The sequence below is a fragment of the Microbacterium sp. NPDC055903 genome, from assembly GCF_053615555.1.
Window position 1 is genome coordinate 1,062,153 of record NZ_JBSHCA010000001.1, and the last position, 55,441, is coordinate 1,117,593.

The window sequence follows — 55,441 nt, forward strand, 5'->3', positions numbered from 1 at the left end:
CTTCTGCAGCGAGAAGTACACGAGGAGGATCGGGATGACGGTGATGACCAGCCCCGCGAAGATCAGGGGCCAGATGGTGACGTACTGACTGACGAAGCTGTAGATCGCCACGGGGGCTGTGCTGTTGCCGCTCCCGGTCAGATAGAGCAACGGAACGAAGAACTCGTTCCAGATGCCGACGAGATTGAGGATGATGACGGTTCCGGTGACCGGTCGGACGAGAGGGAACACCACGCTGACGAAGGCGCGCACGGGGCCGCATCCATCGAGCAGCGCAGCCTCCTCGTAGTCCATCGGAAGCTCACGGAGGAACGTCGTGTACAGGAAGATCGAGAAGGGCATGCCGGTGCCGACGTTGATGAGGATCACCGACCACAACGAGCCGATCAGACCGATGTCGCGCATGGTCGTGTACAGCGGGAGCAGCGCCAGCTGGGCGGGCACGATCAAGCCGCCGATCAGGAGGTAGAAGGTCCACCGCGACCAGCCCCGCGTCACGCGCGCCAACGGGTAGGCGGCGAGCGCCGAGATCACGACGATCAGTGCGACGCTCACGACCGCGATGATCGTGCTGTTGACGAGGGCGCCGCCGAGCTTCGCCTGCGTCCAGGCCTGGATGTAGTTGTCGAACGTGGGCGGCCAGGTCACGCTCAGCGCTCCCGTGCCGCTGTTCAGCGGCTTGAGCGAGACGTTGACGAGCGCGATGAGGGGGATCGCGAAGACGATGGCGGCGACGATCAGGACGATTTCGCGGATCAGGGTCCGCACGGTGTAGCGGCGGTACATCAGCTGGCCTTCCGCGACGTGATGCGGTACTGGACGGCGGCGAGGCCGGCGATGAGGAGTGTCATCACGACCGCGAGGGCCGTCGAGAACGGATACTCACCGAGCGCGAACGCGTTCTTGTAGATGAGCGTCGAGATCGTCTCCGTCGCCGTGCCCGGTCCTCCCCCGGTCATCGCGATGACCTGGTCAAACTGCTTGAGCCCGCCGATCAGCGAGAGCAGCACGTTGATGAGCACGGCGCCGTTGAGCAGCGGGAAGGTCACGCTCCAGAACCGCCGCCAGGCACCCGCGCCGTCGATGATCGACGCTTCCATGATCTCCTCGGGGATCGCTTGGAGGCCGGCGAGGAAGATCACCATCGAGTACCCGGAGAACTGCCAGACGATCGCCAGCACGATCGAGCCCAGCGCGAACTGCGGGTCGCCCAGCCAGTCCTGCGCGAGGCCGCCGAGGCCGACGGCGCGCAGGAATTCGTTCACGGCTCCGTTCGGCGAGAGCAGATAGCTCCAGACGTATCCCGCGACGAGCGGGGTCAGCACCACGGGGGCGAAGAAGATGACGCGCAGCACGTAGCGGGATTTCACCATCGAGTTGAGACCGAGGGCGAGCGCGAGACCGATCGCGTTCTGCACCACGGTGACGACCACGGCGAGGATGATCGTGTTCAGCAGCGCCGCGCGTGCCGCCCGGTCACCGAACACCTCGATGAAGTTCTGGAAGCCGACGAAATCCCAGTCGCTGCCGAGGCCGTTCCAGTCCGTGAAGGAGAAGAAGCCGCCGCGCACGCTGGGCACGACCACGATGAAGAGATAGATGGCGATCGCCGGCGCGACGAACCACCAGGGCACACTGACGCCGGACCGCCGCGAACGGCGTGGGCGCGGGGCAGGGGGCGGGGCGGTGGCGGTCGCCGCGGGGGCCGCTTCGGTTGTCATCGAGACCACTTCGTCTACTTCCGGGTTGCGATCCAGCCTTGACATGTGGATCGATTCACAACACACTTTACGCACAGACCCCCACAGGTGCGCAAGACCCAATCCTTCGCGAATGTGGATCGATTAACGATGTCACAGCCAAGGCGGCTGCGACACGAGAGTGAGGTTGCACTGTGCAGATGCACGGAGTCCTGTTCTTCCCGGTAACGCCGTTCGATTCGGAGGGCCTCGTCGACCGGTCCGTTCTGGAGCGGCATCTGTCCCAGGCGCTGAGCTTCTCACCCGGCGCCGTCTTCCCCGCGTGCGGCACGGGAGAGTTCCACGCCCTGGACGCCGGTGAGCACGCACAGGTCGTGGCGACGGCGGTGGCTGTGACAGCCGGGCGCGTCCCCGTCGTCGCGGGCGTCGGCGGGCCGCTCGGTCACGCTCGCGCCCTCGCCGCCGCGGCGGAGCGAGCCGGAGCGGATGCTCTCCTCGTCCTGCCTCCGTATCTCGTCGGCGCACCGCAGGAGGGGCTCGTCGCCTACGTGCTGGCTGTGGCGGAATCCACGGCATTGCCCGTGATCGTCTACCACCGCGGGCTCGCCACCTTCTCGGCCGCCTCGATCGAGCGGCTCCTGGAGGATCCGAGGGTGATCGGCGTGAAGGACGGCGTCGGAGACATCGCCGCGGCCCAGAGCTTCACGCTGGCCGCCGCACGGGCAGGGCGCGACGACGTGCTCTTCTTCAACGGCCTGCTGACCGCGGAGCTCAGTCAGCTCGCCTACCGGGCGATCGGCGTCCCGCTCTACTCCTCCGCATCCTTCGCCATGGCACCGGAGGTGGCGTCCGCCTTCTACACGGCGTATCGCGATGACGACCGTGGCGTGATGTCGACGCTGCTCACGGGCTTCTACGAGCCGCTCGTGCGCTTGCGCGAGCGCGTCCCCGGGTACGGCGTATCCCTCGTCAAGGCGGGGTTGCGCCTGCGTGGACTGGACGTCGGCCCCGTGCGCGCACCGCTCGTGGACCCTTCGGACGAGCACCTGCGAGAACTCGCACGACTGCTCGAGACCGGGCGGGAGCTCGCCCGATGAGCGCCGACGGCGCGCATGACGTCGAGTCGGCTGCTGCTGCCGCTGCCGCCGCCTTCCCCGAGGCGGCTGCCGCATCGGATGCGGAGCGCGCGCAGTGGCTGCACGTGATCGCCGACGACCTCGACGGCCGCGCCGAGGAGCTCTCCGAGATCGCCGACCGGGAGACCCATCTGGGAGCGCCGCGGCTGATCGGCGAGGTCGCACGCACCACCGCGCAGCTGCGACTCTTCGCGAGCGTGGTCACCGAGGGCTCGTACCTCGAGGCCACGATCGATCACGCCGACCCGGCGGCGACACCACCCCGCCCCGATCTTCGCCGCGTGCTGCGACCCCTCGGCCCGGTGGCGGTCTTCGCCGCATCCAACTTCCCCTTCGCGTTCTCCGTCGCGGGCGGCGATACCGCCAGCGCGCTGGCCGTCGGATGCCCCGTGGTGGTGAAGATCCATCCCGGCCACCCCGAGCTGTCCCGCACGGTGGCATCGGCCGTCCGGGGAGCACTCGACCGCGCCGGCGCACCGGAGGGTCTGCTCACAACGGTGGAGGGCTTCGCGTCGGGAACAGAACTCGTGCGCGATCACCGCATCACGGCGGTCGCCTTCACGGGATCCACGGAAGGCGGCCGAGCCCTCTTCGATCTCGCCGCAGGCAGACCGGACCCGATCCCCTTCTTCGGGGAGCTCGGGAGCGTCAATCCGGTCGTCGTCATGCCGACCGCCGACCGCACGCGCGGAGCGGAGCTGGCAGCCGGTCTCGTCACATCGATGACGCTCGGCGCGGGACAGTTCTGCACGAAACCGGGCGTGGTCCTCGTTCCGCAGGGGTCGCGGATGGAAGCTGCGATCCAGGCGCCGCCCGGCCGGCCGGAGATGCTGTCGCCGTCGATGAGGGAGCGCTTCGAGTCGGGCGTCGACGAGCTCGTCGCCACGGCGGGTGTCGAGGTGATCTCCGGCGGGGAGGGCGAGGCGATCGTGCTCGCGGTGGACGAGACGACCGTCCTCACGAACCCGATGCTTGTGCACACCGAGGTCTTCGGGCCGGTCACCCTGCTGGTGAGATACGGCGCCGAAGGACCGCTCGCGAGCCTGGGCGCGCTGCAGGGCAGCTTGACCGCGACACTGCACGCCGACGATGCGGACGACACCGGACGCATCGTGCCCGCGCTGGAACGGATCGCGGGCCGCATCCTGTTCGAGGGCTGGCCCACGGGGGTCGCCGTCACCTGGTCTCAGCACCACGGCGGACCGTGGCCGTCGACGACATCGCAGTTCACCTCGGTGGGCGCGACGGCCGTCCGACGCTTCCTCCGCCCGATCGCCTATCAGAGCGCGGACGACCGAGTCCTGCCCGCCGCGCTCCAGGAGGACAATCCGCTCGGCATTCCCCGGCGGGTGGACGGAATCCTGCATATCGGCGAGCGCGGGTCGCTCGCCGCGCACCACGGCGGTGTCGGCGATGAATGAGCACTCGACACGCGCGCCGGAGAGCATCCGACGCCGCACACGGATCGGTCTGGTCGCCGGCGGACTCGGCACGTACTGGCCGCAGTTCCCCGGGCTGCTCCCGCAGCTCCAGGCGTCCGCACGATTCGTCTCCGAGCGCTTCGCACAGATGGACGCGGATGTGATCGACGTCGGATTCGTCTCAGACGCCCAGGAAGGCGCGAGTGCGGCCGAAGCTCTTCGCACGGCGGATTGCGACCTCATCGTCCTGTTCCTGACGACCTATCTGACCTCGTCGATGGTGCTGCCGATCGCACAGCGATCGCATGCGCCGGTGCTGGTCATCGATCTTCAGCCCTCGGAGAAGATGGACCACGCGACCTTCGACACCGGACAGTGGCTCGCCTATTGCGGCCAGTGCTCGGTACCCGAGCTCGGCAACGTCTTCCGGCGCGCCGGGATCCCGTTCCGTTCCGTCTCCGGTCATCTTCGGCAGGAATCCGCATGGCGACGGATCGAGCAGTGGATCAACGCGGCACGCATCCGCTCGGCGCTGCGTCACGCGCGTCACGGCCTGATGGGGCACGTGTACCCCGGGATGCTCGACGTCTCGACGGACCTCACCCTGCTCCCCTCGACTTTCGGCTCGCATGTCGAGGTCCTCGAGTTCGACGATCTGCGCCAGCGCGTGGAGCGGGTGAGCGAGGCAGAGACGGCAGCGCGCATGAGGCTCGCACGAGAGATCTTCACGATCGACAGCACCGTCGTCGACGAGGACTTCTCCTGGGGCGCCCGCGTCAGCGTCGCCCTCGACCGCCTGGTCGAGGACTTCGATCTCGACAGCCTCGCCTACTACCACCGGGGGCTCGACGGTGAGCTTCACGAGCGTCTCGGCGCCGGCATGATCCTCGGGGCTTCCCTACTCACGGCGCGCGGCATCCCGACCACCGGAGAGTATGAACTGCGCACGACCGTCGCGCAGGTGGCGACGAGCGTGATCGGCGCCGGAGGCTCTTTCACCGAGATCCAGGCGCTCAACTTCGAGGACGGAGTGGTGGAGATGGGTCATGACGGCCCCGCGCATCTCGCGGTGTCATCGAAGGACCCGTTGCTGCGGGGTCTCGGGGTCTACCACGGCAAGCGCGGCTGGGGAGTCTCGGTCGAGTTCGACGTGCACGCGGGCCCGGTGACCCTGCTCAGCCTCGGTCAGGAGCGGGACGGCTCGCTGGGATTCGTCGCCTCGGAAGGTGTCGTTGTCCCCGGTCCGCTGCTCGAGATCGGGAACACGACCTCTCGGGTCGACTTCGGACGCGACCCCGGCGAATGGGTCGACGAATGGAGCTCGACCGGCACCGGGCACCACTGGTCGCTGTCGGTCGGGCACCATGCCGCGGACTACAGAGCCGCAGCGGACCTTCTCGGCATCGGCTTCCGCTCCGTGGGCTGATGCGGGAGAGCGCGGGCCCGAAGGGACGCGCCGACGGGTCGAGGGACCGCGGATCTCCGCGGCCCCTCGACGTCCGCTCTAGGGGATGATCTGGATGTTCGATGCATCCGTGACGTTCGTCACGTTCATCTGAGCCAGCGTGGTCGCCGTACTGGTCGCACCAGGCATCCAGATGTCCTCGAACCTGACATCCGTGATCGGTGCGCCTGGCACTCCCGTGATGCGCGCCGGCGTCGTTCCGGCGTCCCTGATCCGAACACGCGTCAGGTCGACATCGGCCACCGGACCGATGCCCTCGGCGGTGGCGCCGGTCCAGAGAGCGAGCCATGTCCGGTTTCCGTCGTTGCTGTGCCGCAACCGTTCTATGTCGATGTCCTCGAACTGGATGCTCACGGCCCCGGCCGTGCCGTACTTGTGGTGCACCCCGACACCGACGGCGGCGTCGTAGATCGTGGCATCCCGGAAGGTGACGTTCAGCTGCTGCTGGAACACACCCTGACCGACCTTGAGACCGTAGCAGTACGTCCAGCTCACCAGATCACTGAACGTCACGTTCTCCAGCGGCTGCGGCGAGCCGGGAACCTTGGCGAAGAGGTCGATGTGGTTCGCCCAGGTCTTCGTGCTGAACGGGTCGTCCAACCCGATGCCGATGGCATTGGTGACTTCGACGTCACGCGACTCCATGACGTCGATCCCGTCGTTCTCGCCCATGTCGAATCGGTTGAACATCTTGATGTTCCGGAACGCCATGTTCTCGGAGCGGGTGGGCATGATCGCCCAGCTGCTCGACTCGCGGAACGTGATGCCGTCGACAGCGAAGTCCTCCGTGTAGATCGGCACGAGCAGGTTCACACCGAGGTTGCTCGGCTGCAGGGACGCCATCCCGTTTCCGTCGATGATTCCGCGCCCGTCGATGGTGATGTTCGTCGAGCCGTACCGCGTGGAGATGAACCATGTGACATCCCTCGCCTGCGAGTTCTTCCGCCAGTGGACGTCGTAGTGCGCGGCTTCTCCGGTGTACTTCAGGACAGCGCCAGGGGCGAGGTAGAGCCTCAGGTTCGATCGAAGATAGAGCGTGCCCAGCGTGTACGTGCCCGCGGGGACGTACACGGTGCCCTGCACACCATTCGCCGATCCCCAGGCGGCCGCGTCGTTGAGCGCGGTCTGGAACGCCGTGCTGGAGTACTGCGCACCCGGAGACGCGGAATACGGGGACGCCGTGACATTGAAGATCCCCGCCCCCGACGCGGCGGGGCGATCCGTCTCCAGAGGATCGATCGCGATGACCAGTTCCGGTCGACCATCGATCTTGACGATGAGATACTCGTCCTTGGTGACGGTGAACGTCAATGTCGGTCCGGAAACCGTACCGGTCAACCCGAGCTTGAGCGGGCTGATCGAGAACGACCCGATGTTCGTGTTGTTGAGCTTGCGAATGGAGATCGTCGCATCTCCCGCGCCCATCGCGAACTGCGCGATGTCGTAGCCCGCGTAGTCCTGCACAGGAACGCTCTGCCCGTTGACCGTGAGGACGAAATCGGGGGAGGCAGGATACGTCGACTGAAGGGGATAGACCTCGATGGGCGCGACAGCCGCCTGAGCTGCGGGCGCGGGGCCCGTGATCAGGAGCGCGGCCGCCAGCGTTGCGGCCAGGCCCATTGAGATTCTTCGGATGAGTGGCTTCATTGTCACTTCCTTGGTGGGCCACAGGGATTCGGCGCACGGCGTGGGCCCTCGTCATCGAGGCCGTGTTGTGAATCGATTCACAACACGGATAAATCTACCGTTCCGCGCAGGCGCAGTCAATGATCGATGCTGTCAACCGCATTCCGGATGCCCGCGACGAGGCCTACGCTCGGGGCATGACCGAGCTCACCCAGCCCACCGGCCATGAGGAGTCCCTGCGTGCCGTCCCCCGCCCAGACGGCTCGGCTCCGCGCGCGCTCGTCTTCGGCGCGACGGGCTACATCGGCGGCCGGCTGACACCGCGGCTGGTCAATGCCGGCTACCGCGTGCGGGTGCTGGCGCGGGATGCGGCGCGCGCTAGGTCGTGCCCGTGGGGCTCGGATGCGGAGATCGTCGAGGGCTCGGCCGACGATGCGGATGCCGTCGCCACCGCGATGGACGATGTCGACGTCGTCTACTACCTCATCCACTCCATGACCGCCGGGAAGGGGTTCGAGGAGACGGATGAGCAAGCGGCGGAGACCGTCGCCGCTGCGGCGAAGCGCGCCGGGGTCGGGCGCATCGTCTATCTGGGCGGGCTTCACCCTGAGGATGCCCGGCTGTCACCGCACCTGCGCTCGCGCGTCAGGGTGGGCGAGATCTTCCTCGCCTCCGGGGTTCCCGCGCTCGTTCTGCAGGCGGGTGTGGTGATCGGATCGGGCTCCGCCTCGTTCGAGATGATCCGTCACCTGACGGATGTGCTGCCATACATGCCCGCGCCGAAGTGGGTGCGCAACCGCATCCAGCCCATCGCGATCCGAGACGTCCTGCACTATCTCCTCGGCGCGGCGCGGGTGGATGCTGCGGTGAACCGGACGGTCGACATCGGCGGGCCGGATGTGCTCCGCTACGGCCAGATGATGAACGGCTACGCGGTCGAGGCGGGGCTCCCCCAGCGCGCGATCGCGGCGCTCCCTGTGCTGACGCCCGGCCTGGCCTCGCACTGGGTGAACCTCGTGACGCCGGTTCCGCGGTCTATCGCCCGCCCGCTCGTCGCCTCGCTGCAGAACGAATGCGTCGTCAAGGACCACGACGTGGACGCGCTCATCCCGCCGCCCGAGGGCGGTCTCACCGGGTACCGGCGCGCCGTTCGCCTCGCGTTGGGTCGTCTGGATGCGGACACCGTCGAGACGAGCTGGCAGGACGCGGAGGTGTCCGGCGCGCCGAGCGACCCACTGCCGAGCGACCCTGACTGGGCGGGACGTACGGTGTTCACCGACGCCAGGACGCTGCGTTCTGCGGCATCCGTCGACCGACTCTGGGCGGTGATCCTCGGGATCGGCGGCGCGAACGGGTGGTACTCCTCCCCCTTCCTCTGGGCCGTGCGCGGCTGGATGGACCGGATCGTCGGCGGCGTCGGTCTGCGGAGGGGGCGGCGCAGCCGCACGATCGCTCGGCCGGGCGACGCGATCGACTTCTGGCGCGTGGAGGCGGTGGAGGTGTCGGATGCGGGAAATCTGCTGCGATTGCGGGCGGAGATGAAGGTGCCGGGCGCCGCGTGGCTCGAGCTGCGCGCCGTGCCGGACGGCGAGGGCTCGCGCTATGAGCAGCGGGCGATCTTCTTCCCGCGCGGGCTGACCGGGCGGTTGTACTGGTTCGCCGTGCTGCCGTTCCACGGCGCCATCTTCGCGGGCATGGCGGCCAGGATCACCGGTGCAGCGGAGGGCGCCGCCGACTGAGGCAGCGCCGGCATCCGGTCGCGTCAGCGCGAGCGGGCGAAGAGGGCGTGCAGCAACGGCAGCGCGGACACGGCCATCAGCGTGATGCCGAGCGGCGGTGCCGGTACGAGGAGGATCGCTCCGCCCACGAGCATGGCGGCGAACAGCACACCGGAGGCGATCCGGCGGGCGACGTGTTCGAGCCGGTCGAGGCGTCGTTCGAGACGTGAGGTGTCGAAGCTGACGGTTCCGTCGTCGATGCGGGTGACGAGGTCGTCGACGCGCCGCGGAAGGCGCCAGAGAATGCCGGCGTTCGCCGTCGCCTGGCGGCCGAACTCCTGAGCGATGTTGCCGGATTCGTCGCGCAGCAGACGGGCGGCGTACGGCTCGACGGGGTTCCAGATGTTGAACCCCGGTTCCAGAGCGCTGCACATCCCCGAGGTGAGCGAGACGGCGCGCATGAGCAGGAGCAGCTTCTCGGGCAGCTGCACGGGAAGCGAGCGCACCGTGTCGCCGAACTCCGCGGCGAACCCGGTGAACTCTCGCGGGTCGACGTCGCGGAGCTCGGCGAAGCCCATGCCGCCGAAGCGGGCGAAGAGCGCGGTCAGCGCACGCTCGAGCTCTCGGGTATCCGCCGAGGGCAGGAGCACGCCGATCTGCTGGGCGGCGTCCACGAGTCCGCGGCTGTCTCGACCGGCGATGGCGATGACCAGGGATCGCAGGCCTGCGCGCAGGCTGTCCGGCACTTCGGCCATCATGCCGAAGTCGACGAAGGTCAGCCGCCATGCGGGTTCGGATTCCCCGCCGAGCGGGGTGACGAAGATGTTCCCCGGATGCGGGTCGGCGTGCACGAAGGCGTGCGTGAAAACCTGGTCGAGCATCACCTCGGCGAAGACGTCTGCGACGTCGGCGGGGTCGATGCCCGCGGTGCGGAGAGCATCGGTGTCGCTGATCTTGATGGCGGTGACATCCGAGAGGGTGAGCACGCGGCGTGTGGTGCGCTCCCACGCGATCTCGGGGGCGGCGACACGGGGGTCGTGCGAGAAGTTCTCGGCGAAGCGCTCTGCGCTGGCGGCCTCGTGGAGGTAGTCGACCTCCTCGAGGCTCGTCTGGGCGAACTCCTCGACGAGCGCCGGGGCATCGACACGCGAGGACACCAGGCGGATGCGGCTGAGCCAACCGGCGACCCGGCGAAGCGCCGAGAGGTCGGTCGCGACGATGCCTTCGATGCCCGGCCGCTGCACCTTGACGACGACGTTGCCGAGGCCGGTGTCCGCGGCATCCTGTGCCGAGAGACGGGCCCGATGCACCTGGCCGAGGGATGCCGCCGCGAGGGGCTTCTCATCGAACCAGGCATAGGCGCGCTCGAGCGGAACGCCGAGCTCCGCCTCGGCGAGCGCTCTGATGTCGGCATAGGGGACCGCAGGCACCTCGTCCTGCAACCCGGCAAGCTCGGCGGTGATCTCGGGCGGGAGGACGTCGAGGCGGGAGGACATGAACTGCCCGACCTTGATCATGAGCCCGCCGAGGTCGACGGCGAGCACGTGGAAGCGGCGCGCGAAGCGCTGCATCCTGGCCGTGCGGGTGCGGTCGGAGACGGAGGCGAAGCCGAACCGGGGAAGGACGAGGTCGAACCACCAGATCTTCAGCAGCTCGCGCGCCGCGAAGGCCACGATGCGGCGGTAGCGGGCGCGGTGCTGGGGTTGTTCTCCGGTGTGCAGACTCGCTTCACCGTCGCGATGATCGGGCCGCGCCGCGCCATCAGCGTCCTGGTCCTGCCGAACCGCGTCGGTTCCGGCATCCGCACCCATCCGCACTCCGATCAGTCGCCGGCGAGGATCGCGTACAGCTTACGTCGCGCCTCATCGAGGACGTCGACGGCGGCCTGCACCTGCTCCGGGGAGCCCGTGCGCCCGACCTGCGCCGCGACGCCGGCGAGCTCTGCGCCGGCCTTGGGGAGGGCGGCGAGCTGCGACATCTTGGTGCCGAATGCTTCCCATGGTGCCGGCTTCTCCGCTGCGGCCTCGGCTTCGGCGACACCCGCCTCGGTGAGCGAGTAGGTCTTGCGGCCGTTCTGCTCCTCGGCTGTGATGAGACCTTCGTCCGCGAGCAGCTGCAGCGTCGGGTAGACGGAGCCGGCGCTCGGCTTCCAGGCACCTCCGGAGCGCTCGGAGATCTCGCTGATGATCTGGTAGCCGTGCATCGGCTGTTCGGCGAGGAGCGACAGGACCGCCGTCCGGACGTCGCCGCGCGCCATGCGCGATGGTCCGCCGGTGCGCTGCTCGAAGCTCTGCCGGAACTGCTCGAAGGCGTCGAAGATCGCGCCGGCCGGGCCGTTCGCGCCGAATCCCGCACCGAAACCGGCGGAGGGGAAGGAACCGTTCATGATGACCTCCTCGAAGTGAGCGATAGTCAACGATATGTCGTTAGCGCGCGTTGTGGGCTGTGAGAATGCTCGGCATTCGACCGATACTCTGGCGAGGTCATCGATGACAGGAGATCAGGCGCGTGAACGTATGGGGTGTACACAACGACTCCCTCGCTGAAGAACTCATCGAGGAAGGGTTCATCAGTATCGGCTGGGACAGTCTCGGGCCGCTGACATCGCTCTCGGGTCGAGAGAGCATCAAGGCCGCCCTGACCGCACTATGGCCAGACGCCAAGCCGCGGTCGATCGCGGGACAGGCGGGCGTCCTCATCAGGTTTCGTGACGAGATCCGTGTGGGCGATGTCATCGTCGCGCCATACAAACCCGACTCGACAGTCAACATCGGCGTCGTGACAAGCGAGTACTACTTCACCGCGAGCGCGGAGACCCACCGACATCGGCATCGCGTGGAGTGGAAGAAGGTGGGCCTGCCACGCACGGTCTTCTCGCAGTCCGCGCTCTACGAGATCGGATCGGCGATCACGGTGTTTCGTGTCAGGAACCATGCCGGCGAGTTCCTGGCTGCTCTCGGCAGCCCTGACGCCTCCATCGATGCGGTGGCCGAGTCTGTGAGCCGGACGGTGACCGCCAGTGAGGACGAGGAAGCGGACACGACGCCTCGAGCCTCGCGGATCGACCGGCATACCCGCGACTTCGTCCTGGAAACGCTGCACAAGGACATCTCGCATCAGGAGTTCGAGGAGTTCACGGCCGATCTGCTCAGAGCACTCGGCTATCAAGCACGCGTGACGCCGTACTCGCAAGACGGCGGAGTCGATGTGATCGCACATCGCGACCCGCTCGGCGTCGAACCCCCTCAGATCAAGGTCCAGTGCAAGCATCTCACCGGATCGATTTCCGCTCCTGACGTGCAACGTCTCGTCGGCGCGCAGGGTCCGAGCGATCTCGCGCTGTTCGTCACGCTGGGGACGTACACGAAGGATGCTGTGGCGATCGAACGCACTCGATCGGGACTGCGGCTTCTCTCCGGCGAGGACGTCGTCAGCCTGGTTCTGGAGAACTACGCCAAACTCCCGGAGCGGTGGCGTCGGGTCATCCCGCTGACGAGTGTGCTCGTCGTCGCAGACAGTGCGGACGAGTAGCACCAGCCGACTCGCCTCGCGCGCTCCGGACGGCGACAGGATGAGCCGGACTGCTACGTTCTCCCCATGCCTTCCCCCGCCACCAGCCAAGCTCTCCGTGCCTTCGTCGCCGCCCGCGACTGGGAGCAGTTCCACACCCCGGAGAACCTGGCGAAGAGCATCACGATCGAGGCATCCGAGCTCCTGGAGCTCTACCAGTGGACCGACGCCCCCGACCAGCAGGAGGTCGAGGATGAGCTCGCCGACGTCGTTACATACTGCATTCACCTGGCGAATCGGCTCGGCGTCGACCTCGATGAGATCGTGACGGCGAAGCTGGCGAAGACCGAGGCGAAGTATCCCGTCGAGCTCAATCAGGGCACGATCAACAAGCGGGAACCGGGCGCGTGATCGTCGAGGTCCCGTTCGCGAAGAACGCGATCGAGCAGGCCGGGCAACCACGCCTGGCCGACTGGCCGGTCGTGTACGTCATCGACGGGCGCCACAAGCTCTACGTCGGCGAGACGACCAGCGCGCAGAAGCGGATGCGCCAGCATCTCGAAGGCCCGAAGCAGCACGAGGGGCTTCAGTCGGTGCGTGTCGTCGTCGACGACGAGTTCAACAAGTCCGCCTGCCTCGACCTCGAGGCGCACCTCATCCGCTGGTTCTCCGGCGACGGGCGCTACGAGGTCCTCAACGGCAACAGCGGACAGCTCGACGCGAACTACTACGACCGCGAGCGCTACCGGGAATCCTTCCGCCAGATCTTCGACGAGCTCCGCGACGAGGGCCTCTTCACCCGCAGCATCCCGCAGATCGAGAACTCCGATCTGTTCAAGCTGTCCCCTTTCAAGGCGCTCACGACCGACCAGGCCGCCGCCGTCGAGGACATCGTGGAAGGCCTGCTCGAAGACCTCCGGCATCCGGAGCGGACATCGACGCTCGTCGTGCAGGGCGCCCCTGGCACCGGCAAGACGATCATCGCGATCTACATCATGAAACTCCTCGCCGACATCCGCGACTTCCGCCACCAGGACGACATCGAGCCCGATTCGGTGTTCGCCGAGTTCTTCGTCCCCGAGAATCGCGAACTCCTGTCCACACTGCGGATGGCCCTCGTGGTCCCGCAGCAGTCTCTGCGGGAATCGATCAGGCGGGTGTTCCGCAAGACCCCGAAGCTCGATCCTTCGATGGTCCTCACTCCGTTCCAGCTCGGCGAATCCCCGGATGCCTTCGACGTCGTCATCGTCGACGAGACCCATCGCCTGAACCAGCGCGCGAATCAGGCATCCGGCGTGCAGAACAAGAAGTTCACCCAGATCAACGAGAACCTGTTCGGCGACGATGATCAGAGGTACACGCAGCTCGACTGGATCAAGGCGCGCTCGACCCATCGGCTGCTCCTCGTCGACGGGGAGCAGACTGTGCGGCCGCATGATCTACCGCCGACGGTGCTCGGCGACGAGATCCGCATCGCGCGCAACGCGCATCGCCTCTACCCGTTGACGACGCAGATGCGCGTGCGGGCGGGCGCGGACTACGTCGAATACGTCCGTGCGCTGCTGCGCGGGGATGTCGTCGAACGCCCCGACCTCGGCGACTACGACCTCCGGTTCTTCGACGACCTCGGTGAGATGCGGGCCGCGATCCGCGAAAGGGACGCCGCCGAAGGGCTGTCCCGCCTCGTCGCCGGATACGCCTGGGACTGGGCCTCACGCAAGGACAAGACCGCGTTCGACATCGAACTCGATGGCGAACGCATGCGCTGGAACAGCACGGACAAGGACTGGATCAACTCCCCCGGATCCGTCGATGAGGTCGGATCCATCCACACCGTCCAGGGCTACGACCTCAACTACGCCGGCGTCATCATCGGACCGGACCTGCGCCTCGATCCGCAGACCGGTGCGATCGTCGCCGACCGCGACGCCTACCGGGACAAGAAGGGCAAGGAGAACACCGGGCACCTCAAGGACGCCTTCGGCGACGACGCCCTGCTCACCTTCATCCGCAACATCTACGGCGTGCTGCTGACGCGCGGGATGTGCGGCACGTACGTGTACGTCTGCGATCCCGCCTTGCGCGAGGTCCTGTGTGCGGCCCTCCGCGCAGCACCGGAATCACACCATTCTTCTCACCCCGCCATCCGATAGCGCGTCGCCACGGCGCCCGATGCGAACTCCCTTCGTTCCACCTGCTCGAGCCTGACCCGTTCGCGCAGGCCGTCGAGAAGCCTCGGCCCATGCCCGGCGATCACGGGATGCACGACGAAGGTGTACTCGTCGATGAGCCGCTGCTCGGCCAGCGCGAGCGGAAGTGTCACCCCGCCGACCGCCAGCCCTCCGCCCGGATACGCCTTCAAGCGGCGGACGGTCTCGACCACGTCTCCTTGCACCAGCTCGGCGTTCCAGTCCACCTCCGCCAGGCTGCCCGAGACGACGTGTTTCGGAGCACGGTCGATCGCCTCTGCGAAGGGAATCTCCCACTCGTCCATCCAGTCGGGCCATACTCCCGACGCAGGACGCCGCCACGCCGACTCCATCATCTGGTAGGTCACCCGCCCGTAGATCAGCGCATCGGCGCGCTCCATGTCGGCGGTCCAGAACCGCATCAGCTCCTCATCCGGCGCAACGCCCGCCTCATGGTGGACGCAGCCGTCGAGGGTGACGTTGATCGCGTAGCGCAGTGGTCTCATCTCGCCGCTCTCCTTCGATGCGGTCCGCCGGTGCTCCCGGATGGTCACACAGTACTGACGGGTGCCGACATTCGCCGCTCGTTGTCCGGAGGGCGCCCTGCCCACCGCCGATGTCCGACCCCGGTGCGACAATCTCTTCATGAGGCTCACCGAGCTCGCCCAGACCGCCGCGGACGTCGCGTCGACGTCGTCGCGACTGGCCAAGATCGAAGCGCTCGCGCGGCTGCTGGCACGCGCGGATGCCGAAGAGATTCGCCCCCTGATCGGGCTGCTGCTCGCCGCACCCCGGCAAGGCAGGCTCGGCGTCGGATGGCGCAGCCTCACCGCCCTCGCCGTCGCTCACACCGACACACCCACCCTGAGCATCGGCGAGGTCGACCGATCTCTCGACGCGCTGGCGCACGCCTCGGGCTCCGGTTCCGCTGCACGACGCACGGCCCTGCTCTCAGAGCTCGCGGAACGCGCCACTGTCGAGGAATGGGGCTTCCTCTCCCGCGCGATTCTGGGCGAGCTGCGCACCGGTGCGCTCGGCGGCGTTCTCCTCGATGCGATCGCACGCGCATCCGATCGCCCCGCCGCCACCGTCCGCCGTGCGGCGATGCTCTCCGGAGACCTCGGCGAGACGGCTCTGACCGCCCTCACCGGCACCGCCGAAGACCTCGAATCAGTCGGACTTCAGGTGGGTCGCCCCGTGCTCCCGATGCTCGCCGCGACGGCCGCGACGCCGACCGCGGCCCTGGAGCTCACCGGCGAGGCGTCCGTCGAGTACAAACTCGATGGCGCCCGCATCCAGGTGCACCGACACGGCGACGAGGTCGGCGTGTACACCCGCAGTCTGGCCGACATCACCCACCGCGTGCCGGAGATCGTCGACATCGTGCGCGGTCTTCCCGCCCACGACCTCATCCTCGACGGAGAGACGCTGGCCCTCGATGAAGACGGCGGCCCCCGCCCGTTCCAGGAGACGATGTCGCGTTTGGGCGCCGACATCGCGCGCGAGCTGACCCTCCGGCCCTGGTTCTTCGACCTCCTGCACAGCGACGGCCGCGACCTGCTCGACGAGCCGCTTTCGGTGCGTCTGGCCGAGCTCGAACGCATTGCTCCGGAATGGCGGATGCCGGGGATCATCACCGCCGACCCGGATGCCGCCGAGCAGCTCTCCCGACAAGCACTCGCGGCGGGCCACGAAGGCGTCCTCGTCAAGGCGATCGACTCCCCGTACACCGCCGGAAGACGCGGGAAGTCCTGGGTCAAGGTCAAACCCGTGCTGACCTACGACCTCGTCGTCCTTGCCGCCGAATGGGGATCGGGGCGACGGCAGGGGATGCTGTCGAACCTGCACCTCGGCGCCCTCGACGCCGCGGGCGAGTTCGGCGCACCCGGCGATTACGTCATGGTCGGCAAGACCTTCAAGGGTCTCACCGATGAGCTGCTCCGCTGGCAGACCGAGACGTTCCCCGACTACGAGGCACACCGCTCGCCTCATGCCGTCTTCCTCCGGCCGGAGCTCGTTGTGGAGATCGCGATCGACGGCGTCCAGCGCTCGCCCCGGTATCCCGGTGGGATCGCCCTGCGTTTCGCCCGGGTGAAGGGCTACCGGCCCGACAAGACCGCCGCGGATGCCGACACGATCCAGACGCTGCGGGCGCTCCTGCGGGAGTGATGCCGCAGACTCTGTCAGCGGGAACTCACGGCCGGGTAGCGCGCCTCTGCGCCGCCTTGCGACGCCCCCACCACTCCCTCCCCGCAGCGATGCCGATCGAGGCCAGCACCATGACCACGCATCCGATCGTCGCGAGCTGAAGCGAGGACACCACAGCGATGCCGGTGACAGCGAAGTCCTGACCGCTCCAGATCCAGACCGACACCGCAGCACCGACCAAGCCGACGATCGCGAGGACGAACTCCGCCGCGGCGAAGACCTGCTTTGCGGCCGGCATGTGCGGCGCCAGCCAGCGGAGCCCCACCGAGAGCAGGATCGACAAGAACGCCGCCAGCATCGAGAAGGACGCCAAAGCCGTCGAGATCTCATCCATCCGACAAACCTAACGACGAACGGCGCTCAGCCCGCCCCGCCTCCGAAGCGCTCCCCCGACGCGACCTGCTGCGCCACCCGGCGCAACGCCAGCAGCAGCGGCTCGACGAGCACCGAGCCGAGCACGACATACTCCACTGCGGCATCCGCCGAGTCGGTCGGAACACCCGCGATCTCCGCATCCGCCATCTTCCGGATGCTCTCGAGATACACCGGCATGACCTCGGCCGGCACGGTGAACCCGGCGCTCTGGAGAGTGCCGAGAGCACGAGCCACCCCCCGCAGGACGTCGGGATCGCACAGCCCCGGCCTCCAGCCGAGACCGGCGGCGAGCTCTTCAGCCGCCTCCAGATCGAGATCGTCGTTGCCGGACGGTGTGACAGCCGCGTGCACGGTGCCGAGCAGCTGATTGCGGCTCTCCGGCGGATCCTCCAATGCCGCGAGCACCCGCCGTGTCTCGGCGACGCTCACCCCCGACGCGATCAGCGCCCTGATCACGCGGAGCCGGCGCACGTGCCGCTCGCCATAGGCCGCCTGCGTCGGAGCACTCCGCTCCCCCTCGGGCAGCAAACCCTCACGCAGGTAGTACTTGATCGTCGGCACCGCCACACCGGTCTCTGCCGACAGCTCTGAGATTCTCATGACCACCTCTTGACATCGATAGTAGCGCTATCCATCATAGATAGCAGCACTATCCAAGAGGAGGAACCCCATGTCACCCGTCATCGTCGGCCGCATGTCCCACCACCACGAGGGCGAACTCGTCGTGTTCCACATCGGCATGCAGATCAACCGATGGTGGCGGCCCGATCTATGGCTGCCAGCCTTCTTCGCCATGCCCCGGATGCTTCGCGAGCTCTCCATCGACACCGAGTCCGGTTTGCTCGGGTACGACCTGCTCCTCGGCGCCGGCGGTCCCTACGTCGTGCAGTACTGGTCGTCGATGGAGAAGCTCTACGCATATGCGTCCGCACCGGATCAGGAGCATCGCCCCGCCTGGACAGCCTTCAACAAGGCGGCCCGCAAGGCGCCAGGCGCGGTGGGAGTCTGGCACGAGACCTTCCTCGTCGCGAGCGCGGAAAGCGTCTACGTGTCGACCAAGCGGATGGGACTCGCCAAGGCCACCGAGCACGTGCCCGTCGGCCGACGGCACGACCGCGCGCAGGCGCGAATGGCCGACGGCGCGACGCGAACCAACGCATAGGTCCGGGCGCCGTGCGGGAGCAGAACCGCACCCACCTCAGCGATCGACGGCGACGCCCCGCATCAAGGCATCCACCGTCGCATCGACCTGCACCTCTGTCAGAGGCTTTCCCTGCAGGGCGGCGTAGCTGGACATCGCCACGAGCTGCTCGGCGATGACGTCGGCGTCCACCTCAGCGCGCGCCTCACCGGCATCCACCGCTCGCGCAAGGCGGGTCGTCACCCACGCGCGGATCGGCCCAGCCAGCCGCTCGTTGAGCATCGCGCCGAGCGCCGGATCCGTCGCCGTCACGGCGATGAGCGCCCGCGCGAGCTCGACACCCTCGGAGCTGCCGAGCGAACGGGACATCGCCGAGAACCAGCCGCGCAGATCAGCGGACAGGTCGTCGGTCATCGGCAGCTCAGGCGTGGACAACGAGCCCTCGAGCAGCGCCTCACCCAGAATCGCCGCCTTCGACGGCCACCAGCGGTAGATCGTCTGCTTCGAGACCTCCGCGATCTCGGCGAGACCCTCGATCGTCACGGCCGCGTACCCGCCGTCGGCGAGCGCCGCGCGCATCGCCGCCAGCACCGCCTGGCGGGCGTGTTCACTGCGAGGTCTCGGCACCCGTTCAGGCTATCGAGGAGTACCATCGAAGATAACTAGACGCACCGTTGCGAAACAGAAGGAGACCGTCATGGCCCTCACCGCACAATCCACCATCGGAGACTGGCTGAACGACGAGGTCGGCGGACCGATCATCCGCGGACTCCTCGAGAAGTCCGGCGCCAACCCCGATTCGCTCGCCCCCGTGCTGAGCCTGCCGCTGCAGCAGCTCGTCGTGATGAGCCAGGGCGCCATGCCGCAGTCCGTCGTCGACGACCTCGTCCGCGCAGCCAACGGCGGCGAGATCCCCACCGACGCCGCACCGGTCGGCTGGGTAGAGCAGGCCACCTCCGGCCGCTTCGCCGGCAAGACGGTCATCGTCACCGGCGCCGCCTCCGGCATCGGCAAGGCGACGGCATCGCGCATCGCCCGCGAGGGCGGGCGCGTCATCGCCGCGGACATCACCGCGGAGAAGCTCGAGGCACTGAAGGCCGAGTTCCCCGAGATCATCACGGTCGCGGGCGACCTGACGAAGCAGGATGCCATCGACGCCGTCATCGCCGCCGCAGGTGGGACGATCGACGCCCTCGCCAACGTCGCGGGCATCAACGACGACTTCTCCCCCGCCGGAGAGACGTCGGATGCCGTCTGGGATCGCGTCATCGCGATCAACCTCACCGCGCCGTTCAAGCTCATGCGCGCCGTGCTGCCGCTCATGGAGAAGGCCGGCCATGGCGCCGTCCTGAACGTCGCGAGCGAGGCCGGCCTGCGCGGGAACGCCTCCGGCAACGCCTACACCGCCAGCAAGCACGGCATCATCGGCGTGACGAAGTCGGCCGCCTTCATGTACGGCCCCAAGGGCATCCGCGTGAACTCCGTCGCTCCCGGCGGCGTCGCCACCGGCATCCCGATGCCGCCGAACATGTCCGAGTACGGCTCCGGCCGCCTCGCGCCGTTCCAGCAGTCGATCCCCACCATTGCGACGGCCGAGCAGCTCGCCGCCTCGATCACCTTCCTGCTCTCCGACGACGCCGTCAACATCAACGGCGCCGTCCTCGCCTCCGACGGCGGCTGGTCGGTGCAGTAAGCACGCATCGCGATCACCAGGGGCAGGCGGCTGAGCATCAGCGCCTGCCCCTCGTGCATCCGGATGCTTCGCCACGCCGCGCTGCGGTGCCCGCGCCCCGATTCGCCGCATCATCGCTCGTCAGGTACCCCGAATCGCCGCATCCAACCGAACGACCCGGCCAGACGAGCCACCTCCCTGCCGGGGCTCGACCCCCCACCCAACCACGGGGCTCGCCGCGACTCAGCGCGCCGTCGCCGCGCTCCGCACACCGGTGACGATCATCGCCAGCCCCTCGGCGAAGGCGTCTCGCCGATCGTCGACGCGACCGGGGGCGAGATCGACGGAGGCATCCGCCGCTCCGACGACGGCGGCATGCATCCGCTGCTGGTCGTGGAAGGTCGCACCGATCACAAAGTGGATGATGGTGTCTGCGGCGATCTCCGCCGCAGCGTCGCCGAGACCATCCTGACGTGCGGCCTCGACGAGCAAAGCCCTGCTCGGCAGCTCGAGCAGACCGAGCGCGAGGGAGCTGGAGACCAGCTCCGCACCATCGCGGTGCGCCAGCAGACGCGCACGGATGGCCGTCGCGATCGCGATCAGATCGCCCTCCGACTCCGCGGGGCCGACCTCCACGATGCGCTCGGACACCGCCGCGAGCAGCGACTGCTTGTTGGGGAAGTGCCAGTACAGCGCACTGACCTGCAGGTCGAGGATCTCCGCGATGCGCCGCATCGACAGCCCAGGCACCCCCAGCTCATCGAGCACGCGGAGCGCAGCCTCGACGACATCGGCACGGGCGTTTCTCTCCACCGGACTCATGGTGCTACTCTACCGAACATCGTTCAGGTGAACACTGTTCAGGAGGATCCATGACCATCGCTGCATCCCCGAGGCCGGGCGTCCTCGCCGACCTCCTCCCCGGATCGCTCGCCCGTGACGTCGCCCTCACCGTGACGGGCACGGCCGCGATCGCCGCCGCGGGCTACATCACGATCCCGCTGTGGTTCACACCCGTGCCGATCTCGCTCGCCACCTTCGCGGTGCTGCTCACGGGCGCCGCTCTCGGACCGGTCCGCGGCATCGCCAGCGCGGGCCTGTACCTCGCGCTCGGCCTCATAGGCGTCCCGCTCTTCGCGCACGGAGCGTCCGGCTGGGCGTTCTCCTCGTTCGGCTACATCCTCGGCTACGTCGTGGCCGCCGCGATCGTCGGCGCCCTCGCACGCCGCCGCTCCGATCGCACCGTCGCCGCGACGCTGGGCCTGGCTGCCCTCGGCTCGCTGGCGATCTACGCCTGCGGCGTTCCCTGGCTCGCCCTGTTCCTCGGCCTCGACCTCGGCACGGCGATCGCGCTCGGCGTCGCCCCGTTCCTCATCGGCGACGCGATCAAGATCGCTGCGATGTCTGTGCTGCTGCCCGCCACCTGGCGCCTCGTCGACCGGCCGCACCGCACCCGCTGAACGAACGAGGGGCGCGGAGGATGACCCTCCACGCCCCTCGCCTCCGACAGCGTCAGCCGCGGGCGCGACGCCTCATGAAGAACACCCCGGCACCGGCGACCAGCATCACCAGCGCGATGCCAATCATCCCGAGCGGTGCGGTGGCGCCGGTGGTCGCGAGCTCGTTGACTCCAGGGGTGCCCGGATGCGAGGAATCGACGTCCTGGTCACCACCGTCGGCGTCACCCGCGCCCGGCTCCTCGGTGTCGGGATCGGTACCCGGCTCTTCGGTCCCGGTCTCGCGCACGATCACACCGGCGTCCCACGTCGGGTCGATCCCCTCGGTGGCGGTGACATCGGCCCAGCCGTACTCGTGCGTGAGGTGCTGGTTGTCCGGCCCGAGCACGATCGTCTGGGTGAGCCCGGTCTGCGCATCGGCATCCGAATCCACGGCGTCGTCATCACCGGCATCCGCCGTGGTGAACGCGTAGATCGCGCTCTGCTCGGCGGTCAGCGTGAACCGCACCTGGTACTCACCGGCGGGCAGCGCGTCGAACAGGTAGCGGCCGTTCGCATCGGTCGTCGTGGCCTGGATGACCTCGCCGTCCTTCAGCAGCTCGACCGTGACGCCAGGGAGCACCTGCTCCGCGTCGTCCTGCGCGCCGTCCTTGTCGGCGTCGATCCAGACGACATCGCCGATGGCGTACGTCTTCTCCGGCTCGACGGTCTCTCCGGGGGTGTTGTACAGGACGACGTCCGCCGACGCGCCGCTGTCCTCGACGAGGATGCGGCTCAGCGACGTCGCCCGCTCGTACCCGACCGGCGCGACGTCCTCGCGCAGCCAGTACGTGCCGGGCTCGGCGACGACGGGTGTCGCGCCCTCGACCGTGACGATCTTGCCGTCCACGACCCGCAGATCGCTCAGCACCACCGTCTGCTCGTCGGCGGCCAGCACCGAGAAGCGCGCGGCCGAATCGGTGATGAGCTTCGCGGCATCCGTGCTGTCCCGCTTGAGCAGGCTCAACGGATAGTCGTTCGTCGGAGTGATCGTCGCGCCGGCGCTGCCGATGACGTTCGTGATCCCGACGTTCGCCTCGTGGTCGACGATGCGAACCGCGAAGTACATGGCCAGCGTCTGTCCGCTGACCAGTCGGCCCCGCTCCAGCGTCACCGAGTTCGCCTCTGCGTCATAGGATGCGACGACGTTCGAACCGGGGATCGCGTAGGTGCTGCCACCGGTCGTCGTCCCCGTGGAGACATCACCCGCGGCGACGAAGCCCAGGAACTCCACGCCCTCGGGCAGCACGTCGACGACGTCCTCCACCATGTTCGTGAATGTGCCGTGCGGCATCAGCTCGACGCGGTAGACGAACTCGTCATCGACGAGCGCGCCTTCGGCGTCCGTCGCGACCCGGAGGTTGCCGGTGAAGGCGTCGTTCGCTGCGTCGTAGACACGCTTGCGCACCTCCATCTCGTTGCCGTAGCTCGTTGCCGTGGCGCTCGCGCTCGCGGTGAAGACGATCTCCTGATCGGCTCCCTCATAGCGGGCGCTGTTCTCGATCTCGAGCGTCTGCTTGCCCTGGATCACGTGGGTCGGAAGGCCGACGGTGATCGTCCACGTGCCCGTGAACGGTGCGGGGGCGGATGCTCCCCACGACGCCTGCTTCGGGAACGCGTCGTTGGGGGCGATCACGAGAGCGCCGTCCTCGTCGATCGACACGTCGAAGGTGTCGCCGTCGAGCGGGTAGTTCCAGTCGTAGGTGCCGGAGATGGATGCCTTGATCTGGGGCAGCGTCTCCTCGGTGACGTCGAACACGGAGTGGTCGATGTCGTCGATGATGCGCGAGGACGCCGCATCTCCGATGCCCTGCCCGATCGTGAAGGTGTACGGGATGGTCGCGGACGTGCCGCTGGTCACCGTGATGGGGCGCCCAGAGGTCGTCTTCGCGAACTTGCTCGGGTCATCGACGCCCGCGCTGGTGTCCTTGGGAACGATGAGCGTCGTCGACGCGCCTTTGGACTCGTAACGACCCTCGTCGTAGACGAAGTACGCGGTGTTGTCTGCGCGGTAGCGCGTCTCGTACTGGTTCTGGCTGCTCGATGACGTCGGGAGCGAGTCGATCGTCGCCTTCGCCGTCAGCGTGTAGCGCTGGGTGACGTCCTTGCCGACGTTGATGTAGATCGTCCGGCCTGACACGACGTAGGTGTTGACGAACTCGTCCGCGGCGATCTCGGTCTCGGCGTTGCCGCTGAGACCGGGCGCCGGGCTGAGCACGACCTCCGCGCCCGAGGCGTCGACGAGAACGAGGAAGTCCTCGTCATCGACGTTCCAGGAGATCTGAGCGGAGAGCGTATCGCGGATGACCACGTTGCGGTCGAGGGCGAAGGGTCCGTCTGCGAAGTCGGCGAAGGCGGTGAGGTCGGCGCCGAGCGTGTACGTCACGGGGATGCCCTCATCGAGGGTCGCACCAGCGGCGAGCCCTTCGGGCAGCGTGACGGAGGCGGGATCGACCGTCTTGCTGAAGGCGGCGGCGGTGCCGGGGCGCACCTGGCCCTGTACACTGCCGCTGATCGACGTGCTGGCGTTGCGAACCTGGCCGTTGACATCGACGGTGTTGCCGAGCGACACCGAGTAGCCGCCACCATTGAGCGGATCGACTCCGTCGTATGCAGCCTGCAGCCGATCCCGCAGGTCGGCGAGCGCTGCAGCATCCGCGATCTTCGCCTTGTAGGTGAAGGTGTACACCGAGTTCGCCTCGGCGGTGAAGTCGTGATCGAAGCTCGAACCGGAGATGTCGGGGAGACCGGTCAGCGTGGAGCTCACCGGATTCAGGTCGTTCGCATCGCGGACCACCTTCGTGCCCGACAGCGATCCCGGCACATAGGCCAGGCCCGTTCCGAGGGTGTCGGTCAGGGTGACGTCACGGGCGTCCTTGCTGCCGACGGTGACGGTGTACGGGATCTCGATGTCGAGGATGCTCGGATCGAGGACGACCTCGCCGTCGACGACGGTGTGCGGGAGCGAGGCCCGCGACGTCGTCTTGCGGGAGGACGTGCTGGTCGGAACCGGCGAGTCACCGGCATCCGTGACGATGACCGTCTGGGAGGTCCGCTCGCCGTCCACGTCCCAGACGAGGTCCCTGACCTCGGAGCTCTCGACGACGTCGACGACGAACTGCAGGTCGAGGACGCCCTGGTTCACATCCGAGGGGAACGGATCCATGAACGTCACGACGAGCTGTCCCTGATCATTCATCGCCAGCGACTGCACGGCGGTGTTGCCCGCGGGAACGGTGAGCGCCGCATCGGGGATCGTGATGCCCTCCGGCACGGTGATGGCGACGACCGCACCGTCATCCATGCTCCCGTACCCGATCTGGAACGAGTACATCGCCCCCTCGGACAGCACGGGGGTGCCGCCCTGAGACGTGGACGATTCGACAGGGAACACGGTGACCTTGCCGCCTGCGGCGAAGGCGGGGGTGCTGATGCCCCCGAGCGCGAGAAGGGCGACCAGGATTCCGGCCAGCCAGTGGACGACGGTGCGCACGCGTGGGGGCGCGGCGATACTCTCAGACATCAATATCTTTCTTCCAGGGCAATGAAAAGGGGACGCGTGCATGGCGACGCGTCCCTGCGTCGGCACCGCCTCCGCGGCGCCGTCGGAACCCTCCGGCGAGCGGGTCGACGGGGCTCCAAGAGGGAAGAGTCCATACGGGCGAATCGATGACGCGAAAGTGCGGGAAAAGTTCTATGGAGACTTTGGATCGATCGATCACGACGCGCGAACTCCGTGACGGTCTTGCTGAGGCCGTCGCGCGTGCCGCGTACGGCGGCGAGCGGATCGGAGTGACCAAGCACGGGAAGCTCGCGGCTGTTCTCATCGGCGTGGAGGATCTGGAGCTTCTCGAGGAGCTCGAGGAGGCGCGGGACGTGGTCGAGTTCCGCGCAGCCAGGGCCGCCGATGACGGAGCTCGCGTCTCGCTCGCTGAACTGAAGAGCGAACTGGTCGAGTGACCGCATATGCGGTCGAGTTCACGACGGCAGCGGCGAGAGAACTCCGGAAGCTCGACCAACAGATCCGTCGCCGTGTGCTGGCCGCGGCAGAGGGGCTGTCGAGCGACCCGCGACCGGTCGGCGCACGCAAGCTCTCCGGGCTGGACGCAGCCTGGCGGATCAGGGTGGGCGACTACCGGATCCTGTACGAGATCGCCGACGAACTCGTCCTCGTGACGGTCAACGGCGTGGGGCACCGCAGAGCAGTGCACGAACGCCTCTGATCACCGCGCCGCCCTCCACTCGCGCACGAGGGCAGGCTCGCCCTTGAGCGCGAGGCACGCGTTGCACGAAAGGTAGACTGGACACCGCCCCGCCGGCCCTTTCCCTTGGAGTGCGCGTGACCACCCCCGAAGCATCCGTCCACGTCCCCGACTCTGTCGAGAACGCCATCGCGACTCCCGAGAAGGAGCAGCCCTACGGCGCCCTCGGGCTCAAGGACGACGAGTACGCACGCATCCGCGAGATCCTCGGCCGTCGCCCCACCTCCGGCGAGCTGGCGATGTACTCCGTCATGTGGAGCGAGCACTGCTCCTACAAGTCGTCGAAGAACTACCTGCGCCGCTTCGGGCAGAAGGTCTCCGACGAGATGAAGGAGCGCCTCATGGTCGGCATGGGGCAGAACGCCGGCGTCATCGACGTGGGCGAGGGCTGGGCCGTCACCTTCAAGGCCGAGTCGCACAACCACCCGAGCTTCATCGAGCCCTTCCAGGGCGCGGCGACCGGCGTCGGCGGAATCGTCCGCGACATCATCTCCATGGGCGCGCGGCCCGTCGCCGTCATGGACGCCCTCCGCTTCGGCGCCATCGACCACCCGGACACCGCACGGGTCGTGCATGGCGTGACCGCGGGCATCAGCTTCTACGGCAACTGCCTCGGCCTTCCGAACATCGGCGGGGAGACGGTGTTCGACTCCGTCTACCAGGCCAACCCGCTCGTCAACGCGCTCGCGGTCGGTGTGCTCCGCCACGAAGACCTCAAGCTGGCGAACGCCACCGGTGTCGGCAACAAGGTCGTCCTCTTCGGCGCCCGCACCGGCGGCGACGGCATCGGCGGCGCCAGCATCCTCGCCTCCGACTCCTTCGACTCCACCGGCCCCACCAAGCGCCCGGCCGTTCAGGTCGGCGATCCCTTCGCCGAGAAGGTGCTCATCGAGTGCTGCCTCGAGCTCTACCGCGGCGAGCTCGTCGAGGCCATCCAAGACCTCGGCGCCGCCGGCATCTCCTGCGCGACGAGCGAGCTGGCCGCGAACGGCAACAGCGGCATGCACGTCTCGCTCGACAACGTCCTGCTGCGCGACCCCACTCTGACCGCTGAGGAGATCCTCATGTCCGAGTCGCAGGAGCGCATGATGGCGATCGTCGCGCCGGAGAAGCTCGACGCGTTCCTCGAGGTCGTGAAGAAGTGGGACGTCGAGACCAGCGTGCTCGGCGAGGTCACCGGCGACGGTCGCCTCGTCATCGACTGGCAGGGCGAGCGCATCGTCGACGTCGACCCCTCGACGGTCGCGGTCGACGGTCCCGTCTACGACCGCCCGGTCGCCTACCCCACGTGGATCGACGCGCTCCAGGCGGATGCTGCGGAGCTGCTCCCCCGCTCGAACGACACGGAGACGCTGAAGGAGCAGTTCCTCGCCCTCGTCGCGAGCCCGAACCTGGCGGACACGCGCTGGATCACCAACCAGTACGACTACTACGTGCTCGGCAACACCGCGCTCGCCTTCCCCGACGACGCCGGCATGATCCGCGTGGACGAGGAGTCCGGCCTCGGCTTCGCCATCGCCACCGACGCCAACGGCCGCTACTGCCAGCTCGACCCCTACGCGGGCGCGCAGCTCGCCCTCGCCGAGGCCTACCGCAACGTGGCCGTCACCGGTGCCGTTCCCACGGCCATCACCGACTGCCTGAACTTCGGCTCGCCAGAGAACCCCGAGGTCATGTGGCAGTTCGGCCAGACCGTCGACGGCCTCGCCGACGGATGCTTCGAGCTGGGCACCCCCGTCACCGGCGGCAACGTCTCGTTCTACAACCAGACCGGCGACGTGCCGATCCACCCGACGCCGCTGGTCGGCGTGCTCGGTCTCATCGAGGACGTCTCGCGCCGCATCCCCTCCGGATGGCAGGACGAAGGGCAGAACATCTACCTCCTCGGCACGACCTCCACCGAGCTCTCCGGCTCGGCGTGGGCCGATGTCGTGCACGGTCACCTCGGCGGCCTGCCGCCCAAGGTCGACCTCGCCGGCGAGAAGCGCCTGGCCGGTCTCATCGGCGCCGCCCGCGACGAGTGGCTGATCTCCTCCGCGCACGACCTCTCCGAGGGCGGGCTCGCTCAGGCCCTCGCCGAGGGCGTCATGCGCTTCGGTGTCGGCGCACGCGTCTGGTTGAGCGAGATCATCGAGCGCGACGGCGTGGATGCTGCCACCGCCCTCTTCTCCGAGTCGACCGGCCGCGTGCTGGTCACCGTCCCGCGCGAGGACGACGTCAAGTTCCGCGGCCTGTGCGAGGGCCGCGATTACCCGGTGCTGCGCATCGGCGTGACCGACACCGAGGCGCAGCTCGAGGTGCAGGACGTCTTCACCATCTCGGCATCCGAACTGCGCGAGCGCTCGCAGGCCACGCTTCCCGCATACTTCGGCCCGACCGTCACGGAGTCGGTCGACGCCTGATGAGCGAGCTCGACACCCGCGACGACGACTACGGCGACCTCGGCGAGCGTCGTAATCGCCGCGTCAGGATCGTGGCCTGGGTGACGATCATCGCCCTGCTCATCGGCGGCGGCGGCGCGACCGTGCTCTCCCTGCTGTTCGGCTGATCCGTGGCCGTCTCGGCTGAGAACCTGCCCGCGCTGCTGCGTCGTGTCGACCGCCTCGCGGCCGGCCGACAGCGCGACCTGCGCGCGGGCGGCGACCTGGCGTCGGTGCAGCGCAGCTTCCGCGCGATCGGCTGGATCCTCGCCGTGGAGATCGTCATCAGCGTCTCGGCCATCGGCATCGCCGGGATGAATCTGCTCACCGGCAACCCTGACGGCTTCGCCGTCTGGATGCGCGTGCTCGTGGTGTTCGGCCTCACGGCGGGGCTCACGTACTTCGCACTGCGCGCCTCCGCCGGCTGGTACTGGGCGTACTCGCGGTTGCGGCTGTTCGCGCGCATCTTCCCGATCGTGACCCTGGTCACCGCCGCGATCCCGGGGCTCTATCCGCTGTGGATGGTCATCGAGCAGATCATCTTCTCGCTCCTCATGTTCGTGGTCGGCGAGATCGCCGGCACGGATGCGATGCGCACCGTTTTCGCGAAGGCGACGCTGCGAACGGCGGGCCCCGATGAGCGATGACCCTCGCGCTCGCCTCGAACGCCTGCGCGGCGATGCGCTGAGCAGGGTCGAGTCCGCGGTGGCGGCGCTGGCCGCGCTCACGCACGACCGCGAGGGCGCGAACGACGACGACGAGCACGATCCGGAGGGGGTCACGCTGTCGTCGGAGTGGTCGCGCTTGATGGCGTTGTCCGACGCGGCGCAGGGCGAGCTCCGTGAGGTCGAAGACGCCCTGGCCCGTGTGGATGCCGGCACCTATGGCGTGTGCACGTCGTGCGGGGCGGCAATCCCTGCAGCTCGGCTCGAGGTGCGGCCGTTCGCCGAGCTCTGCGTGTCCTGCGCGTCGCGCTGACGCCGCCGCGTGCTGGCGTCGAGGCGTTCAGCCGAGACCGGCGAACCCCGCGATCGCGCAGATGGCGCCGCTGACGAGGAGCACGGCTCCGCCGAGCGCCCCGCACCAGAAGCTCCGCGCCGCTTTGTCGTCGGGCAGGAACACGGCGAGCACCGCGACAGCGGTGACGAGCACACCGGTGACGAAGAAGATCGGCTGGCCGAACACCCACGCGAGCGGGAGGAAGTGGATGCCGACGACGGCGAGCACGAGCACAGGGATGAGGTCCTGACGCTTGCGTCTCGTGGCGACGATCGCGAGCACGATGATCGCGATCACCTCGAGCCAGAAGACGACGAGGTAGATGACCGAGGCCGTTCCGCCGAAGGCGATGGCGGTGGGGGCGTCCCAGTTCCTGATCACCGTGGGAAGGTTGATCCCGGCGAGAGTCGCACCGCCCAGGCCGATGGCCGCCAGCACCACCCGCCAGATCCAGTGCTTGGGCGGGCGCTCCTGCGCCCATCCGGACCAGACGAACGCGGCGATGCCGAAGATGACGCCGGTCATGAGCAGGTCCCTGGGGAAATCCGTGATGATCATGTCGCCCTTCCGTTGCGGGTCACCCTAGCGGACGCCTCAGCGGACGAAGGGATGCGGGCCGTTCCTGACCTCCGTGCGGGGAACGATGGCGCGAGGCCCCGCCGCTAGGCTGGCAGCATCATGGATGCGTTCTGGCTCTGGTTCGAGGACTACTGGTGGATCGCCTTCCCCGTCGGCTTTGCCGCGTGGGGCGGCATCAGTGCGCTCTACGCCTCCTCGGAGCGCGCGGCGAAGCGGCGCCACCAGCGCAAGATGGAGAGCATCCGCGTCAAGGGCGAGATCAAGGCGGCGCAGATCGCCGCGCGCAGCGGCCAGCAGGCACCGACGAAGCCGCTCGAGGTCGCCTCCGCTCCCGCCGTGCCCCCGAACCAGCTGCTGGAGCGCCTGCTCGTCGAGCACGACGAGATCACCGCGCGGTGGCTCGACTACGAGCTCGACGTCGCCAAGCTCATCGCCTTCCCCGCCATGAGCGACGGACGTCAGCCGCTCACCGCCGCGTTCCTGCGCGCGAAGAAGATCGCCGACACGCTGCGCCCGGCATCCGCGACCGCTCCCGTCACCGAGCGCGAGGTCACCGAGTACCTGGATGCCGTCGGCAACTACGCCGTCGCCTTCGAGGTCGCCGAGCGCGATGCCAGACGCCTGCGCGATTCCACGTTCTCGGACGCCGAGCGCAAGAAGCTCGACCGTGCGAAGAAACTGCTCACGGTCGCGGTGGACGAGTCCGCCACCCAGGCTGAGCGCAATCTCGCCTACAAGCGCGTGCGCGAGGAGCTCGACGGTCTCATCCTGCTCTCGGATGCCGCCGTCGAGGTCCTCGAGAAGAAGGTCGCGCGGGAGATCGACGGGGGAAATGCCTCATGAGGGCGGAGAACGTCACCGGTCCCGTCGCCAGCCACGCCGAGGGCCCCGTCTGGTGGCAGGGATGGGGTGGGCTGCGCTGGGTCGACGGCCACGCGGGTGACCTCCTGACCCTGCGCGAGGACGGCATCCACCGGATGCACCTGGACGACGGCTACGCCGCATTCGTCCGGCCGCGCAGCAATGGCGGGTTCGTCGCCTTCGGCCGGCGCACCCTGTATCTCGCCGAAGAGCCGCATGGGCCGGTGCGCGCCGCACAGGAGTTCGACCTCGGCGATGCCCGCTTCAATGACGGCACGGTGGATCCGCAGGGGCGGCTGCTTGCCGGGTCGATGGCGGGAGCGGGTGCAGGCCCCGTGGGGCGACTGCTGCGCATCGACCGCGAGGGCACGGTGCAGACCGTCGTCGACGGGGTCACGATATCCAACGGCGTCGCCTTCTCGCCGGACGGCACCATCGCCTACTACGTCGACACCGTGACCGGACGCGTCGACCGCTTCGACGCGCGCGATGGCGAGCTCGTGGAGCGGCGGCCGTTCATCGAGATCCCGTCGGACCAGGGCTTCCCCGATGGCCTGACGGTCGCAGCGGACGGCAGCGTCTGGGTGGCGCTGTGGAACGGGCACGCCGTGCACGGGTACGACGCGGACGGCATCATGCGCGAAAGCATCGAGCTCCCCGTGCCGCAGGTCACCGCCTGCACCTTCGGCGACGACGACCTCTCGACGCTGTACATCACGACCTCCGCGCAGGATCTCGGCGACGACCACGGCACCGCCGCCGGCTCCGTCTTCGCCGTGCGCCCAGGGGTGACCGGGCTGCCGGTCACCCCCTACGCCGGCTGACACCCGCCGCCTCTCCGCTCGCCGAGGCGGCCCCCGCTCGCTGAGCCTGTCTCCCCGCTCGCTGAGCCAGTCTCCCCCGCTCGCTGAGCCTGTCTCCCCCGCTCGCTGAGCCTGTCTCCCCCGCTCGCTGAGCCTGTCGAAGCGAACCCGTCGCACGCCCCCTTCGACAAGCTCAGGGAGCGGAATCCCCGCTCAAGGAGCGGAATCCCCGCCCAGGGAGCGGAATCCCCGCCTAGGGAGCGGAATCCCCGCTCAGGGAGTCAGATGACGACCCGACGCACGCGCTGCCGCTGGGCGCCGAGGCCCTCGATCTCGATGCGCATCTCATCGCCATCGGCGAGGTACGGGAAGCGTCCTGACAGCGCCACGCCCTCCGGGGTCCCGGTGTTGATGACGTCTCCCGGCTCCAGCACCATGTACTGGCTGAGGTGGTGGACGAGCTCCCGCACGCCGAAGACCATGTCCGACGTCGACGAGTCCTGTCGCGGCTCGCCGTTCACCCGGGAGCGCAGCCGGAGCGACTGCGGGTCGACCTCATCCGCCGGCACGAGCACCGGGCCGAGCGGATTGAACGTCTCGGCGCACTTGCCCTTGGACCATTGACCGCCGGACACCTCGATCTGGAACGCCCTCTCGGAGACGTCGTTCGATACCGTGTACCCGGCGATCACGGCATCCGCATCTGCCGGTGAGGCGAGATAGCGCGCACGCCGACCGATCACGACGGCCAGCTCGACCTCCCAGTCGACCTTCTCCGCGCCGGGCGGCAGGAGGACGTCGTCGTCCGGCCCGACGACGGTGTTCGGATGCTTGAAGAAGACCACCGGCTGCGCGGGCGGCAACGCACCCGACTCCGCGGCGTGAGCGGCGTAGTTCATGCCGATGCAGACGACGGCCTGGGGCCGCGCGATCGGCGCACCGATGCGGAGTCCGGCGATGCCCTCGGCCACCGGAAGGGATCCGGCAGCGAGGGCGGCACGGATGCGGGCGATGCCGTCCGCGGCGAGGAACGCGCCGTCGATGTCCGCCGTCAGCGCGGAGAGGTCGCGGATCGTCCCCGCGTCGTCCCGCACGAACGGGCGCTCCTCTCCTGCGGCGCCGAGTCTCAAGAGTTCCATGTCCGCTCCTCTCCGTCAGCGGGCGTCCGCGTACGCGGGGTTGACGATCGGCACGCTCGCGCCCGCGAGGTATCGGATGATGTTGTCCGCCGCATGCACGGGCAAGTCCGCCAGCGCTTCGGGCGAGAACCACGCGGCGTGCGGCGTCAGCAGGACCTGATCGAGTTCGCGGAGCGGGGAGCTCATCGCCAGCGGCTCGCCGGCGAAGACATCGAGGGCCGCAGCACCGAGGTGCCCGGATCGCAGGGAGGCGGCCAATGCGTCCTCGTCGATGAGCGGGCCACGGCAGGTGTTCACGACGACAGCGCCCTGCTTCATCGTCCGCAGCGCATCCTCGTCGATGAGGTGCCTCGTCGATGCGGTGAGCGGAACGTGCAGCGTGAGGAGGTCCGCACCGGCGATCGCCTCGGCGATCTCGACCGGCTCGCAGCCGGCAGCGCGCACGGCTTCGTCGGAGGCGTAGGGGTCGGCGACGATCACGCGGAAGCCGAGCGCCCTGCAACCGCGGGCGACGAGGGATCCGATCCGGCCGAAGCCGAGCACTCCGACGGTCGTTGCCGAGGGCCGCACGGCCATCGGGCTAGCGTCGACCGCCCGCCATGCGCCGGCGCGGACAGCGCGGTCGTATGCGACCAGCCCTCGCGCCTGGGTCATGATCATGGCGATGGTGTGCGCCGCGACCTCCTCGATGCAGTAGCTCGGCGTGTTCGCCACCGCGATCCCCCTGGCCGTCGCCGCCTCGACATCGACCATGTCGTAGCCGATGCCGACGCGGCTGATGATCTCGAGGGCGGGCATCCTGTCCATCACCTCGCCGGTGATCGACGCCCATTGGACGACGAGACCTCTGGCGCCCGCTCCCGCGGCGACGATGTCCTCGGCAGAGGCGGACGCCGCGCGCACGGCGCGGAGGTCGCCTCGACGCAGCGTCTGCTCGATGACGGTTCCTGGCAGGTCGCAGTCGCTCACGACGATGAGGGGAGGGGTCATGATGTGATGCTATAGCAAATAGCGGGTGAGCTCGCGCGCGAAGGCAACTTTGCTATAGCGTTTGACCATGACCACTCGTCGCGCCCTCATCACCGGCGCGAGCTCCGGCATAGGCACCGCCGCCGCCCTCGAGCTCGCCACCGAAGGCACCGCCCTCTGGATCACCTACACGGGCAGGGAGGCGGAGGCCGCCGGGGTGGCCGCCGACTGCCTCGCCGCAGGTGCTCCGGAGGCGCACGTCTCGCGGCTCGATCTGCGTGACCCGGCATCCATCGACGACCTCGTCGTAGACCTCACGGCGCAGTGGGGCGCGCTGCACGTGCTCATCAACAACGGCGGCGTTTGCCCCTACACGCCCTACGACGACATCGAGATCGACGAGTGGGATGCCGTGATGGAGACCAACGCCCGCGGCACGTTCCTGCTCACCAGGGCCGCCCTGCCGTTGCTGCGCGCTGCTGAAGGCGACCGGTCGGTCGTCAACATCTCCTCGATCGCCGGGCAGGTCGGCGCACTCCAGACCGGGATGCACTATGCCGCGAGCAAGGGCGCGATCCTCGCGCTGACCCGCAGCTTCGCCAGGCATCTCGCCGGCGAGAGCATCCGCGTGAACGCCGTCACCCCCGGCCCGGTGGCCAGCGCCATCACCGACCAGCTCCAGGGCGAGGGCCGTGCGAAGCTCGCGTCGTCGATCCCGCTCGGCGACTTCGGGCAGCCGGCCGATGTCGCATGGATCATCGCCGCGCTCGCCTCGGAGCGCTCCCGCTTCATCACCGGGGCCACCTACGACGTCAACGGAGGAGTTCGCATTGACTGAGCACCGGACAGCGGTCGACACCGTCCGCGCACAGCTGGACGCGTTCAACGCCCACGATCTGGAGGCCTTCGTCGCGACCTACGCGGTGGATGCCGTGATCACCGGCGTCTCACCCGAGCCGATCACCGGCCGGGCGGAGATCCGGGCGTTCTACGAGCCCCGCCTCGCGAACCCGGAGCTGTCGTGCGAGATCGATGCCCAGGTGCTCTTCGGGGAGCGCTGGGTGGTCGCGCACGAGCAGGTCGTCAACGCCGGCGTCGCGACGGAGACCATCGCCACGTTCGACGTGGTGGGAGGGCTCATCGCGCGCGCCTCGATGCTCAAGGCCTGAGCGCCGAAGCGCGGCCGCTCGCCGAACGCGTCGAAGCGCGATTGCTCCTGCGGGGCCGCGCCCTTCGACAAGCTCAGGGAGCTAGAGGGGAAAGCCCGTTCGCTGAGTCTGCCGAAGCGATTGCTCGCTGAGTCTGCCGAAGCGATTGCTCGCTGAGTCTGCCGAAGCGATTGCTCGCTGAGCCTGTCGAAGCGCGTCAGCTCGCTGGGTCTGCCGACGCGGGCTACCGGCCCTCGAAACGGGCGCGGAGCGCCTGGTCGACGGTGATATCTCCGAACGAGGCCGTCCACGCACCATCGACCGCGATCGACTGACCGCTGAGGTACGGCGCCTCCCCCGACAGCAGGAAGGCGGCGAGCGCGGCGACCTCCTCCGCGCGCGCGATGCGCCCCATCGGCGGTCCCTCCGCGAGCGCCCGCTCCGCAGCCGCCGGATCCGGCGAACCGGCGATCTGCGCTGCGAGGTGGGGAGTCATCACGCCACCGGGCGCGATGGCGTTCGCCCGGATGCCGAGGCCGCCGTACGTCACCGCGAGACTCCGGGTCAGCGCGTCGATGCCGCCCTTGGTGAACTCGTAGGCGGCGTGGTCGATGAAGCTGGCCCGTCCGTGGATGGAACCCACGTTCACGATCGAGCCGGGCACGCCCTGGTCGACGAACGCGGTGACGGCGGCCGAGCTCCCCCACAGATAGCCGAAACCGTTGATGCCGACGATCTCCCTGACGAGCGACTCGTCCAACTCGTGCAGCGGCGTCCGCTTCGTGATCCCGGCGTTGTTCACCCACCCGCGCAGCGGCGCGTGCCTGATCGCGGCTGCAGCGGCACGTTCATGCATGGCCCGATCCGCCGCGTCGCCGAGGACGACCTCGGCGACCGCGCCCGACTCGGCGCTCCCCGATCCCGGCGAGCGCTCCACCCCGACGACGATCCAGCCGTCGGCGGTCAGCCGCTCTGCGATCGCCCTCCCGATGCCCTTGCCGCTGCCGGTGACGACGACACTGCCAGATGCGTTCATGCGGACTCTCCTCCGAAGTCGAAGACGGATGCTGCGAAGCCGAATCCGAGCCCGGGATCCGACGACGGACGGACGAGGCCGTCGAACGCCGGACCGCCGGTGACCAGCGCCGGCGAAGGGTCATAGGGATTGCCCCCGCGGGCGAAGGTCTCCACGCCGATCCCGAGGTGCGCGGTCACCTCCGGGTACACGTGACCGGAGACCGGCACCCCGCGATCGCCCGCCCACGCGATGAGCTCGCGCGCGGGGGTCACGCCGCCGACTGCGACGACGTCGAGCCGGAGCACATCGACGGCCGCTGCGTCGACGAGCGCCCTGAGCACCGCCGGATCGGTCACCTCGTCGCCGACCGAGACCGGCAGACCGCTCTCGCGCCGGATCCTCGCGCACCCTGCGACGTCCTCGGGGAGCAGCGGGTCCTCGAGCCAGGCGAGCCGCACATCCCCCCATCGCGCGATCTCCGAGAGCGCCTCGTCGGCATCGCGCCACGCGAAGCCGACGTCCACGACGAGACCTGTCGATGACGGGAGCTCCGCATTCAGCAGGGCGATGAGCTCACGCATGTACTCAGGGTCGGGCAGCCGCGAGATCTTGACGGTCGTCCAGCCCTCCGCCTGCGAGAGCACCTCCTCAGCGACGTCCCTGGGCGTCCGGTCGGGGGCGGGGTAGGCCGCGACGAGCATCGAGGGGCGAGGGGCGTCTCCCGTGCCGAGCATCCGCCACAGCGGCACGCCGGCGCGCCGCGCGGCGATGTCCCACAGGGCGATGTCGACGAGGCCGATGGCTCGACGGACCAGGCCGACTCGTCCGACGATGGCGCTCCCGCGCAGCATCCGCTCCCACGTCGACGCGGGGTCGTCCGGGTCCGTGCCGATCGCATGCGGGGCGACGAGGCGTTCGACAAGCTCCGCCATCGGCGCCTCCCTGGACAGGCAGTAGGCGAGGCCGGTCGTCCCCTCGGAGTCCCGCACACGCACGGCGCTGTACTCCCGGCGGCTCACCGTCATCGCGCCCAGCCGAAGCGGAGCAGGCAGAGGGAGGATCGTGGTCGCCGTCTCGACGCTGCGGATCGCGCTCATGCGGGCTTCTTCGCCAGCGGGATGCCGTAGTCGACCATGAATCCGCCGTCGACGTACAGGGTCTGACCGTTCATGTAGCGCGCATCGTCGCCGACGAGGAAGCTCACCGCCGCACCGATCTCGCTCGCATCCGCGAGGCGGCGGGCGGGAATGCGTCCGAGGATCGTGTCGAGGTCGAGCGTGCCCTGTTCGATGCCCTGACGGAACACACCGGTGTCGACGTAGCCGGGGGCGACGGCGTTGACGCGCACCCCGCGGGCCGCCCATTCCGCGCCTGCCGTGGCGGTCAAGCCGATCACGGCCGCCTTCGTCGTCGCATAGGGAGCGCGCCCTGCCGATCCGCGCGACGAGATCGAGGAGATGTTCACGATGCGACCCGAGCCGCGGGCGAGCATGCGACGCCCCGCCGCCTGCAGGCAGAGGAACACGCCGTGCAGGTTCACGTCCACGACGGCCGACCACTCCGCCCAGGTGAGGTCCTCGATGCCTCTGTGGCGCTGGATGCCCGCGTTGTTCACGAGCACGTCGATGGGTCCGAGCTCGTTCTCGATCATCGCGAAAGCGCGCTCGACGGCATCGGGGTCGGTCACGTCGAGTTCCCGCCAGAGGATGCCGTCGGGGTTGGCGCCGCCGGTGAGACCTGGCACGCGGTCGGCGGCGACGACGCGGTGGCCGTCCGCGACGAGCCGGCGGCCGATCTCCCAGCCGATGCCGGCGGCGCCTCCGGTGATGACGGCGAGCGGTGCGGGGGTGGGGGTCATTGCGGGTCCTTCGTTGCTTCCGTGCGGGGGTGGGGGTCGAGGAGGGCTGCCACGATGCCGATCGCGTGCTCCTCGAGCAGGTCGAGCGCGCCAGGGGCCAGCGGCGTCTGCCACGCCTGGTACGCGCCGCGGTCATAGGCCTCGCGCGTGGGCAGGTAGACGAAGCCAGGCCCGTTGGTGAGGTTCATGACGACGATGGGATGATCGGGGAACCGTGCTCTGAGCGTGCGCTGCAGCCGGGAGTACGCCTCGCCCGGATGCCCGAGGATGATGGCGTCGCCGAGCCGCCAGGCCCAGACCGGATGCTGCACGGTCGGCCCGTCGATGTACCCCTCGCGGAGGTTGCGGGCGCGGCCGAGGCGTTCCTCGCGGGACCGCGGGTCGATGTCGCGCCATTGCGCGGCGAGCTGCTCCATCGTCGCCAGCTCGCGCAGCGGCAGCTCGACGCTCGACATCTCCCCGGCGGTCTCGGCCCCGCCGGTCGCCGGCTGCGCCGTCCAGATCGCGAGCGGCGCACCGGATTCGACGATGCCGGTCAGCCGCACCTCGGTGCCGGGATCCGGGAGGGCCGCGAGGGCGGCGAGCACCGCGTGACCGAGCGCGCGTCCGTGGCGATCGGCGATGGTCGCATCCCCCGTGTACTGCTCGCGAGGGGCGAGCTCTCCGGACGCTCCCTGGACGAACAGGCACGGCACGCCAGTCGCGGTCTCGACCGTCTCACGCATCGCGCCGACATAGTCCGGCGACACCTCTCTGCTCTGCCATGCGAGCGTCGTGGGATGGCACGCGTAGTTGACCAGCGTGGCGAGCACGGCGCCCGAGGCATCCGACACCCGTCCGACGACGACCGTGTCGTCCGCCTCGCCGTGCGGGTTGAACCCGACGAGCGCCCGGCCGTCGAGATCGAGCTCACGGTCCGCGGCGAGCCCGCACTGTCCCGTCGCCCATTCGATCCGCCCCTCGGCCGCGCGGCCGAGCGCTTCGCGGCCGGCAGCGATACCCGCGGCGGCGATGCTCGCCAGATACTCCGGGATGAGCTCTCCCCCGGGCAGGTGCGCGTCGGCGGCGCAGAGGACGGCGCCGGCATGCGTGTGCGAGAGCGACACCATGAGCTGGTCCGCCTCGAGCCCGAGCCCGCCGAGAATCGCCGATCGCACCCCGCGTTCATCGGCGACGCGTCGCCACCAGGTGCCGTCGACGGCGAGCAGCACGCGGGGCCGCTCGTCCTGACCGACGAGCGCCAGCGCCGTCAGGGTGAAGGGACGGTGCGCCCCTTCGGAGCGCTCCCAGTCGGCGGGTCCCCAGTTCTTCGCGCGGATGCCGACGGGCGGCGTGATGTCTCGCCGGGCGACCGCGACACGCAGCGCGCTGCGCGGGATGCGGATCGCGTCGCCCCGCATCGTCGGCCTATCGGTGACGGTCATGCTGCCTCTCGGAAGGCTGGATCTGCCATAGCATCGGACACGTGCGTACCGTGTCCGACCAGAACATCGCCGCGCAGGTCACGGACGAGCTGCGCGCCGCGATCCACTCGGGCGAGCTTCCTCCCGGCGAACGACTCGTGGAGCGCAAGCTCGCCGCACAGCTCGGTGTCAGCCACATCCCCGTGCGTGAGGCGCTGACCCGGCTCACCGAGGAGCGCCTGGTGGTGCGCGAGCCACGCCGCGGTGCGCGCGTGGCCGAGCTCACCGCATCGGACCTCGAGGAGATCTCGAGCCTGCGGGTCGTGCTGGAGCAGTTCATGGCCGTCCGCGTCCAGGAGCGCTGGAGCGAGGAGTCCGCCGCGCGGCTCGGAGCCGTCGTGGCCGCGATGGCGGATGCCGCCCCCGGCGACATCGCCGAGGTGCTCCGCCAGGACCGGCTGTTCCACGAGACCCTCGCCGAGCTCGCCGAGCACCGCTTCCTCGACGAGCTCAGCACCCGGCTGCGCGGACGCATCGCCGGATTCCTGCACGCGGCGAACGCGACGCTGGACCCTGCCGAGCAGCAGGAGCACGTGCGCAGTCACCAGCAGATCCTCGACGCGATCGCCAGCGGCGACCCCGAGCGGGCGAAGGACGTCATCGCCGAACACGTCGCGACGGCCGTCGCACGCATCCGACTGTCGGAGCCGACGGAGGAGCCCGCTTAGCGGGCGCGCTTCGACAGGCGCAGCGAGCGGGAACTGCTGCGCTTCGACAGGCTCAGCGTGCGCTTCGACAGGCTCGGCAAGCGGGAAGAGACGCACAGCGAGCGGGAAGAGACGCACAGCGGGCGGGGCCGCAGCGCCGAGATCCCCGCGCGCGATCGGCGAGCCAGGCTCAGCGAGCGGGATGCCGGGCTCAGGGGTCGCGTCGGCGCGTGGGGATCTCGACGGCATCATCAGACGGTCACGTTCGCCGCGAGGATGATGTTGTCCGCCTCATCGGGGACGGTGCGCGCCACCGACGTCTCCACATTCGAGGAGTGCAGCAGCGTGGATCCCGTCCCGAAGGCGCCCGCGGCGAGCTCGATCGACCCGCCGTCGAACCGGCACCCCACGGCACGGTAGTGGTTCTTGCCGCCGGTGAGCGAGATGTGCACGCCCTTGCCCGCGAACGTGCTGTCGGCGAGGAGCACGGAGACGGCGCCGTCACCCGTGCGCGAGAGCGCTGCACCCTTCGCGGTGTCGAACCTCGAGCCGCCGACGACCTCGACCGCGGTCTCGGATGCCGTCCCCACGCGCACGTCGGACAGCTCGACGCCGTCGAAGCGCAGCCGGGCCGAGGATGAGCTGAACACGGCATCCCGCTCCCCGCCGACGAGCCTGCCGCCACGGAACGTGACGGCGCCCGCACCGCCGATCTTCATGCCGTTCACCCCGACGAGCGTGGTGTCCACGAAGGTCACCGGCTTCTTCACCGTGGCATTGGTGAGATCACCGGCCGCCACGAACGTGAACTCCGAGGCCTCGATCACGGTCGGCCGCTTCGACGCGTCCGAGGCCTGCGTGATGACGAGGGTGTCGGTGGCCGAGCATCCGCGCAGCTGCGCCCCGTCGGCGTTGATCCACAGCATCCCCGACCCTGCCAGCGAGGGCTTGCCGATGACCTTGACGTCCTCGAGGGTGAGGTCGGTGACCTTCACTCTGGCGACGAACCACGAGCAGACGTGCTGGCGGACAGTGATGCGCTTGGCCGCCGAGCCCCACGCGGCACCCGAGTTCGCGAACGTCATCAGCCCCGAGTTGCCGATGTAGGTGAGGTCGTGCTCGTACTGACCGTGGGTCACGAAAGGCCCTTGGTCGTCGCCGTCGCCGTGACAGTTCTCGACGAGGCAGTAGGCGCTGGCCGTCCAGTCGTTCAGATGCCTGGCGTTGGAGGTGTGCGAGTTGGCGACATAGCCGTACAGGCAGTAGATCTGCTGGGTCATGTAGCCCGCACCGCCGTAGGTGACGGAGGTGGGGTTCGTGAGGTTGCAGGCATCCGTGGTGAAGTACGTGTTCCAGCGGCGCATGATGAGCGGCCAGAACGTCGCGGTCCCGTCGATGTGGTCCACATCGCAGCGCACCGCGTACTCGAACGCCAGCGGATGAGAGCCCGTGTACTGGTCGGTGCCCTTGCCGCGGAACCGCAGGTTCGACACCCGTACGTCCTGCACGGGCTCGACCCGCCGCCAGGTCATCGAGCGGTCCTTGCCCAGCGGCCAGCCGTTCTGGTAGTTCACCCTGATGTGGCTGCCGTCGACGATCTGCGTCACCTGGACGAGTCGCTGCAGCTCGCGCTCCCAGCGCCCGGAGAGGGCATTCACCTCGGCCGCGTACCAGGCCCCGACGGAGAAGAACGAGGAGTCCCCCACCGGGAAGACGTCGGCGAGATCCGGCACGGCCTCGCCGAGCTTCGCCTCGTGCACGTCGTCGGTGACCTTCCCCCGGAAGAACATCACCGCGGCGAAGGGGTCGTCGGCGCCGGCGTTCTCGATGCCCTCCGTGGTCATGAGGTGGTTGCCGAAGTCGAACTCGATCGTGGACCGGGAGAAGATGTGCCGCCGCACGAAGTTCAGATCGGTGTGCGCCTCGATGCGATGGATGCCGGCATCCGCCACCATCGCGTCGAGGGCGTCATCGGCCGGAGCATCCGGACCGAAGATGCCGAACGCACGGAAGTCGAGCACGCCGCTGTGCACGCGTACCCAGACGCCCTTCTTGCCAGCCACGACCGTGCCGCCGTTGACCTCCGGCTTGTCGGTCGTGACGAACCGGAACAGCCCGCCGCCGCCGTCTCCCGCCGCGGCGTACCCCGCGACGGCGATGATGTCGTCCGCCTTGGCGCTCTCACCGGTGAGATCGTCCACGACCGCGACGGAGCCGGCCTGCCGAGACGCCGGCACGATCTGAGGCTGGGCCGCCTGAGCGGGCCGTGCCACCCCGACGGCTGCGATGCCGCCGAGCGCCGCCGCGCCGAAGCCGGCCAGCACCATGCGTCTGGTCCGCCCCTCGCCGGGCGTCGGAGTCTCCTGAAGAATGTCCGTCATCTTTCCTCACCTTTCCTGCGGCAGGGCCGCGATCGGGTGCGGGCCGGGCCCGCACGGTCTCCCCAGACCTCGAGAGCGAGCCGCCTCGGCGGCCGCGATGATGTTGCGGTAGACCGCGCTGGTCCGCCGCGGGTCGACGGGCGCGGCGCCGCCACGCGCGAGCGCGGCGATCGCGTCGGCCGTGCCGCCGTAGCCGAGGGCATCCGCGTCATCGGCGAGGACGAGGGCGCGGATGCCCTCGTCCGTCCACACCCGCACGGCGTAGCGGTCCGGGCCGCCCACCCCGGAGATCGTCACCGAGACCGAGATGCCATCGATATCGGCGTGCACACCCCCGACGAGCTCGGATGCCGTCGGCGCATCCCCTCGTGTGCGCCAGGCAGAGCGGATCTCGGCGCGCCCGCCGGGCAGGAGCACGTCGACCATCTCCCACGCGTGCACGCCGACGTTGACGAGCGTGCCCCCGGCACCGGCCGGGTCATCCTGCCAGTCGGCGCCCTCGACGAGGAATCCGGCGATGTCGTGCTGCGCATGCACCTCGACGGCGTGCAGCCGTACATCGACGAGCTCGGCGGCGAAGCGGACCAGCTCCGGCGCGAAACGCAGCACCGAGGAGGTGGACAGCCGAGGATGCGCGATGGCTTCCCAGGCGGCGAGGCCGGCCGCATCCGCGGCCACCGTCTTGTTGAAGAACACCGGCGCCCCCGCTGCCGCGCACGCCGCCGCGACGTCCGACGCTCTCGGGGTGCGCGGCGTCGCCACCACGGCATCCGCGCCTGCGGCGAGCAGCGCCGGAAGCGTGTCGAACTCCGGTACCGCGAACCGGTCGGCGAACAGCCTGCGTCGCACCGGGTCATCGCCGTCCCACACCCCGACCGGCTCCGCCCCGCGGGCGAGCAGATTCGCGGCGTCCGAGAAGGGGTGGGAGTGCGCGACGCCGGCGAACGCGATCCGCATGGCTCAGCCCATGGTCGCGAGCTGCTCGCGGCTGATCGTGTGCGAGAGCGGCTCACCCGCGGCGAAGGCGGCGACCTCGTCGGCGACGATGCGCCCCTGCCTGAGACGCCCTTCATGGGTGCCGGCCGCCCGATGAGGCGTCAGCAGGACGCCGGGGGCGCTGCGGAACGGGCTGTCCTCCGGAAGGGGCTCCTCGTCGAAGACGTCGATCGCCGCCGAGAGGCGACGCGCGGTCAGCTCGGCAAGGAGCGCGGGCTCGTCGACCAGCCAGGAGCGGGCGGTGTTCACGAGCCCCGCGCCGTCCGGCATGAGCGCGAGCTCCCGAGCGCCGATGAGGTGATGCGTCTCGGGGAGCGTCGGCGCGTGGATCGCGACGATAGACCCGGACCGCAGCCCCTCGTCGAGCGGGACCACACGCGCGCCGAGCGCCTCCGCTTCCTCGTGCGTGAGCGTCGGGTCGGTGAGCAGGGGCTCGGCGCCGAGGGCGCGGATGAGCTCGAGGTACGCCCGACCGGTACGGGATGCGCCGATCACGGCGATCGGAGCGCCGAGGATCTCGTGCTGCACGAGCTCCGGATCCCACCAGCCGCCACCGCGGAGGGCGTCGTGCAGCTGCGGGACCCGGTGCAGAAGCGCGAGAGTGCAGGTCAGCGAGACCTCCGCGACCGACCGCGCCATGCCTGCACCGGCCTGCGTCACGCGGACGCCGCGATCGAAGAGGGCATCCGTGATGAACGGACGGATGCTCGCTCCGGTGTGCGCGACGAGCTGCAGCGAGGGCAGGGTCGCCAGCACCTCGGCGTCGAAGGGGCGTACGCCCCAGCTCGTCACGACCACGCGCACGCGCGAGCGGTCGGCGACCTCGTCGAGGGCGTCGACACGGACCATGTCTCCCCCGAGCAACGCTGCCGCGTCACCGAGACGCGCGAGATCAGCATCCGAGAAGAACTCGCGCATGAGCGGCTCGGACACCGCGAGGACGAGGACCGGAGCGGTCATGCCAGCCACGCATCCCTGTGCTCGGCGATGAAGGCGTCGTCGTGGAGCTCGGGATACGCCAGGCGGACCCGTTCGATCTCCTCCGCCTGCCCCGGGGAGAGCCCCTCGGCCGGGTCGAGGCACCAGACGCCCTCGAACAGACCCTGCTGCCGCAGCACCTCGTGCACGCCGGCGATCACGCCGTGGAACGCATTGCCGGGGTCGAACACGGCCTGGTTGACGTCCACCATGTCCGCCGACGCGGCGCCGAGCTCCCGGTACGCCTGCACGTCGCCGGCGGCCGCGCGGTGGGCCGTGTCCAGCATCCGAACGGCAGCCTGTGTGCCGACGGCCCACTGGCCGAGCAGCCCACCCGCGAACCGCATGGTGCGCTGGCCCTGGGGCGAGTCGACGTGGAACTCCGCGAGCAGGTCCGACACGATCGCGTCGTCGTTGCCGGTGTACAGCGCGATGTCGTCCGCGCGCCCCGATTCCGCAACGCCACGGACGAGCTCGAGCGTGCGGTACCGGTCGAACGGGGCCGACTTCACCGCGACGACCGAGGGGATCTGCGCGAACTCGCGCCAGAAGGCCCGGTCCAGCACAGGCCCGCCGATCGCTTCCTGCAGGTAGAAGCCGATGATGGGCAGCACCTCGCCGACGGCGCGGGCCCTGGCGAGCAGCTGGGCGTCGTCGGCGCCAGGCACTCGGGGGCTCACGAGCACCGCGTCGTACCCCAGCGAGCGGGCGAGCTCGGCCTCGGCCACCGCCTGCGCCATGCCACCCGAGACGCCGGCCACGCGCACGAGGCTCTCGTCCGCACGTCGGTCGAGCTCCTCGGCGGCCAGGGCGAGCACCGGTTCGAACAGGGCGTGCTCCGGATCGCGGATCTCGAACTGCGTCGTGTGCACGCCGACGGCGACGCCACCGGCGCCCGCGTCGACGTAGTAGCGGGTCAGTGCCCGCTGCCGTCGTTCGTCGAGGCGACGCTCCGCGGTGAGGGCCAGCGGATGCGCGGGAATGACCGCGCCGCGGGACAGGGTCTCAGCGGCTGCGACACGCAGCGCGGGGGCGGCTGCCATCAGAACTTCCCGTCCCTGACGGCCCACTTGGTGGGTTTGCTGATCAGCGGCAGTCCGTCCCGGAGCCACCGCGCCTGCCACCGGATGAGCGTCTCGGCGGAGGCCGCGGGATACCCGAAGAGTGCCATGCAGCGGCGCGCATCGCTGAGCAGAGCGGTCGGCTGCGGCTCGTCGACGAAGGCGACCTCGGTGCCGAGGAGCTCGGCGAACCGGCGCGCGACCGACTCCACGCTCAGCAGCTCCGGACCCGTGAGGTTGATCGTGAAGACCTCTTCCGAGGCATGCACGAGGCTGCGCAGCACGACCTCGTTCGCGTAGCCCTGCCAGATGACGTTCACGTTCGACGTCGCGAGCGAGACGGGCTCGCCGGCCTGCACGGCCCGTCCGATATCGGCGAGGACACCGTACCGGAGGTCGACGGCGTAGTTCAGCCGGATGATCGACACCTTCGTGCCGCGTTCCTGCGCACCGAACTCGAACACCCGCTCCCGCCCGAGGCACGACTGCGCGTACTCGCCGATGGGCGCCGGGGAGACGTCCTCCGATGCACCGCCGGACGCCGCGGCGACGAACGGGTACACGTTGCCTGTGGAGAGCACGGCGATCGTGCTCTTGCGGTAGCGGCGGGCCACCCGGTCGGGAAGAGCCGCGTTGACCTCCCACGCCCATGAGGCGTTGGTCGCCGCGCCGAACTTGGCGCCGACCATGAACACGACGTTGTCCGCGTCGGGGAGCCCGGCCAGATCATCGTTCTCGATGAGGTCGAAGGGCACGACGACGACGTTCGCCGCCTCGAGCCTTTCGCGGATGGCCGCGTCGCCGAAACGGGACACCGCGTAGACCGTGTCGGACGCACGCCCCGCGGCGTCGAGCCCACGACGGGCCAGCATCGCCAGGGTCGGGCCCATCTTCCCGCCCGCGCCGAGGATGACGAGGTCGCCGGCGCCCTTCGCCAGATCTTCGATGAGGCCCTGGCTCGGGGTGCCGAGCGCCTCTTCCAGTTCCGCCTCGGAGGCGAAGCCCTGCTGTGTCACGTCGTTCTTTCCTTCCATCAGCCCTTGATCCCCGTGCCGGTGACGCCCTCTTGCACATAGCGCTGTGCGATCAGGTACGCCATGAAGATCGGGATCAGCGCGACGACCGACCCCGCCAGCATCACGCTCAGCGGAACGTCCTGCTGCTGCAGCGAGGAGATGCCGACCGTGAGGGTGAACATGTCGTTCGACTTCGCGATGATCAGCGGCCAGAGGAAGTCGTTCCAGTGCCACAGGAACACGAAGATGCCGAGGGTTGCGAGCACGGGCTTGCACAGCGGAAGCACGATCCGCAGGAAGATCCGGAACTCCCCGGCGCCGTCGATGCGGGCGGCCTCGAAGAGCTCGTCCGGCAGGCCCTCGATGAACTGGCGCATGAGGAAGACCGCCTGTGCATTGGCGAGCGTCGGCAGGATCAGACCCCAGTACTCGTCCACGCCGCCGATGTTCGCCATGAGGATGAACGTCGGGATGAGGGTGACGTGGAACGGGACCATCACCATCGACAGGAACGACCAGAACATCACCTCCTTGCCTGCGAACCGCTTCTTCGCGAACGCGTAGCCGGCCAGCGCCGACAGGAAGAGCACGGCGACGACCGAGACGAGCGAGTACACCAGCGTGTTGAACAGCCAGACGAGGATGTTCTGCCCGCCGAGCACCTGCGCGTAGGAATCGAAGGAGATGCCGCCCCACGGCAGCAGGGACTCGGGGAAGTTGACGACCGCGCCAGGCTTCAGGCTCAACACGACCATCGCGTAGAACGGGAAGAAGCTGAAGATCGCGGCGATGCCCAGCCACAGCCAGCGCAGCACCACACCCTTGCCTGTGGGCTCCAGCGCCCGGTAGGAGCGCTGCTTCCCGCGCGGATTCACGGTCGAGACGGCGGTGGTCATTTCTGCTTTCCGATCACGAGGCGCTGGATGAGGGCGACGACGAGGGTCATGATGAACAGCGCGACACCTGCCGCGGCCGCGTAGCCGTAGTTGAAGTACTTGAAGCCCTGGTCGTAGATCAGGTACACGAGCGAGTAGCTGGCGTTGGCCGGGCCGCCCTGGGTCATCACGTAGATGACGTCGAAGACCTGGAACGCCGCCGTGGTCTCGATCACCGCGAGGAAGAAGACGGTCGGTCGCAGGTACGGCAGGATGATGTAGCGGAAACGCTGCCAGGCGTTCGCCCCGTCGACGAGGGCCGCCTCCTCGAGCTCGCGCGGGATGTCCTGCATCGCGGCGATCATGATCATCATCCCGTAGCCGAAGCGCGACCAGACGCCGACGACGACGATCGCGGGGACGACGAGCACGGTGCTCGCCAGCCACGAGCCGCCAAGGCCGAGAGGCGCCATGAGCGCAGACCACGGTCCGCTGCTGGAGAAGATCCACACGAAGATGGAGCCCGCCAGCACCAGCGAGGTGATCACCGGCAGGAAGAAGATCGAGCGGAAGAACCGGGCGCCACGGAAGGCCCTGCGGACACCGAGCGCCATCACCGTCGACAGCGCGAGAGAGATCGGGACGGCGAGAACCGTGTAGACGAGGGTCGTCGACAGGGCGCGCCAGAACAGCGGATCGGCGATGAGCCGCTGGAAGTGGTCGAGGCCGCGCCAGGCGATCTCGCCGGAGATGTCGTAGTCGAAGAAGCTCAGGGCGACGCCGACGATGGCGGGCCCGAAGCGGAAGGCGAGGAAGAGGAGGAAGGCCGGCAGCACGAAGAGCAGGGCGACGCGCGCTTCGCGACGCGCGAGCACGCGCCGCGTGAGGCCGGGTGGTCTTGTGCCGGGTCGCACAGTGGTCATGTCAGTACCTCGTATCGGGGGTGGGGGTGCGGCCGAGGCCGCACCCCCACCGTGAGCGAATCAGCAGGTCACTTCAGCAGCGGGGCCGCGGCGGTCTCGGCATCCGTCAGCGCCTGCTCCGGCGTCTTCTGACCGAGCAGCGCCGCCTGGATCTCCGGCGAAAGGACACCCATGACCTCGCGGGAGGCGGTGTTCAGCTCGCCGACGGTCGTGTTCGGGACGTACTGCTCGACCTGGCCCAGCAGCGAGTCCGCGGGGTAGATCGGGTCGCCCTCGAGGGCAGAGAAGTAGCCGGCGGCCTCGAGGTACGGAGTCACGACCTCGGCACTGGTGGCGAACTCGGCGAAGGCACCGGCCATCTCCTTGTCACCGGCGCCGCTGAGCATCGCGAGCGTGCCGACCGTGCCGTATGCGACGGACTCCTCATCCGTGAGCGGCGCGAGGACGGTGATGTTCTCCTCGCCCCAGAACGGCTCGAGCTCGGTGACGACGTTGTTCCAGGTGCAGCCGACCTTGCCCTGCGCGATGAGCGTCTGCTCGAGCGGCACCGACGTGGTCAGCGCGTCGGGGTCGAGCGCGCCCATGTCGGCCAGCTCGGTGAGGAAGGACAGCGCCTCGACGCCCTCGTCGCCGGCGAAGCCGATCTCGCCCTCGTCGGTGAAGACCTCACCGCCGGCCTGCCACAGCAGCGGGTAGAAGGTCATGTTGAGGGTGTTCTCGGCGGATGCCGGGTAGTTGGCCACGTACATGCCCGCGTCGACGAACTTCGGGGCGATCTCCAGGATGTCGTCCCAGGTCTCGGGGAACTCGGTGACGCCCGCCGCGTCGAACGCGGCCTGGTTGCAGATCAGGGTCTGCACGCTGGTGAGCATCGGCGCGCCCATGAGGCCGCCGTCGAGCGTGATCGAGTCCGCGACGTTGTCGAGGATCGAGTCCTTGTACTCGGCGCTCAGGTAGTCGTCGATGGGCTCGATGGAGGACTCGTATGCGGCGAGCTGGTCGGGCACGAGGTAGACGAGGTCCGGACCCTTCTTCGCGGCGATCGCGGTCTGCAGGCTCTCGTCGCGGTTGGCCCAGGGGAAGATCTCGTAGTCGACCGTGACGCCCTCGTGCTCGGCCTCGAAGTCGGCGATCGTCTCGTCCCAGAACGCCTTGTGCGCGGCTTCGTCCGCGATCACGGGGTAGATCCAGACGGTGACCTCCTTGTCACCTTCGGCGGCGGTGCCGCCGCCGGCAGAACATCCGGCCATCAGACCGACGGCGGCGAGTCCTGCGACCGCGCCGGTGAACTTAGTGAATCGCATCATGCTCCTTTGCTGGGACCATCCAGGGGTGGAGCTATTATGACATCGTAGTGTGATAATTGGTCAAGGGGTGCGATGTAACGAGTTTGTTAACCGCAGGATTCCAGAGATTCCGTCATGTTTCCCGATCTCTCGATTTCCGTGAACGCGGTGTGCTAATTTGTTCGCACGTTGCCGAAGCACGTCACAGACGCCGAGGAGAGGAGGCGAGGATGAGCCCCGCCGCACCGGCTCCCGTCGCCGTCCGCCTGGCCCTGCATCTGCGCGAGCACGGCCCGCACACGGTCACCGAGCTCGCCCAGGCGATCGAGGTGTCCCGCACCTCCGTCGAGACCGCGCTCGGCACCCTCGAGGGCAGCGGCATCGTCGCGGATGCACCGGCCCCCGCCGCCAAGGGCGCCGGTCGCCCCGCGCGGCGCTACGCCTTCCAATCCTCGGCGGGAGTCGTCGTCGGCGTCGACGTGGGTGCGCACAGCATCCGCGTCCTGTTCGCCGACCTCGCCGGGGTCGTCATCGCGCACCGCAGCGCCGACGGCCTGCGCCCGGATGCCGACGGCGCGACCCAGCTCGACCAGGTCGTCGCCGTGGTGACCGAAGCCGCGGTGGACGCCGGCATCCCGCTCACCCGCTTCCGCGCCGTCGGCGTCTCGCTGCCGGGCATCGTGGATGACAACGGGCGGGTGCTCGCCTCCGTGGTCATCCCCACCTGGGCGGGCATCGACATCGTCGCGCACCTGCGCTCCGCGTTCGCGTGCCCGATCGTCGTCGACAACGGCGTACGGCTGGCCGCGGTCGCCGAGCACCACCTCGGTGCGGCACGGCTGATCAACGAGGTGCTCTATCTCTCGGTCGGCAACCGCATCGCCGCCGGCCTCATCCTCGAGGGGCGGCCGCGCCGCGGGGTGCACAATGTGGCCGGCGACATCGGTCGACTCGCCTTCCGCGGTCTGAACGCCCGCACCGGACAGATCGACTGGCGGGCCGCCGATAACGCCGAGGCCGTGTTCCGCCGGGCCGAGCAGGGCGACGCCGAAGCGCGCCGCGAGCTGGACGCGTTCGTCGACGAACTGGCGCACGGCATCGCAACGCTCGTGATGACCGTCGACCCGGCGATCGTCGTGATCGGCGGGGGGCTCTCGCTCGCCCGCGAACGTCTGCTCGTACCGCTGCGCGAAGCGGTGGCCACGCACATCGGTCTCCCCATCGACGTGCCGATCGTGGGCGCCCGCCTGGGTGCGGAGGCCGCAGCCCACGGCGCGCTCGCCTTCGCCTTCGCCCGCTGCACGAGCGACATCTACGGCATCCCGCAGATGTCCTCTCCCCCCCTCACCCCGCTGCCGCAGGCCACGCCCGTCGCAGCGGACGCCTGATACTCGAAAGGACTCCATGTCCGAGCTCACAGTCGGCCTCATCGGCGCCGGCGGAATCTCCCGCGTGCACGCGGACGCCTGGCGCGCGCTCGGCGCCACAGGCATCGTGACCTCGCTCGCGGGAGCCGAGGAGATCGCCGCCGAGTACGGCTTCACCGTCGCACCGGACGTGCCGTCGCTGCTGCCCCAGGTCGACATCGTCGACATCGTCACCCCGAGCGGAACCCATCCGGCGTTCGCCCTCGCGGCGATCGCCGCGGGCAAGCACGTCGTCTGCGAGAAGCCTCTGGCGCCGACGGCGGAGGCCGCTCAGAAGATCGTCGACGCGGCCGACGCGGCGGGCGTCCGGATCTTCCCCGCACACGTCGTGCGGTACTTCCCCGAGTACGCCCGCATCAAGGCCGACGTGGATGCCGGGGCGATCGGGGACGTCGCCACGCAGCGCTTCTTCCGGATGGGCTCCGCGCCGATCGCGCCCTGGTTCTTCCAGGAGTCGACGGGCGGCGGGGTGATCCGCGACCTGATGATCCACGACATCGATCAGGCGCTGTGGATGGCAGGCCCCGTGACGGACGTCTACGCCGTGCAGAACCCTCCGACGGTCGACGATCGCGTACCGGCACCCGTGACGGCGCAGGTGGTGCTGACCCACGCGAACGGCGTGATCACGCATCTGCAGTCGACCTGGGTGTCACCCGGCATCCCGTTCCGTACCGCGGTGGAGATCTCCGGTTCGCAGGGACGCCTGTCGTATGCGAGCGGTGCGGACTCCTCGCTGCTGCGGGACACCGCGCCGACGGCCGCGACCGACTACCTGCCGCCGATGTCCCCGGAGGACAGCCCGTACTTCCGCGAGATCGAGGACTTCGTCGCCGCGATCCGCGGTGACGCCCCGGCACGCGTCACCGGCCATGACGGCGTCGCCGCCGTGGCGGTGGCCGAGGCCGCCTACGCATCCATCGCCGCGGGTCGCCCCGTCTCACTCCCGGAGGTCGCCCGATGACTCTCAGGATCGCCGTGCTCTCCTTCGCCCACGGGCATGCGCTGAGCTATGTGTCCGCCCTGCAGCGGATGCCGGATGTCGAGCTCATCGCGACCGACCCCGATGGTGCGACCGCACCGGATGCGGCGAAACGCGGGGCGGCACTGGCCGCCGAGCTCGGCGTGGACTACGTCGAGACCTACGACGAGGCGTTCGCATGGGGGCCGGATGCCGTCATCGTGACCGCCGAGAACGCACGGCATCGCGACCTCGTGCTGCGCGCGGCGGATGCCGGGGTGCACGTTCTGTGCGAGAAGCCGCTCGCGACGACCGTCGCCGATGCGATCGCCATGCGCGAGGCGTGCGAGCGGGCCGGAGTCACCCTCACGGTCGCCTACCCGGTGCGGTTCGCGCCGGAGTTCCGCGACGCGCTGGCCGAGGTGCGAAGCGGCGCGCTCGGCCGCGTGATCGGCGTGACCGGCATCAACAACGGCAAGCTGCCCGCCGACCGCGCCTGGTTCACCGACCCCGGCCTCGCCGGCGGAGGCGCCCTCGTCGATCACGTCGTGCACTGCGCCGACCTGCTCGACGAGCTGCTCGACGAGCGCGCGGCATCGGTGCGGGCGGTGTCGAACGGCATCCTGTACGCCGGGCACGACCTGGCCGTCGAGACCGGCGGCATGGTGACGGTGACGTATCCGAGCGGGGTGATCGCGACGATCGACTGCTCCTGGAGCTGGCCGACCACCTCGCCCACCTGGGGCGGCCTGACGCTGCAGATCGTGGCCGAGCGCGGCACGATCACGGTCAGCCCCTTCGCGAAGGGCGTCGGCGGACACGATGCCATGGGCGAGACATGGACACCGACGGGGCCGGACCTCGACGCCCTGTTGCTGGCGTCGTTCGTCGCGGGGCTTCGGGAGGGCCGTCAGATCCAGCCGGATGCCGGGGTCGGCATCCGCACCGTCGAGATCGTGAAGGCCGCACAGGCCTCCGTGTCTGCCGGCGGACAGGTGGTCGCTCTGGTCTGACCGGGCTGCTTGTCGAAGCGCGCCCATGAGGCCGCACCCTTCGACAGGCTCAGGGAGCGGCCCTGCTCCGTTCACTGAGCACCCCTGCTCCGCCCGCTGAGCACCCCTGCTCCGTTCACTGAGCATCCCTGCTCCGCTCGCTGAGCTTGTCGAAGCGCGCCACGCGGAGCGGGCATGCCTGGACGGGCTTCGGTGTTGCCCCTACGGTCGACACTGACCGAAGGGACCTCCATGCAGATCGACCTCAGCGGCAGGACCGCACTCGTCACCGGATCGACGCAGGGCATCGGCCGCGCGATCGCCACGGCGCTCGCTGACGCCGGAGCACGCGTCGCGGTGAACGGGCGCAGCAGAGAATCGGTCGCGGCCGTCATCGGGGAGCTCGTCGCCGAGAACCCGTCGCGCGTGCTCGTCGCGGCCCCAGGGGATGTGACGACGCAGGAGGGTGCGGATGCCGTGCTCCTCGCCTCCGGCACCGTCGACATCCTCGTGAACAATCTCGGGATCTTCGGTGCGACGGATGCCCTCGACATCTCGGATGCCGAGTGGCGGCACTACTTCGAGGTCAACGTGCTCGCCGCCGTGCGGCTCATCCGCGCGACGCTGCCCGTGATGAAGGAGCGCGGATGGGGCCGCGTGCTCAACATCGCCAGCGACTCGGCCGTGGTGACCCCTGCCGAGATGATCCACTACGGCATGTCCAAGACCGCGCTGCTCGCCGTCTCCCGCGGCTACGCGAAGGATGCGGCCGGAACCGGCGTCACCGTGAACTCCGTGCTGGCAGGGCCGACGCACACCGGGGGCGTCGAGGCATTCGTCTACGAACTCGTCGATCCCGCCCTGCCCTGGGACGAGGCCCAGCGGGAGTTCATGAGGCTGCACCGCCCGCAATCGCTGCTGCAGCGGCTGATCGAGCCGGAGGAGATCGCGAACATGGTCGCCTATCTCGCCTCCCCCTTGGCCTCCGCGACCACGGGCGCCGCGGTGCGGGTGGACGGCGGGTACATCGACGCGATCGTTCCCTGACCGGCCCTTCCGCCCAGCGCTGCCCTGCCGCTACTGTGAGCACAGCTCAGTCGGCAAGGGGAGGTCGGAGCATGATCCGTTCCAGCGCGCGTGTGCGCCGAAGGATGCTGGCGCGCGCAGGCGCCGTCGTCGCGGGAGCGGCCGCGCTCGGCGTGGCCTTGAGCGGGTGCACGCTGCAGTCCGTCGTCGCGATCATCAGCAGCTCCGAGCTCACCTGCGAGAGCTGGACCCTCACGCCGAACAGCGAGGACGGGTCCGGCACCGGCGGCACCGTCGGCGACGGCGAGTACTACTTCGGCCAGGTGATCGACGGCGGCGGGACGGTGCTGTACCTCGGCGAGGACAACGACACGTACTCCTTCCCCGACGGCCCCGTCGTCGCGACATTCGACTCCGCACCCGCGTCGAACCCCGTGATCGCGGGCATCTACATCCGCCGCGGCGGAGTGGCGTCTTACAGCATCGACGACAGGGTCGAGTTCCTGACCGGCTGCCCCGGGCTATCGTTCCAGGCCGATGTCGCACCGGCGAGGGGGACGACGTCGCCGGCGACGACGCTTCCCGTCTTCGACATCCGGTTCGGCGAGACGGTGACGGGCTTCGACGTCTCGGACCTCGTGTTCGGCGGCACGGCGGGCGCCGTCTCGGCGACCGTCGCACCGATCTCCCCCTCGGAGCAGTTCACGGCGTTCCCCCTGCCCACGGAGTCGACGGCCGCTTCGCTCTACCTCGCGGCCTCGTACTACCGGGTCACCGTGACGGGCGTCGAGCGAGATGGAGCGGTGACGGTGCAGGTGCCCGCCGGCGCCGTCGACGGGCAGTTCGACGACGTGAACGCCGCCTCCCCGACGGCATCCGCCGTCGTCGACCGCACCGGTCCCGCCGTCGGCGCTGAGGACATCGACCTCGTCGTGGCCGCGGGTGAGACCTCCGCCATCGTCGAGTGGGATCTCGACGCGAGCGACCCTTCCGGCGTCGCCGCGAGCACGTGCACCCCGTTCAGCGGTTCGACCTTCCCGCTCGGCGACACGGAGGTGACCTGCATCGTCGGCGATGAGCTAGGCAACGAGACCACGCACGTGTTCGAGGTCGGCGTGCGCACGACCCCGACGGTCGAGCTCCTCGCGCAGAGCACGGATGCGGTGAACCAGGGCGACACGGCTGTCTTCACGGTCACGGGGACGGACGACATGGGCGAGAGCGCTCCGCTCCCCGCCACCGACTACGCCGTGACCTCGAGCGTCGCCACCGACGTGATCGAGAAGGCCGACGGCGAGGTCTCGGTCACGTTCCCGCACGCCAGCCCTCACACTCTCACGCTGACCCAGACCTCCACCGGCGCCGCCGCCGAGCTCCTCATCGACGTCGTCCCCGCGGAGGAAACCGGCGAGGAGACCCCCGGCGAGGAGACCCCCGGCGAAGAGACTCCTCCGCTCTCCGGCGGCAACGAGCAGACCCCGGCATCCGATCTCGCGGATACCGGGGCCGACTCGACACCGCTGATCATCGCCGCCGGCGCACTCATCGTGCTCGGCGCGGCCGTGCTCGTGATCAGAGCCGTCCGCCGCCGGGGCGACCGCTGAGGCTCACCCCTCCTCGACCGCCCAGTCGAGCTGCCCGCTGTGCTCCTCGAGCCATGCGTCGACGGCCTCGGCCTCCTGACCCTCACCGAACT

General features: G+C 69.1%; 54 protein-coding genes (2 of these 54 only partly in view). 27 read left to right on the plus strand and 27 right to left on the minus strand.

Features of this window, described 5'->3' with window-relative positions:
• Both ACWGJP_RS04815 and ACWGJP_RS04820 read right to left on the minus strand, forming a co-directional pair.
• On the minus strand, nt 1-786 hold the 5' portion of the coding sequence (locus ACWGJP_RS04815) for a carbohydrate ABC transporter permease (protein ID WP_452328614.1). The gene continues 39 nt to the left of window position 1, outside the view; 786 of the gene's 825 nt are visible here — the first part of the coding sequence; it begins with the start codon at nt 784-786; the stop codon falls past the left edge of the window.
• The gene (locus ACWGJP_RS04820; protein ID WP_452328615.1) at nt 786-1,721 is read right to left on the minus strand and encodes a carbohydrate ABC transporter permease; all 936 of its coding nucleotides are present in this window, start codon (nt 1,719-1,721) and stop codon (nt 786-788) included. Before ACWGJP_RS04820 ends, ACWGJP_RS04815 begins: the two co-directional genes overlap by 1 nt.
• Nucleotides 1,722-1,894: 173 nt before the next feature.
• Here ACWGJP_RS04820 and ACWGJP_RS04825 point away from each other — a divergent pair, with 173 nt between their 5' ends.
• The 3 genes from ACWGJP_RS04825 to ACWGJP_RS04835 are packed head-to-tail and all read left to right on the plus strand — an operon-like array spanning nt 1,895 to nt 5,683.
• On the plus strand, nt 1,895-2,797 hold the full coding sequence (locus ACWGJP_RS04825) for a 5-dehydro-4-deoxyglucarate dehydratase (protein WP_452328616.1): 903 nt from the start codon (nt 1,895-1,897) through the stop codon (nt 2,795-2,797).
• Nucleotides 2,794-4,257, plus strand: coding sequence for an aldehyde dehydrogenase (NADP(+)) (locus ACWGJP_RS04830; RefSeq protein ID WP_452328617.1), 1,464 nt, complete (start codon nt 2,794-2,796; stop codon nt 4,255-4,257). The genes ACWGJP_RS04825 and ACWGJP_RS04830 overlap by 4 nt, the downstream gene beginning before the upstream one ends.
• Nucleotides 4,250-5,683, plus strand: coding sequence for an arabinose isomerase (locus tag ACWGJP_RS04835; RefSeq protein ID WP_452328618.1), 1,434 nt, complete (start codon nt 4,250-4,252; stop codon nt 5,681-5,683). Before ACWGJP_RS04830 ends, ACWGJP_RS04835 begins: the two co-directional genes overlap by 8 nt.
• A 78-nt stretch (nt 5,684-5,761) precedes the next feature.
• Here ACWGJP_RS04835 and ACWGJP_RS04840 read toward each other — a convergent pair whose 3' ends face one another.
• The gene (locus ACWGJP_RS04840; protein WP_452328619.1) at nt 5,762-7,342 is read right to left on the minus strand and encodes a glycosyl hydrolase family 28 protein; all 1,581 of its coding nucleotides are present in this window, start codon (nt 7,340-7,342) and stop codon (nt 5,762-5,764) included.
• Between the two features lie 203 nt (nt 7,343-7,545).
• Here ACWGJP_RS04840 and ACWGJP_RS04845 point away from each other — a divergent pair, with 203 nt between their 5' ends.
• Nucleotides 7,546-9,087, plus strand: coding sequence for an SDR family oxidoreductase (locus tag ACWGJP_RS04845; protein ID WP_452329495.1), 1,542 nt, complete (start codon nt 7,546-7,548; stop codon nt 9,085-9,087).
• A 23-nt stretch (nt 9,088-9,110) separates the two neighbouring features.
• Here ACWGJP_RS04845 and ACWGJP_RS04850 read toward each other — a convergent pair whose 3' ends face one another.
• Both ACWGJP_RS04850 and ACWGJP_RS04855 read right to left on the minus strand, forming a co-directional pair.
• Nucleotides 9,111-10,877, minus strand: a complete 1,767-nt coding sequence (locus ACWGJP_RS04850) for an ABC1 kinase family protein (RefSeq protein WP_452328620.1) — start codon at nt 10,875-10,877, stop codon at nt 9,111-9,113.
• 11 nt (nt 10,878-10,888) lie between these two features.
• Complete coding sequence (locus ACWGJP_RS04855) at nt 10,889-11,452, minus strand: PadR family transcriptional regulator (protein WP_452328621.1); 564 nt, start codon at nt 11,450-11,452, stop codon at nt 10,889-10,891.
• Between the two features lie 122 nt (nt 11,453-11,574).
• Between ACWGJP_RS04855 and ACWGJP_RS04860 the strand changes: the two genes are divergently transcribed.
• From ACWGJP_RS04860 to ACWGJP_RS04870, 3 genes are all read left to right on the plus strand, one after another.
• Nucleotides 11,575-12,597 (plus strand): restriction endonuclease, encoded by a 1,023-nt coding sequence (locus tag ACWGJP_RS04860; RefSeq protein ID WP_452328622.1) that lies wholly within the window; start codon nt 11,575-11,577, stop codon nt 12,595-12,597.
• Nucleotides 12,598-12,663: 66 nt separating this feature from the next.
• On the plus strand, nt 12,664-12,987 hold the full coding sequence (locus tag ACWGJP_RS04865) for a nucleotide pyrophosphohydrolase (protein WP_452328623.1): 324 nt from the start codon (nt 12,664-12,666) through the stop codon (nt 12,985-12,987).
• Nucleotides 12,984-14,729, plus strand: a complete 1,746-nt coding sequence (locus ACWGJP_RS04870; RefSeq protein ID WP_452328624.1) for a DNA/RNA helicase domain-containing protein — start codon at nt 12,984-12,986, stop codon at nt 14,727-14,729. Before ACWGJP_RS04865 ends, ACWGJP_RS04870 begins: the two co-directional genes overlap by 4 nt.
• Here ACWGJP_RS04870 and ACWGJP_RS04875 read toward each other — a convergent pair.
• A complete protein-coding gene (locus ACWGJP_RS04875; RefSeq protein ID WP_452328625.1) occupies nt 14,711-15,271 on the minus strand; it encodes a dihydrofolate reductase family protein in 561 nt (186 codons plus the stop codon). The genes ACWGJP_RS04870 and ACWGJP_RS04875 overlap by 19 nt on opposite strands.
• 139 nt (nt 15,272-15,410) lie before the next feature.
• Here ACWGJP_RS04875 and ACWGJP_RS04880 point away from each other — a divergent pair, with 139 nt between their 5' ends.
• The gene (locus ACWGJP_RS04880) at nt 15,411-16,934 is read left to right on the plus strand and encodes an ATP-dependent DNA ligase (RefSeq protein ID WP_452328626.1); all 1,524 of its coding nucleotides are present in this window, start codon (nt 15,411-15,413) and stop codon (nt 16,932-16,934) included.
• A gap of 25 nt (nt 16,935-16,959) precedes the next feature.
• On the opposite strand, the gene ACWGJP_RS04885 is transcribed toward ACWGJP_RS04880, so the two are convergent.
• Both ACWGJP_RS04885 and ACWGJP_RS04890 read right to left on the minus strand, forming a co-directional pair.
• A complete protein-coding gene (locus tag ACWGJP_RS04885) occupies nt 16,960-17,307 on the minus strand; it encodes a hypothetical protein (RefSeq protein WP_452328627.1) in 348 nt (115 codons plus the stop codon).
• Between the two features lie 26 nt (nt 17,308-17,333).
• Nucleotides 17,334-17,948, minus strand: coding sequence for a MerR family transcriptional regulator (locus ACWGJP_RS04890; protein WP_452328628.1), 615 nt, complete (start codon nt 17,946-17,948; stop codon nt 17,334-17,336).
• Between the two features lie 70 nt (nt 17,949-18,018).
• On the opposite strand from ACWGJP_RS04890, the gene ACWGJP_RS04895 reads away from it, so the two are divergent.
• On the plus strand, nt 18,019-18,510 hold the full coding sequence (locus tag ACWGJP_RS04895; protein ID WP_452328629.1) for a DUF4188 domain-containing protein: 492 nt from the start codon (nt 18,019-18,021) through the stop codon (nt 18,508-18,510).
• A 36-nt stretch (nt 18,511-18,546) separates the two neighbouring features.
• On the opposite strand, the gene ACWGJP_RS04900 is transcribed toward ACWGJP_RS04895, so the two are convergent.
• Nucleotides 18,547-19,116 (minus strand): TetR/AcrR family transcriptional regulator, encoded by a 570-nt coding sequence (locus tag ACWGJP_RS04900; protein ID WP_452328630.1) that lies wholly within the window; start codon nt 19,114-19,116, stop codon nt 18,547-18,549.
• 70 nt (nt 19,117-19,186) lie between these two features.
• Here ACWGJP_RS04900 and ACWGJP_RS04905 point away from each other — a divergent pair, with 70 nt between their 5' ends.
• The gene (locus tag ACWGJP_RS04905) at nt 19,187-20,182 is read left to right on the plus strand and encodes an SDR family NAD(P)-dependent oxidoreductase (protein WP_452328631.1); all 996 of its coding nucleotides are present in this window, start codon (nt 19,187-19,189) and stop codon (nt 20,180-20,182) included.
• Nucleotides 20,183-20,404: 222 nt separating this feature from the next.
• On the opposite strand, the gene ACWGJP_RS04910 is transcribed toward ACWGJP_RS04905, so the two are convergent.
• Nucleotides 20,405-20,974 (minus strand): TetR family transcriptional regulator, encoded by a 570-nt coding sequence (locus ACWGJP_RS04910; RefSeq protein WP_452328632.1) that lies wholly within the window; start codon nt 20,972-20,974, stop codon nt 20,405-20,407.
• A gap of 59 nt (nt 20,975-21,033) precedes the next feature.
• On the opposite strand from ACWGJP_RS04910, the gene ACWGJP_RS04915 reads away from it, so the two are divergent.
• Nucleotides 21,034-21,621 (plus strand): biotin transporter BioY, encoded by a 588-nt coding sequence (locus ACWGJP_RS04915; protein WP_452328633.1) that lies wholly within the window; start codon nt 21,034-21,036, stop codon nt 21,619-21,621.
• Nucleotides 21,622-21,673: 52 nt separating this feature from the next.
• On the opposite strand, the gene ACWGJP_RS04920 is transcribed toward ACWGJP_RS04915, so the two are convergent.
• Nucleotides 21,674-25,180 carry an SdrD B-like domain-containing protein gene (locus ACWGJP_RS04920; RefSeq protein ID WP_452328634.1) on the minus strand — a complete coding sequence of 1,169 codons (3,507 nt, stop codon included), beginning with the start codon at nt 25,178-25,180 and terminating at the stop codon, nt 21,674-21,676.
• Nucleotides 25,181-25,353: 173 nt separating this feature from the next.
• Between ACWGJP_RS04920 and ACWGJP_RS04925 the strand changes: the two genes are divergently transcribed.
• From ACWGJP_RS04925 to ACWGJP_RS04950, 6 genes are all read left to right on the plus strand, one after another.
• Nucleotides 25,354-25,617, plus strand: a complete 264-nt coding sequence (locus tag ACWGJP_RS04925; RefSeq protein WP_452328635.1) for a type II toxin-antitoxin system prevent-host-death family antitoxin — start codon at nt 25,354-25,356, stop codon at nt 25,615-25,617.
• On the plus strand, nt 25,614-25,880 hold the full coding sequence (locus tag ACWGJP_RS04930) for a type II toxin-antitoxin system RelE family toxin (protein WP_452328636.1): 267 nt from the start codon (nt 25,614-25,616) through the stop codon (nt 25,878-25,880). Before ACWGJP_RS04925 ends, ACWGJP_RS04930 begins: the two co-directional genes overlap by 4 nt.
• A 116-nt stretch (nt 25,881-25,996) precedes the next feature.
• Nucleotides 25,997-28,321, plus strand: a complete 2,325-nt coding sequence (gene purL / locus ACWGJP_RS04935) for a phosphoribosylformylglycinamidine synthase subunit PurL (protein ID WP_452328637.1) — start codon at nt 25,997-25,999, stop codon at nt 28,319-28,321.
• On the plus strand, nt 28,321-28,467 hold the full coding sequence (locus ACWGJP_RS04940; protein ID WP_452328638.1) for a hypothetical protein: 147 nt from the start codon (nt 28,321-28,323) through the stop codon (nt 28,465-28,467). The genes purL and ACWGJP_RS04940 overlap by 1 nt, the downstream gene beginning before the upstream one ends.
• Before the next feature lie 3 nt (nt 28,468-28,470).
• The gene (locus ACWGJP_RS04945; protein WP_452328639.1) at nt 28,471-28,986 is read left to right on the plus strand and encodes a hypothetical protein; all 516 of its coding nucleotides are present in this window, start codon (nt 28,471-28,473) and stop codon (nt 28,984-28,986) included.
• On the plus strand, nt 28,976-29,317 hold the full coding sequence (locus ACWGJP_RS04950) for a TraR/DksA family transcriptional regulator (protein ID WP_452328640.1): 342 nt from the start codon (nt 28,976-28,978) through the stop codon (nt 29,315-29,317). Before ACWGJP_RS04945 ends, ACWGJP_RS04950 begins: the two co-directional genes overlap by 11 nt.
• A 27-nt stretch (nt 29,318-29,344) precedes the next feature.
• On the opposite strand, the gene ACWGJP_RS04955 is transcribed toward ACWGJP_RS04950, so the two are convergent.
• Nucleotides 29,345-29,896 (minus strand): hypothetical protein, encoded by a 552-nt coding sequence (locus ACWGJP_RS04955; protein WP_452328641.1) that lies wholly within the window; start codon nt 29,894-29,896, stop codon nt 29,345-29,347.
• A gap of 120 nt (nt 29,897-30,016) precedes the next feature.
• Here ACWGJP_RS04955 and ACWGJP_RS04960 point away from each other — a divergent pair, with 120 nt between their 5' ends.
• Together ACWGJP_RS04960 and ACWGJP_RS04965 are read left to right on the plus strand one after the other, a co-directional pair.
• Nucleotides 30,017-30,760: a hypothetical protein gene (locus tag ACWGJP_RS04960; protein ID WP_452328642.1), complete on the plus strand. Its 744-nt coding sequence runs from the start codon at nt 30,017-30,019 to the stop codon at nt 30,758-30,760.
• On the plus strand, nt 30,757-31,602 hold the full coding sequence (locus ACWGJP_RS04965) for an SMP-30/gluconolactonase/LRE family protein (protein WP_452328643.1): 846 nt from the start codon (nt 30,757-30,759) through the stop codon (nt 31,600-31,602). Before ACWGJP_RS04960 ends, ACWGJP_RS04965 begins: the two co-directional genes overlap by 4 nt.
• A gap of 260 nt (nt 31,603-31,862) precedes the next feature.
• Here the strand turns inward: ACWGJP_RS04965 and ACWGJP_RS04970 are convergent, their stop codons facing one another.
• Nucleotides 31,863-32,720, minus strand: coding sequence for a fumarylacetoacetate hydrolase family protein (locus ACWGJP_RS04970; RefSeq protein ID WP_452328644.1), 858 nt, complete (start codon nt 32,718-32,720; stop codon nt 31,863-31,865).
• Nucleotides 32,721-32,735: 15 nt separating this feature from the next.
• Entirely contained in the window at nt 32,736-33,710 is a 975-nt protein-coding gene (locus tag ACWGJP_RS04975; protein WP_452328645.1) for a C-terminal binding protein, read from the minus strand.
• Nucleotides 33,711-33,777: 67 nt separating this feature from the next.
• Here ACWGJP_RS04975 and ACWGJP_RS04980 point away from each other — a divergent pair, with 67 nt between their 5' ends.
• Nucleotides 33,778-34,527 carry an SDR family NAD(P)-dependent oxidoreductase gene (locus tag ACWGJP_RS04980; RefSeq protein ID WP_452328646.1) on the plus strand — a complete coding sequence of 250 codons (750 nt, stop codon included), beginning with the start codon at nt 33,778-33,780 and terminating at the stop codon, nt 34,525-34,527.
• Complete coding sequence (locus tag ACWGJP_RS04985) at nt 34,520-34,858, plus strand: nuclear transport factor 2 family protein (protein ID WP_452328647.1); 339 nt, start codon at nt 34,520-34,522, stop codon at nt 34,856-34,858. Before ACWGJP_RS04980 ends, ACWGJP_RS04985 begins: the two co-directional genes overlap by 8 nt.
• Nucleotides 34,859-35,081: 223 nt before the next feature.
• On the opposite strand, the gene ACWGJP_RS04990 is transcribed toward ACWGJP_RS04985, so the two are convergent.
• From ACWGJP_RS04990 to ACWGJP_RS05005, 4 genes are read right to left on the minus strand one after another with little or no spacing between them, the layout of a single operon-like run.
• On the minus strand, nt 35,082-35,873 hold the full coding sequence (locus tag ACWGJP_RS04990; protein WP_452328648.1) for an SDR family NAD(P)-dependent oxidoreductase: 792 nt from the start codon (nt 35,871-35,873) through the stop codon (nt 35,082-35,084).
• The gene (locus ACWGJP_RS04995; protein ID WP_452328649.1) at nt 35,870-36,952 is read right to left on the minus strand and encodes a mandelate racemase/muconate lactonizing enzyme family protein; all 1,083 of its coding nucleotides are present in this window, start codon (nt 36,950-36,952) and stop codon (nt 35,870-35,872) included. Before ACWGJP_RS04995 ends, ACWGJP_RS04990 begins: the two co-directional genes overlap by 4 nt.
• Nucleotides 36,949-37,713, minus strand: a complete 765-nt coding sequence (locus ACWGJP_RS05000; RefSeq protein WP_452328650.1) for an SDR family NAD(P)-dependent oxidoreductase — start codon at nt 37,711-37,713, stop codon at nt 36,949-36,951. Before ACWGJP_RS05000 ends, ACWGJP_RS04995 begins: the two co-directional genes overlap by 4 nt.
• Nucleotides 37,710-39,137, minus strand: a complete 1,428-nt coding sequence (locus ACWGJP_RS05005; RefSeq protein ID WP_452328651.1) for a hypothetical protein — start codon at nt 39,135-39,137, stop codon at nt 37,710-37,712. The genes ACWGJP_RS05000 and ACWGJP_RS05005 overlap by 4 nt, the downstream gene beginning before the upstream one ends.
• Nucleotides 39,138-39,178: 41 nt before the next feature.
• On the opposite strand from ACWGJP_RS05005, the gene ACWGJP_RS05010 reads away from it, so the two are divergent.
• On the plus strand, nt 39,179-39,844 hold the full coding sequence (locus tag ACWGJP_RS05010; RefSeq protein ID WP_452328652.1) for a GntR family transcriptional regulator: 666 nt from the start codon (nt 39,179-39,181) through the stop codon (nt 39,842-39,844).
• A gap of 230 nt (nt 39,845-40,074) precedes the next feature.
• Here the strand turns inward: ACWGJP_RS05010 and ACWGJP_RS05015 are convergent, their stop codons facing one another.
• The 8 genes from ACWGJP_RS05015 to ACWGJP_RS05050 form a co-directional block, all read right to left on the minus strand.
• On the minus strand, nt 40,075-42,204 hold the full coding sequence (locus ACWGJP_RS05015; protein WP_452328653.1) for a peptidase C14: 2,130 nt from the start codon (nt 42,202-42,204) through the stop codon (nt 40,075-40,077).
• Nucleotides 42,205-42,210: 6 nt separating this feature from the next.
• The gene (locus ACWGJP_RS05020; RefSeq protein WP_452328654.1) at nt 42,211-43,161 is read right to left on the minus strand and encodes a hypothetical protein; all 951 of its coding nucleotides are present in this window, start codon (nt 43,159-43,161) and stop codon (nt 42,211-42,213) included.
• Nucleotides 43,162-43,164: 3 nt separating this feature from the next.
• Nucleotides 43,165-44,160 (minus strand): hydroxyacid dehydrogenase, encoded by a 996-nt coding sequence (locus ACWGJP_RS05025; protein ID WP_452328655.1) that lies wholly within the window; start codon nt 44,158-44,160, stop codon nt 43,165-43,167.
• Nucleotides 44,157-45,221, minus strand: coding sequence for a dihydrodipicolinate synthase family protein (locus ACWGJP_RS05030; RefSeq protein WP_452328656.1), 1,065 nt, complete (start codon nt 45,219-45,221; stop codon nt 44,157-44,159). Before ACWGJP_RS05030 ends, ACWGJP_RS05025 begins: the two co-directional genes overlap by 4 nt.
• Entirely contained in the window at nt 45,221-46,273 is a 1,053-nt protein-coding gene (locus tag ACWGJP_RS05035; protein WP_452328657.1) for an NAD-dependent epimerase/dehydratase family protein, read from the minus strand. Before ACWGJP_RS05035 ends, ACWGJP_RS05030 begins: the two co-directional genes overlap by 1 nt.
• On the minus strand, nt 46,273-47,151 hold the full coding sequence (locus ACWGJP_RS05040) for a carbohydrate ABC transporter permease (protein ID WP_452328658.1): 879 nt from the start codon (nt 47,149-47,151) through the stop codon (nt 46,273-46,275). Before ACWGJP_RS05040 ends, ACWGJP_RS05035 begins: the two co-directional genes overlap by 1 nt.
• On the minus strand, nt 47,148-48,053 hold the full coding sequence (locus tag ACWGJP_RS05045) for a carbohydrate ABC transporter permease (protein ID WP_452328659.1): 906 nt from the start codon (nt 48,051-48,053) through the stop codon (nt 47,148-47,150). The genes ACWGJP_RS05040 and ACWGJP_RS05045 overlap by 4 nt, the downstream gene beginning before the upstream one ends.
• 68 nt (nt 48,054-48,121) lie before the next feature.
• The gene (locus tag ACWGJP_RS05050; protein ID WP_452328660.1) at nt 48,122-49,360 is read right to left on the minus strand and encodes an ABC transporter substrate-binding protein; all 1,239 of its coding nucleotides are present in this window, start codon (nt 49,358-49,360) and stop codon (nt 48,122-48,124) included.
• A 209-nt stretch (nt 49,361-49,569) separates the two neighbouring features.
• Between ACWGJP_RS05050 and ACWGJP_RS05055 the strand changes: the two genes are divergently transcribed.
• The 5 genes from ACWGJP_RS05055 to ACWGJP_RS05075 all read left to right on the plus strand — a co-directional run bounded on the left by ACWGJP_RS05055 (nt 49,570) and on the right by ACWGJP_RS05075 (nt 55,349).
• Nucleotides 49,570-50,727, plus strand: coding sequence for an ROK family protein (locus ACWGJP_RS05055; RefSeq protein ID WP_452328661.1), 1,158 nt, complete (start codon nt 49,570-49,572; stop codon nt 50,725-50,727).
• Nucleotides 50,728-50,743: 16 nt separating this feature from the next.
• A complete protein-coding gene (locus ACWGJP_RS05060; protein WP_452328662.1) occupies nt 50,744-51,730 on the plus strand; it encodes a Gfo/Idh/MocA family protein in 987 nt (328 codons plus the stop codon).
• The gene (locus ACWGJP_RS05065; protein ID WP_452328663.1) at nt 51,727-52,740 is read left to right on the plus strand and encodes a Gfo/Idh/MocA family protein; all 1,014 of its coding nucleotides are present in this window, start codon (nt 51,727-51,729) and stop codon (nt 52,738-52,740) included. Before ACWGJP_RS05060 ends, ACWGJP_RS05065 begins: the two co-directional genes overlap by 4 nt.
• A gap of 231 nt (nt 52,741-52,971) precedes the next feature.
• A complete protein-coding gene (locus ACWGJP_RS05070; protein ID WP_452328664.1) occupies nt 52,972-53,766 on the plus strand; it encodes an SDR family NAD(P)-dependent oxidoreductase in 795 nt (264 codons plus the stop codon).
• Between the two features lie 71 nt (nt 53,767-53,837).
• Nucleotides 53,838-55,349: an HYR domain-containing protein gene (locus ACWGJP_RS05075; protein ID WP_452328665.1), complete on the plus strand. Its 1,512-nt coding sequence runs from the start codon at nt 53,838-53,840 to the stop codon at nt 55,347-55,349.
• Nucleotides 55,350-55,352: 3 nt separating this feature from the next.
• Here ACWGJP_RS05075 and ACWGJP_RS05080 read toward each other — a convergent pair whose 3' ends face one another.
• Nucleotides 55,353-55,441 carry the 3' portion of a glycine betaine ABC transporter substrate-binding protein gene (locus tag ACWGJP_RS05080; RefSeq protein ID WP_452328666.1) on the minus strand. The gene runs 850 nt beyond the window's last position, so the window shows 89 of its 939 coding nt (coding positions 851-939); its start codon lies off the right edge, out of view; the stop codon is at nt 55,353-55,355.

What these genes read in the sequence shown, in the direction of transcription:
- ACWGJP_RS04820 (WP_452328615.1), bottom strand. Translation starts at nt 1,721, where the DNA reads ATGACAACCGAAGCGGCCCCCGCGGCGACCGCCACCGCCCCGCCCCCT.
- ACWGJP_RS04830 (WP_452328617.1), top strand. Translation starts at nt 2,794, where the DNA reads ATGAGCGCCGACGGCGCGCATGACGTCGAGTCGGCTGCTGCTGCCGCT.
- ACWGJP_RS04835 (WP_452328618.1), top strand. Translation starts at nt 4,250, where the DNA reads ATGAATGAGCACTCGACACGCGCGCCGGAGAGCATCCGACGCCGCACA.
- ACWGJP_RS04840 (WP_452328619.1), bottom strand. Translation starts at nt 7,342, where the DNA reads ATGGGCCTGGCCGCAACGCTGGCGGCCGCGCTCCTGATCACGGGCCCC.
- ACWGJP_RS04845 (WP_452329495.1), top strand. Translation starts at nt 7,546, where the DNA reads ATGACCGAGCTCACCCAGCCCACCGGCCATGAGGAGTCCCTGCGTGCC.
- ACWGJP_RS04850 (WP_452328620.1), bottom strand. Translation starts at nt 10,877, where the DNA reads ATGGGTGCGGATGCCGGAACCGACGCGGTTCGGCAGGACCAGGACGCT.
- ACWGJP_RS04855 (WP_452328621.1), bottom strand. Translation starts at nt 11,452, where the DNA reads ATGAACGGTTCCTTCCCCTCCGCCGGTTTCGGTGCGGGATTCGGCGCG.
- ACWGJP_RS04865 (WP_452328623.1), top strand. Translation starts at nt 12,664, where the DNA reads ATGCCTTCCCCCGCCACCAGCCAAGCTCTCCGTGCCTTCGTCGCCGCC.
- ACWGJP_RS04875 (WP_452328625.1), bottom strand. Translation starts at nt 15,271, where the DNA reads ATGAGACCACTGCGCTACGCGATCAACGTCACCCTCGACGGCTGCGTC.
- ACWGJP_RS04880 (WP_452328626.1), top strand. Translation starts at nt 15,411, where the DNA reads ATGAGGCTCACCGAGCTCGCCCAGACCGCCGCGGACGTCGCGTCGACG.
- ACWGJP_RS04885 (WP_452328627.1), bottom strand. Translation starts at nt 17,307, where the DNA reads ATGGATGAGATCTCGACGGCTTTGGCGTCCTTCTCGATGCTGGCGGCG.
- ACWGJP_RS04890 (WP_452328628.1), bottom strand. Translation starts at nt 17,948, where the DNA reads ATGAGAATCTCAGAGCTGTCGGCAGAGACCGGTGTGGCGGTGCCGACG.
- ACWGJP_RS04895 (WP_452328629.1), top strand. Translation starts at nt 18,019, where the DNA reads ATGTCACCCGTCATCGTCGGCCGCATGTCCCACCACCACGAGGGCGAA.
- ACWGJP_RS04905 (WP_452328631.1), top strand. Translation starts at nt 19,187, where the DNA reads ATGGCCCTCACCGCACAATCCACCATCGGAGACTGGCTGAACGACGAG.
- ACWGJP_RS04915 (WP_452328633.1), top strand. Translation starts at nt 21,034, where the DNA reads ATGACCATCGCTGCATCCCCGAGGCCGGGCGTCCTCGCCGACCTCCTC.
- ACWGJP_RS04920 (WP_452328634.1), bottom strand. Translation starts at nt 25,180, where the DNA reads ATGTCTGAGAGTATCGCCGCGCCCCCACGCGTGCGCACCGTCGTCCAC.
- ACWGJP_RS04925 (WP_452328635.1), top strand. Translation starts at nt 25,354, where the DNA reads ATGGAGACTTTGGATCGATCGATCACGACGCGCGAACTCCGTGACGGT.
- ACWGJP_RS04940 (WP_452328638.1), top strand. Translation starts at nt 28,321, where the DNA reads ATGAGCGAGCTCGACACCCGCGACGACGACTACGGCGACCTCGGCGAG.
- ACWGJP_RS04950 (WP_452328640.1), top strand. Translation starts at nt 28,976, where the DNA reads ATGAGCGATGACCCTCGCGCTCGCCTCGAACGCCTGCGCGGCGATGCG.
- ACWGJP_RS04955 (WP_452328641.1), bottom strand. Translation starts at nt 29,896, where the DNA reads ATGATCATCACGGATTTCCCCAGGGACCTGCTCATGACCGGCGTCATC.
- ACWGJP_RS04960 (WP_452328642.1), top strand. Translation starts at nt 30,017, where the DNA reads ATGGATGCGTTCTGGCTCTGGTTCGAGGACTACTGGTGGATCGCCTTC.
- ACWGJP_RS04965 (WP_452328643.1), top strand. Translation starts at nt 30,757, where the DNA reads ATGAGGGCGGAGAACGTCACCGGTCCCGTCGCCAGCCACGCCGAGGGC.
- ACWGJP_RS04970 (WP_452328644.1), bottom strand. Translation starts at nt 32,720, where the DNA reads ATGGAACTCTTGAGACTCGGCGCCGCAGGAGAGGAGCGCCCGTTCGTG.
- ACWGJP_RS04975 (WP_452328645.1), bottom strand. Translation starts at nt 33,710, where the DNA reads ATGACCCCTCCCCTCATCGTCGTGAGCGACTGCGACCTGCCAGGAACC.
- ACWGJP_RS04980 (WP_452328646.1), top strand. Translation starts at nt 33,778, where the DNA reads ATGACCACTCGTCGCGCCCTCATCACCGGCGCGAGCTCCGGCATAGGC.
- ACWGJP_RS04990 (WP_452328648.1), bottom strand. Translation starts at nt 35,873, where the DNA reads ATGAACGCATCTGGCAGTGTCGTCGTCACCGGCAGCGGCAAGGGCATC.
- ACWGJP_RS04995 (WP_452328649.1), bottom strand. Translation starts at nt 36,952, where the DNA reads ATGAGCGCGATCCGCAGCGTCGAGACGGCGACCACGATCCTCCCTCTG.
- ACWGJP_RS05000 (WP_452328650.1), bottom strand. Translation starts at nt 37,713, where the DNA reads ATGACCCCCACCCCCGCACCGCTCGCCGTCATCACCGGAGGCGCCGCC.
- ACWGJP_RS05005 (WP_452328651.1), bottom strand. Translation starts at nt 39,137, where the DNA reads ATGACCGTCACCGATAGGCCGACGATGCGGGGCGACGCGATCCGCATC.
- ACWGJP_RS05015 (WP_452328653.1), bottom strand. Translation starts at nt 42,204, where the DNA reads ATGACGGACATTCTTCAGGAGACTCCGACGCCCGGCGAGGGGCGGACC.
- ACWGJP_RS05020 (WP_452328654.1), bottom strand. Translation starts at nt 43,161, where the DNA reads ATGCGGATCGCGTTCGCCGGCGTCGCGCACTCCCACCCCTTCTCGGAC.
- ACWGJP_RS05025 (WP_452328655.1), bottom strand. Translation starts at nt 44,160, where the DNA reads ATGACCGCTCCGGTCCTCGTCCTCGCGGTGTCCGAGCCGCTCATGCGC.
- ACWGJP_RS05030 (WP_452328656.1), bottom strand. Translation starts at nt 45,221, where the DNA reads ATGGCAGCCGCCCCCGCGCTGCGTGTCGCAGCCGCTGAGACCCTGTCC.
- ACWGJP_RS05035 (WP_452328657.1), bottom strand. Translation starts at nt 46,273, where the DNA reads ATGGAAGGAAAGAACGACGTGACACAGCAGGGCTTCGCCTCCGAGGCG.
- ACWGJP_RS05040 (WP_452328658.1), bottom strand. Translation starts at nt 47,151, where the DNA reads ATGACCACCGCCGTCTCGACCGTGAATCCGCGCGGGAAGCAGCGCTCC.
- ACWGJP_RS05045 (WP_452328659.1), bottom strand. Translation starts at nt 48,053, where the DNA reads ATGACCACTGTGCGACCCGGCACAAGACCACCCGGCCTCACGCGGCGC.
- ACWGJP_RS05050 (WP_452328660.1), bottom strand. Translation starts at nt 49,360, where the DNA reads ATGATGCGATTCACTAAGTTCACCGGCGCGGTCGCAGGACTCGCCGCC.
- ACWGJP_RS05055 (WP_452328661.1), top strand. Translation starts at nt 49,570, where the DNA reads ATGAGCCCCGCCGCACCGGCTCCCGTCGCCGTCCGCCTGGCCCTGCAT.
- ACWGJP_RS05060 (WP_452328662.1), top strand. Translation starts at nt 50,744, where the DNA reads ATGTCCGAGCTCACAGTCGGCCTCATCGGCGCCGGCGGAATCTCCCGC.
- ACWGJP_RS05065 (WP_452328663.1), top strand. Translation starts at nt 51,727, where the DNA reads ATGACTCTCAGGATCGCCGTGCTCTCCTTCGCCCACGGGCATGCGCTG.
- ACWGJP_RS05070 (WP_452328664.1), top strand. Translation starts at nt 52,972, where the DNA reads ATGCAGATCGACCTCAGCGGCAGGACCGCACTCGTCACCGGATCGACG.
- ACWGJP_RS05075 (WP_452328665.1), top strand. Translation starts at nt 53,838, where the DNA reads ATGATCCGTTCCAGCGCGCGTGTGCGCCGAAGGATGCTGGCGCGCGCA.